The 56,017-nt window shown below is 70.8% G+C and carries 55 protein-coding genes (2 of these 55 cut by a window edge); 24 read left to right on the top strand and 31 right to left on the bottom strand.

The annotated features are described in order from the left end of the window. Together radA and disA are read left to right on the top strand one after the other, a co-directional pair. Positions 1-748, top strand: the 3' portion of a protein-coding gene (radA, locus tag ABZ434_RS11055; protein ID WP_359134138.1) for a DNA repair protein RadA. Its footprint begins 665 nt before the window's first position; the window shows 748 of its 1,413 coding nt (coding positions 666-1,413); the start codon falls outside the window, past its left edge; its stop codon occupies positions 746-748. Positions 749-872: 124 nt separating this feature from the next. Then, positions 873-1,997 (top strand): DNA integrity scanning diadenylate cyclase DisA, encoded by a 1,125-nt coding sequence (disA, locus tag ABZ434_RS11050; RefSeq protein ID WP_359134136.1) that lies wholly within the window; start codon positions 873-875, stop codon positions 1,995-1,997. A 238-nt stretch (positions 1,998-2,235) separates the two neighbouring features. On the opposite strand, the gene ABZ434_RS11045 is transcribed toward disA, so the two are convergent. After that, positions 2,236-3,018 carry a hypothetical protein gene (locus tag ABZ434_RS11045; RefSeq protein WP_359134196.1) on the bottom strand — a complete coding sequence of 261 codons (783 nt, stop codon included), beginning with the start codon at positions 3,016-3,018 and terminating at the stop codon, positions 2,236-2,238. A gap of 379 nt (positions 3,019-3,397) precedes the next feature. On the opposite strand from ABZ434_RS11045, the gene ABZ434_RS11040 reads away from it, so the two are divergent. The 5 genes from ABZ434_RS11040 (at position 3,398) to cseC (ending at position 7,976) form a co-directional block, all read left to right on the top strand. Then, the gene (locus ABZ434_RS11040) at positions 3,398-4,300 is read left to right on the top strand and encodes an A/G-specific adenine glycosylase (protein WP_359134133.1); all 903 of its coding nucleotides are present in this window, start codon (positions 3,398-3,400) and stop codon (positions 4,298-4,300) included. A 212-nt stretch (positions 4,301-4,512) separates the two neighbouring features. Further along, positions 4,513-5,157 carry a SigE family RNA polymerase sigma factor gene (locus ABZ434_RS11035; RefSeq protein WP_359134130.1) on the top strand — a complete coding sequence of 215 codons (645 nt, stop codon included), beginning with the start codon at positions 4,513-4,515 and terminating at the stop codon, positions 5,155-5,157. Next, positions 5,145-5,888 carry a hypothetical protein gene (locus ABZ434_RS11030; protein ID WP_359134127.1) on the top strand — a complete coding sequence of 248 codons (744 nt, stop codon included), beginning with the start codon at positions 5,145-5,147 and terminating at the stop codon, positions 5,886-5,888. Before ABZ434_RS11035 ends, ABZ434_RS11030 begins: the two co-directional genes overlap by 13 nt. Positions 5,889-5,898: 10 nt before the next feature. After that, a complete protein-coding gene (cseB, locus tag ABZ434_RS11025; RefSeq protein WP_359134124.1) occupies positions 5,899-6,603 on the top strand; it encodes a two-component system response regulator CseB in 705 nt (234 codons plus the stop codon). After that, positions 6,600-7,976: a two-component system sensor histidine kinase CseC gene (cseC, locus tag ABZ434_RS11020; protein WP_359134121.1), complete on the top strand. Its 1,377-nt coding sequence runs from the start codon at positions 6,600-6,602 to the stop codon at positions 7,974-7,976. The genes cseB and cseC overlap by 4 nt, the downstream gene beginning before the upstream one ends. Positions 7,977-8,049: 73 nt before the next feature. Here cseC and ABZ434_RS11015 read toward each other — a convergent pair whose 3' ends face one another. Continuing rightward, complete coding sequence (locus tag ABZ434_RS11015; protein ID WP_359134118.1) at positions 8,050-9,627, bottom strand: MDR family MFS transporter; 1,578 nt, start codon at positions 9,625-9,627, stop codon at positions 8,050-8,052. Positions 9,628-9,751: 124 nt separating this feature from the next. Here ABZ434_RS11015 and ABZ434_RS11010 point away from each other — a divergent pair, with 124 nt between their 5' ends. Beyond that, on the top strand, positions 9,752-10,336 hold the full coding sequence (locus ABZ434_RS11010; protein ID WP_359134115.1) for a TetR/AcrR family transcriptional regulator: 585 nt from the start codon (positions 9,752-9,754) through the stop codon (positions 10,334-10,336). Positions 10,337-10,357: 21 nt separating this feature from the next. Here the strand turns inward: ABZ434_RS11010 and ABZ434_RS11005 are convergent, their stop codons facing one another. The 3 genes from ABZ434_RS11005 to ABZ434_RS10995 form a co-directional block, all read right to left on the bottom strand. Next, positions 10,358-11,092, bottom strand: coding sequence for a M23 family metallopeptidase (locus ABZ434_RS11005; protein WP_359134112.1), 735 nt, complete (start codon positions 11,090-11,092; stop codon positions 10,358-10,360). 416 nt (positions 11,093-11,508) lie between these two features. After that, positions 11,509-12,702, bottom strand: coding sequence for a PQQ-binding-like beta-propeller repeat protein (locus ABZ434_RS11000; protein ID WP_359134109.1), 1,194 nt, complete (start codon positions 12,700-12,702; stop codon positions 11,509-11,511). A 221-nt stretch (positions 12,703-12,923) separates the two neighbouring features. Further along, a complete protein-coding gene (locus tag ABZ434_RS10995; RefSeq protein ID WP_148020025.1) occupies positions 12,924-15,452 on the bottom strand; it encodes an ATP-dependent Clp protease ATP-binding subunit in 2,529 nt (842 codons plus the stop codon). A gap of 442 nt (positions 15,453-15,894) precedes the next feature. Between ABZ434_RS10995 and ABZ434_RS10990 the strand changes: the two genes are divergently transcribed. After that, positions 15,895-16,515: an SCO3374 family protein gene (locus ABZ434_RS10990; RefSeq protein ID WP_359134107.1), complete on the top strand. Its 621-nt coding sequence runs from the start codon at positions 15,895-15,897 to the stop codon at positions 16,513-16,515. On the opposite strand, the gene ABZ434_RS10985 is transcribed toward ABZ434_RS10990, so the two are convergent. The 10 genes from ABZ434_RS10985 to ABZ434_RS10940 form a co-directional block, all read right to left on the bottom strand. After that, positions 16,494-16,829: an Lsr2 family protein gene (locus ABZ434_RS10985; protein ID WP_359134104.1), complete on the bottom strand. Its 336-nt coding sequence runs from the start codon at positions 16,827-16,829 to the stop codon at positions 16,494-16,496. The two genes, ABZ434_RS10990 and ABZ434_RS10985, sit on opposite strands and share 22 nt — an antisense overlap. Positions 16,830-16,974: 145 nt before the next feature. Next, a complete protein-coding gene (locus tag ABZ434_RS10980; RefSeq protein ID WP_350997980.1) occupies positions 16,975-17,532 on the bottom strand; it encodes an amino-acid N-acetyltransferase in 558 nt (185 codons plus the stop codon). Between the two features lie 9 nt (positions 17,533-17,541). Then, on the bottom strand, positions 17,542-18,015 hold the full coding sequence (locus ABZ434_RS10975; RefSeq protein ID WP_359134102.1) for a BlaI/MecI/CopY family transcriptional regulator: 474 nt from the start codon (positions 18,013-18,015) through the stop codon (positions 17,542-17,544). A 113-nt stretch (positions 18,016-18,128) separates the two neighbouring features. Then, positions 18,129-18,308 carry a hypothetical protein gene (locus ABZ434_RS10970; protein WP_359134099.1) on the bottom strand — a complete coding sequence of 60 codons (180 nt, stop codon included), beginning with the start codon at positions 18,306-18,308 and terminating at the stop codon, positions 18,129-18,131. A 42-nt stretch (positions 18,309-18,350) separates the two neighbouring features. Beyond that, the gene (locus tag ABZ434_RS10965; protein ID WP_359134194.1) at positions 18,351-18,926 is read right to left on the bottom strand and encodes a hypothetical protein; all 576 of its coding nucleotides are present in this window, start codon (positions 18,924-18,926) and stop codon (positions 18,351-18,353) included. Positions 18,927-19,075: 149 nt separating this feature from the next. Next, a complete protein-coding gene (locus ABZ434_RS10960) occupies positions 19,076-19,873 on the bottom strand; it encodes a type III pantothenate kinase (RefSeq protein WP_359080572.1) in 798 nt (265 codons plus the stop codon). Continuing rightward, complete coding sequence (nadC, locus tag ABZ434_RS10955) at positions 19,873-20,916, bottom strand: carboxylating nicotinate-nucleotide diphosphorylase (RefSeq protein WP_359134097.1); 1,044 nt, start codon at positions 20,914-20,916, stop codon at positions 19,873-19,875. The genes ABZ434_RS10960 and nadC overlap by 1 nt, the downstream gene beginning before the upstream one ends. A 2-nt stretch (positions 20,917-20,918) precedes the next feature. Further along, the gene (locus ABZ434_RS10950) at positions 20,919-22,655 is read right to left on the bottom strand and encodes an L-aspartate oxidase (protein ID WP_359134094.1); all 1,737 of its coding nucleotides are present in this window, start codon (positions 22,653-22,655) and stop codon (positions 20,919-20,921) included. Continuing rightward, positions 22,652-23,668, bottom strand: a complete 1,017-nt coding sequence (panC, locus tag ABZ434_RS10945; protein ID WP_359134092.1) for a pantoate--beta-alanine ligase — start codon at positions 23,666-23,668, stop codon at positions 22,652-22,654. Before panC ends, ABZ434_RS10950 begins: the two co-directional genes overlap by 4 nt. Beyond that, positions 23,668-24,612, bottom strand: coding sequence for a DUF2520 domain-containing protein (locus ABZ434_RS10940; RefSeq protein ID WP_359134089.1), 945 nt, complete (start codon positions 24,610-24,612; stop codon positions 23,668-23,670). Before ABZ434_RS10940 ends, panC begins: the two co-directional genes overlap by 1 nt. A 188-nt stretch (positions 24,613-24,800) precedes the next feature. Here ABZ434_RS10940 and ABZ434_RS10935 point away from each other — a divergent pair, with 188 nt between their 5' ends. Continuing rightward, positions 24,801-26,018, top strand: coding sequence for a beta-eliminating lyase-related protein (locus ABZ434_RS10935; protein ID WP_359134087.1), 1,218 nt, complete (start codon positions 24,801-24,803; stop codon positions 26,016-26,018). Positions 26,019-26,189: 171 nt separating this feature from the next. Beyond that, positions 26,190-27,308, top strand: coding sequence for a DUF5937 family protein (locus ABZ434_RS10930; protein WP_359134085.1), 1,119 nt, complete (start codon positions 26,190-26,192; stop codon positions 27,306-27,308). A 23-nt stretch (positions 27,309-27,331) separates the two neighbouring features. Here ABZ434_RS10930 and ABZ434_RS10925 read toward each other — a convergent pair whose 3' ends face one another. From ABZ434_RS10925 to ABZ434_RS10915, 3 genes are all read right to left on the bottom strand, one after another. After that, the gene (locus ABZ434_RS10925) at positions 27,332-27,940 is read right to left on the bottom strand and encodes an AAA family ATPase (protein WP_359134082.1); all 609 of its coding nucleotides are present in this window, start codon (positions 27,938-27,940) and stop codon (positions 27,332-27,334) included. 3 nt (positions 27,941-27,943) lie between these two features. Further along, complete coding sequence (locus ABZ434_RS10920) at positions 27,944-28,618, bottom strand: response regulator transcription factor (protein WP_359134079.1); 675 nt, start codon at positions 28,616-28,618, stop codon at positions 27,944-27,946. Positions 28,619-28,756: 138 nt separating this feature from the next. Continuing rightward, positions 28,757-29,971, bottom strand: coding sequence for a sensor histidine kinase (locus ABZ434_RS10915; RefSeq protein ID WP_359134077.1), 1,215 nt, complete (start codon positions 29,969-29,971; stop codon positions 28,757-28,759). Between the two features lie 96 nt (positions 29,972-30,067). On the opposite strand from ABZ434_RS10915, the gene ABZ434_RS10910 reads away from it, so the two are divergent. Beyond that, positions 30,068-31,054, top strand: coding sequence for an SAM-dependent methyltransferase (locus tag ABZ434_RS10910; RefSeq protein ID WP_359134076.1), 987 nt, complete (start codon positions 30,068-30,070; stop codon positions 31,052-31,054). A gap of 58 nt (positions 31,055-31,112) precedes the next feature. Beyond that, positions 31,113-32,255, top strand: coding sequence for an NADH-quinone oxidoreductase subunit D (locus ABZ434_RS10905; protein ID WP_359134074.1), 1,143 nt, complete (start codon positions 31,113-31,115; stop codon positions 32,253-32,255). 293 nt (positions 32,256-32,548) lie between these two features. Here ABZ434_RS10905 and ABZ434_RS10900 read toward each other — a convergent pair whose 3' ends face one another. From ABZ434_RS10900 to ABZ434_RS10885, 4 genes are all read right to left on the bottom strand, one after another. Continuing rightward, the gene (locus tag ABZ434_RS10900) at positions 32,549-33,583 is read right to left on the bottom strand and encodes a hypothetical protein (RefSeq protein WP_359134072.1); all 1,035 of its coding nucleotides are present in this window, start codon (positions 33,581-33,583) and stop codon (positions 32,549-32,551) included. A gap of 101 nt (positions 33,584-33,684) precedes the next feature. After that, positions 33,685-34,668, bottom strand: a complete 984-nt coding sequence (locus tag ABZ434_RS10895; protein WP_359134069.1) for an ABC transporter substrate-binding protein — start codon at positions 34,666-34,668, stop codon at positions 33,685-33,687. A 70-nt stretch (positions 34,669-34,738) separates the two neighbouring features. After that, positions 34,739-35,413, bottom strand: coding sequence for an ABC transporter permease (locus tag ABZ434_RS10890; RefSeq protein ID WP_359134067.1), 675 nt, complete (start codon positions 35,411-35,413; stop codon positions 34,739-34,741). Between the two features lie 3 nt (positions 35,414-35,416). Next, complete coding sequence (locus ABZ434_RS10885; protein ID WP_359134064.1) at positions 35,417-36,130, bottom strand: ABC transporter permease; 714 nt, start codon at positions 36,128-36,130, stop codon at positions 35,417-35,419. Between the two features lie 129 nt (positions 36,131-36,259). On the opposite strand from ABZ434_RS10885, the gene ABZ434_RS10880 reads away from it, so the two are divergent. Continuing rightward, positions 36,260-37,447 (top strand): betaine/proline/choline family ABC transporter ATP-binding protein, encoded by a 1,188-nt coding sequence (locus ABZ434_RS10880; RefSeq protein ID WP_359134061.1) that lies wholly within the window; start codon positions 36,260-36,262, stop codon positions 37,445-37,447. 16 nt (positions 37,448-37,463) lie between these two features. Here ABZ434_RS10880 and ABZ434_RS10875 read toward each other — a convergent pair whose 3' ends face one another. Next, positions 37,464-38,585, bottom strand: a complete 1,122-nt coding sequence (locus ABZ434_RS10875) for an alpha/beta hydrolase-fold protein (protein ID WP_359134058.1) — start codon at positions 38,583-38,585, stop codon at positions 37,464-37,466. Positions 38,586-38,725: 140 nt separating this feature from the next. Here ABZ434_RS10875 and ABZ434_RS10870 point away from each other — a divergent pair, with 140 nt between their 5' ends. From ABZ434_RS10870 to ABZ434_RS10845, 6 genes are all read left to right on the top strand, one after another. After that, a complete protein-coding gene (locus ABZ434_RS10870) occupies positions 38,726-40,567 on the top strand; it encodes a phosphatidylglycerol lysyltransferase domain-containing protein (protein WP_359134055.1) in 1,842 nt (613 codons plus the stop codon). A 93-nt stretch (positions 40,568-40,660) separates the two neighbouring features. Next, positions 40,661-41,458: a dihydropteroate synthase gene (gene folP, locus ABZ434_RS10865; protein ID WP_359134193.1), complete on the top strand. Its 798-nt coding sequence runs from the start codon at positions 40,661-40,663 to the stop codon at positions 41,456-41,458. Beyond that, positions 41,455-41,937 (top strand): nuclear transport factor 2 family protein, encoded by a 483-nt coding sequence (locus tag ABZ434_RS10860; protein ID WP_359134053.1) that lies wholly within the window; start codon positions 41,455-41,457, stop codon positions 41,935-41,937. The genes folP and ABZ434_RS10860 overlap by 4 nt, the downstream gene beginning before the upstream one ends. Before the next feature lie 212 nt (positions 41,938-42,149). Further along, a complete protein-coding gene (gene folB / locus ABZ434_RS10855; protein WP_326736961.1) occupies positions 42,150-42,509 on the top strand; it encodes a dihydroneopterin aldolase in 360 nt (119 codons plus the stop codon). Continuing rightward, positions 42,506-43,117, top strand: coding sequence for a 2-amino-4-hydroxy-6-hydroxymethyldihydropteridine diphosphokinase (folK, locus tag ABZ434_RS10850; protein ID WP_359134050.1), 612 nt, complete (start codon positions 42,506-42,508; stop codon positions 43,115-43,117). The genes folB and folK overlap by 4 nt, the downstream gene beginning before the upstream one ends. 87 nt (positions 43,118-43,204) lie before the next feature. Next, the gene (locus ABZ434_RS10845) at positions 43,205-43,687 is read left to right on the top strand and encodes a DUF3180 domain-containing protein (protein ID WP_359134047.1); all 483 of its coding nucleotides are present in this window, start codon (positions 43,205-43,207) and stop codon (positions 43,685-43,687) included. 40 nt (positions 43,688-43,727) lie between these two features. On the opposite strand, the gene folE is transcribed toward ABZ434_RS10845, so the two are convergent. From folE to dacB, 6 genes are all read right to left on the bottom strand, one after another. Further along, positions 43,728-44,333 carry a GTP cyclohydrolase I FolE gene (gene folE, locus ABZ434_RS10840; protein ID WP_359134043.1) on the bottom strand — a complete coding sequence of 202 codons (606 nt, stop codon included), beginning with the start codon at positions 44,331-44,333 and terminating at the stop codon, positions 43,728-43,730. A 150-nt stretch (positions 44,334-44,483) separates the two neighbouring features. Beyond that, positions 44,484-46,508, bottom strand: coding sequence for an ATP-dependent zinc metalloprotease FtsH (gene ftsH / locus ABZ434_RS10835; protein ID WP_359134040.1), 2,025 nt, complete (start codon positions 46,506-46,508; stop codon positions 44,484-44,486). A gap of 196 nt (positions 46,509-46,704) precedes the next feature. Then, entirely contained in the window at positions 46,705-47,244 is a 540-nt protein-coding gene (gene hpt / locus ABZ434_RS10830) for a hypoxanthine phosphoribosyltransferase (RefSeq protein WP_037777945.1), read from the bottom strand. Positions 47,245-47,343: 99 nt separating this feature from the next. Beyond that, positions 47,344-48,426: a tRNA lysidine(34) synthetase TilS gene (gene tilS / locus ABZ434_RS10825; RefSeq protein WP_359134038.1), complete on the bottom strand. Its 1,083-nt coding sequence runs from the start codon at positions 48,424-48,426 to the stop codon at positions 47,344-47,346. Between the two features lie 201 nt (positions 48,427-48,627). Then, complete coding sequence (locus ABZ434_RS10820) at positions 48,628-49,761, bottom strand: zinc-dependent metalloprotease (protein WP_359134037.1); 1,134 nt, start codon at positions 49,759-49,761, stop codon at positions 48,628-48,630. A 49-nt stretch (positions 49,762-49,810) separates the two neighbouring features. Continuing rightward, a complete protein-coding gene (gene dacB / locus ABZ434_RS10815) occupies positions 49,811-51,271 on the bottom strand; it encodes a D-alanyl-D-alanine carboxypeptidase/D-alanyl-D-alanine-endopeptidase (protein ID WP_359134033.1) in 1,461 nt (486 codons plus the stop codon). Between the two features lie 131 nt (positions 51,272-51,402). Here dacB and ABZ434_RS10810 point away from each other — a divergent pair, with 131 nt between their 5' ends. Beyond that, positions 51,403-51,897: an inorganic diphosphatase gene (locus tag ABZ434_RS10810; protein WP_123525235.1), complete on the top strand. Its 495-nt coding sequence runs from the start codon at positions 51,403-51,405 to the stop codon at positions 51,895-51,897. 141 nt (positions 51,898-52,038) lie between these two features. Next, positions 52,039-53,736: a threonine/serine exporter family protein gene (locus ABZ434_RS10805; RefSeq protein WP_359134030.1), complete on the top strand. Its 1,698-nt coding sequence runs from the start codon at positions 52,039-52,041 to the stop codon at positions 53,734-53,736. A gap of 25 nt (positions 53,737-53,761) precedes the next feature. Here the strand turns inward: ABZ434_RS10805 and ABZ434_RS10800 are convergent, their stop codons facing one another. After that, positions 53,762-54,481 (bottom strand): VTT domain-containing protein, encoded by a 720-nt coding sequence (locus ABZ434_RS10800; RefSeq protein ID WP_359134028.1) that lies wholly within the window; start codon positions 54,479-54,481, stop codon positions 53,762-53,764. 148 nt (positions 54,482-54,629) lie between these two features. Between ABZ434_RS10800 and ABZ434_RS10795 the strand changes: the two genes are divergently transcribed. Beyond that, positions 54,630-54,995 (top strand): YbjQ family protein, encoded by a 366-nt coding sequence (locus tag ABZ434_RS10795; RefSeq protein ID WP_359134025.1) that lies wholly within the window; start codon positions 54,630-54,632, stop codon positions 54,993-54,995. A gap of 49 nt (positions 54,996-55,044) precedes the next feature. On the opposite strand, the gene ABZ434_RS10790 is transcribed toward ABZ434_RS10795, so the two are convergent. Beyond that, positions 55,045-55,803 carry a MerR family transcriptional regulator gene (locus ABZ434_RS10790; protein WP_359134023.1) on the bottom strand — a complete coding sequence of 253 codons (759 nt, stop codon included), beginning with the start codon at positions 55,801-55,803 and terminating at the stop codon, positions 55,045-55,047. Between the two features lie 136 nt (positions 55,804-55,939). On the opposite strand from ABZ434_RS10790, the gene ABZ434_RS10785 reads away from it, so the two are divergent. After that, on the top strand, positions 55,940-56,017 hold the 5' end (the start) of the coding sequence (locus tag ABZ434_RS10785; RefSeq protein WP_359134020.1) for an ion channel protein. The gene runs 1,209 nt beyond the window's last position; only the first 78 of its 1,287 coding nucleotides appear in the window; its start codon is at positions 55,940-55,942; the stop codon falls past the right edge of the window.

The raw sequence follows: 56,017 nt of genomic DNA, 5'->3' as shown, positions 1-56,017 counted from the left end.
CGGCGCGATCGCCGGGCCCCGGCTGCTGGAGCACCTGGTCGACGTGGTGCTGTCCTTCGAGGGGGACCGGCATGCCCGGCTCCGGCTCGTGCGCGGGGTCAAGAACCGCTACGGGGCGACCGACGAGGTCGGCTGCTTCGAGCTCCACGACGAGGGCATCACCGGCCTCGCCGACCCCTCGGGCCTCTTCCTCACCCGCCGCGACGAGCCCGTGCCCGGCACCTGCCTGACCGTCACCCTGGAGGGCAAGCGCCCCCTGGTCGCCGAGGTACAGGCGCTCACCGTCGATTCCCAGATCCCCTCGCCCCGACGCACCACCTCGGGCCTCGAGACCTCCCGGGTGTCGATGATGCTGGCCGTCCTGGAGCAGCGCGGCCGGATCAGCTCGCTGGGCAAGCGGGACATCTACAGCGCCACGGTCGGCGGCGTGAAGCTCACCGAGCCGGCCGCGGACCTCGCGATCGCGCTCGCCCTGGCCAGCGCCGCGAGCGACACACCGCTGCCGAAGAACCTGGTGGCGATCGGTGAGGTGGGTCTCGCGGGCGAGGTCAGAAGGGTCACCGGGGTCCAGCGGAGACTGGCCGAGGCATACCGTCTGGGCTTCACCCACGCACTGGTTCCGACCGATCCGGGAAAGGTCCCGCCCGGTATGAAGGTCACGGAAGTCGCCAACATGGGCGATGCGCTCAGGGTGCTCCCGCGCCGCTCTCGCGCACAGGCCCCACAGGAGGACGGCGCACGCCGGTAGACTTTGCCCTGGTCTCGCCCGTCCGTACGAACGGTATGAGGGACGTAGGGTCTTTCGTCTGGATCAGGAACGGTCCGGAGGAGAGGCCCTGAGGGCACCGCAAACCTGTGACCGGAGGAGTGCAGTGGCAGCCAGCGACCGGGCAGCATCGCCCGGAAAGTCCGGCCAAGGCACCGGTAACGAGGCGCTGATGCGCGCCTCGTTGACCGCCGTCGCGCCCGGAATGGCCCTGCGGGACGGCCTGGAGCGCATCCTCCGCGGCAACACCGGCGGGCTGATCGTGCTCGGCATGGACAGGACCGTCGAGTCGATGTGCACCGGCGGCTTCGTGCTGGACGTGGAATTCACCGCGACCCGGCTGCGGGAGCTCGCCAAGCTCGACGGGGCACTGATCCTCGACAAGGACATGACCAAGATCCTGCGGGCCGGCGTCCAGCTGGTCCCGGACGCCTCGATCCCCACCGAGGAGACGGGCACCCGGCACCGCACGGCGGACCGGGTCTCCAAGCAGTGCAACTTCCCGGTGGTCTCGGTCTCGCAGTCGATGCACCTGATCGCGCTGTACGTGGACGGGGAGCGCCGGGTCCTGGAGGAGTCGGCCGCTATCCTCTCCCGCGCCAACCAGGCGCTCGCCACGCTGGAGCGGTACAAGCTCCGGCTCGACGAGGTCGCGGGCACGCTCTCCGCCCTGGAGATCGAGGACCTCGTGACGGTCCGGGACGTGACGGCGGTCGCCCAGCGTCTGGAGATGGTCCGCCGGATCGCGATCGAGATCGCCGAGTACGTGGTGGAGCTCGGGACCGACGGCCGGCTTCTCTCGCTCCAGCTCGACGAGTTGATCGCGGGCGTGGAGCCGGAGCGCGAACTGGTCGTGCGGGACTACGTACCGGAGCCGACCGCGAAGCGCTCGCGTACGGTGACGGAGGCGCTCACCGAGCTCGATGCGCTGTCCCACACCGAGCTGCTCGAACTCCCGGTCGTGGCAAGGGCGCTGGGATACAGCGGCTCTCCGGAGACGCTCGACTCGGCGGTGTCGCCGCGCGGCTTCCGGCTGCTGGCGAAGGTGCCGCGGCTGCCCGGGGCGATCATCGACCGGCTGGTGGAGCACTTCGGCGGCCTGCAGAAGCTGCTCGCCGCGAGCGTCGACGATCTCCAGACGGTGGACGGCGTCGGCGAGGCGCGGGCGCGCAGCGTGCGCGAAGGGCTGTCGCGCCTGGCCGAGTCGTCGATCCTCGAGCGGTACGTGTAGCCGAGGCCGCGGCCTCCGGGCCCGCACGCCAGGGCCCTCCGCGCGCCCTGGCCGTGCGCGCGCCCAGGTCTACGCACGGTCTACGCACGCCGGGTCCACGCGGGCCTCGGCGCTGCATACACCCGCCCGGACCTCCGCACGCCCGCCCCTCCGCGATCTACCTCGCGGTCAGGACTTCACGGCCGGCCATGCACGGCCAGCACCTCACGGCCAGCCCTCCGCGGCCGGCTCTCCACCGTCAGTCCTTCGCGAGGACGAACGAGGCGCGCTGCACGGGCTCGCCCGCGGCCTTGGCCTCGACCAGATACGTGCCCGGGCCCGCGGCCCCCGCAGGCGGCGTCGCGCACTTCGGGGCGCTCTTCGCGCGGTCCCACTCCACGGCGTGCTCGACGGTCGCCCCCGCAGGCACCCTCAGCAGCACGGCCGCCGCGTTGCGCGGGCAGTCCTTGGAGGACCAGACCTCTTCGTCGTCACCGCCGGCTTCCGTGACGGTGAGGACCGCGGACTTGGGGCCGAAGTCGGCCTTGCACGCGGTGGACGAGGTGTTCGTGGCGATCAGCCGGAACTTGGGCTTCTCGCCGGGCCCGTAACGGAGTTCCGTCTTCAGCGTCAGCCGAAGCGCGGCGGGCGCGCAGTCCGGGAGCGGGGAGCCGGCCGGGAGCTGCTGCCCCGCGGTCGTGCCGCCCGAACCGCCACTCGCGACGGAACCGGCCTCCGTGTCCGAGCCGTTGCCGGCGCCGCCGCCCCCTTCGCCCGCTCCGTCGGAGCCCGCGTCCGAACTTCCGCCGCTGCCCCCGTCGCTGCCGCCGGCGTCGCCCGACTCGTCGCGCCCGCCCGGCTGTTCACTGATGGCCGGGCCGGAACCGGAGGGCCCCGGCGTGATGGAGTTCGCGGGACCGGAGCCGGGAGCCCGCGAGTCGTCGTGATTCCCCTTGCCGCCACCGTTGGTGACGGCCCATACGACCAGCAACGCGAGCAGCGCAATCAGCGTCGCCGCTACCGCCCTCCGTCGCCAGTAGATGGTGGAGGGAAGCGGCCCGATCGGATTACGCAGAGATCCCACGGCGCAAACTGTACGAGAGAACAGCACCAACTCCCGCCCCACCCGCCGCCACAGGCCTCCAAGTTTTGCCGATCATCATCCCGGGCGGGCCTGTTGCCTCTCCGGAGAGGGGTGCGGACACCCTGAGCGACACCTCGGACACCTGGAGTGACGCCCTCGCACGGTCCATGGGCCAGTTGCCGCAACGGCTCGCGGGGCGTGCGGCCACTTGCCGGAACGCGAGTCCGGTGGGGCGCGGAAAGACGGGGGGCCCTATCACTCCAAGGGCTCTTATGAGGGGCGACACCCCCGTGCCCCTGACCCTCGTCTGCAGTTCCATGCCAGGATCGACGGTGCGATGACTGCCACGACTGCGACACAGACGCCCCCCACCTCCCTCCACACTCCCGTCATCGGGTGGTTCGACCAGCACGCCCGCGATCTGCCCTGGCGCCGCCCCGAAGCGGGCGCCTGGGGCGTGATGGTGAGTGAGTTCATGCTGCAGCAGACCCCCGTCAACCGGGTCCTCCCGGTGTACGAGCAGTGGCTGGCCCGCTGGCCGCGACCCGCCGACCTCGCAGCACAGCCGCCCGGCGAGGCGGTCCGCGCCTGGGGCCGGCTCGGCTACCCGCGGCGGGCCCTGCGCCTGCACGGCGCCGCCCAGGCCATAACGGAACGCCACGGAGGCGACGTACCGAGCGAGCACGCCCAGCTGCTCGCCCTGCCCGGGATCGGCGAGTACACGGCGGCCGCCGTGGCCTCGTTCGCCTACCGGCAGCGGCACGCCGTCCTCGACACGAACGTCCGCAGGGTGTTCGCCCGGGCCGCGACCGGCATCCAGTACCCGCCGAACGCGACCACCGCAGCCGAGCGCAAGCTCGCCCGCGCCCTGCTGCCGGACGAGGACGAGCAGGCGGCGCAGTGGGCGGCCGCGACGATGGAGCTCGGCGCCCTCGTCTGCACCGCGAAGAACGAGGACTGCTCGCGCTGCCCGATCGCCGGGCAGTGTGCCTGGCGGCTGGCCGGCAAGCCCGCTCACCAGGGGCCGCCGCGCCGCGGCCAGACCTACGCCGGCACGGACCGGCAGGTGCGCGGCAGGCTGCTCGCGGTGCTCCGCGAGGCGGTGAACCCCGTGCCCCAGTCGGCGCTCGACGCGGTGTGGGAGGAGCCGGTGCAGCGCGCCCGCGCGCTGGACGGCCTGGTCTCCGACGGCCTGGTCGAACCGCTGGCGGGCGGCCAGTACCGGTTGCCACTGACCTGACCCGACCGACCGGACCGGCCGGTTCCGCTCCTGCGGGGCCTTTGTCCCCCCTCCTCCTGCGCTGTTACACAACCGATGGACAGCCGTGCGTCGGCGTACGGCTGCTCCGCACAGCCTCGTGACAACAGCTCCGTAGCGTCACCGACGTCAGCCCGACGACCAGGCGGCTGGCAGTGGTTCTACGGGGTTTCACGGGGACGGAGGCGGTTGTAATGGCGCAGGGCGAGGTGCTCGGTTTCGAGGAGTACGTACGTACCCGGCAGGACGCGCTGCTGCGCAGCGCGCGCCGGCTGGTCCCCGATCCCGTGGACGCGCAGGACCTGTTGCAGACCGCGCTGGCCCGCACCTACGGCCGCTGGGACGGCATCGCCGACAAGTCCCTCGCCGACGCCTATCTGCGCCGCGTCATGATCAACACCCGCACCGAGTGGTGGCGGGCGCGCAAGCTCGACGAGGTGCCCACCGAGCAGCTTCCCGACGCCAGCGTCGAGGACGGCACCGAGCAGCGCGCCGACCGCGCCCTGCTCATGGACGTCCTGGGCGTGCTGGCTCCCAAGCAGCGCAGCGTGGTCGTGCTGCGACACTGGGAGCAGATGAGTACGGAGGAGACGGCCGCGGCGCTCGGTATGTCGGCCGGTACGGTGAAGAGCACCCTGCACCGGGCACTGGCACGACTGCGCCAGGAGCTGGAGAGCAGGGAAGAGGCGAGCCGCGCGGAGCGCATCCGTGAGGACGCGGAGCGCGGAGCGACTGTACGCGTGGTGGCGCCCCGGACCCCGGTGCGCTCGCGGGCACAGGCAGGGGCGCCCCCCGAGGGGCGTCACGACGAGCGGGGGCGGGAGCGGTGCGCGGCCTGACAGGCAGCGGTGAGGGCGGCAGCGGGAGCGGCGGCACGGTCACCGGAGGACCCACGGCGGACGGGACGGGCGGCGGGCAAAGACGCCGGCTGACCGGCTGGGCGGCGAGCAGCACGGCTCTGGCCGGGCTCGCCGCCTTCGGGCTGTTCGCCGCCGCCTGCTCGACGGGGGGCACGGGCACGCGCGACGAGGGCCCGGCGGGCACCCAGCCGGTCGCCCAGGTCACGCCGAGTGCCACCGCCCCGTCCACGACGAGCCCGACGCCCCGGGTCGACGCGGTGGGCCTGCTCAAGGCGGATTCCAGGGTGAGCGAGCGGGTCAGGACGGACCTCAGGCCCTGCACCGGTGACGAGTACCCGGTGGACACCTCGTACGGCTCCCTGACCGGCGGCCCCTCCGCGGATGTGGTGGTGAACGTGATGACCTGCGGTGACTCGGTCGGTGTGGGGACCTATGTGTACCGGCCGCGGCCCGACGGCACGTACGAGAACGTGTTCACCATCGAGCAGCCCGCGGTCTACGGGACGATCGACCGCGGTGATCTGGTGGTGACGACGCAGGTGTACGGAAAGAAGGACGCGGTCGCCTACCCCTCGGGCGAGGAAGTGATCACGTACCACTGGGCGAGCGCGCGGTTCAGCGAGCAGGACCGGGTGCACAACGACTTCAACAGAGCCGTCGGAGCCGGGGACGGGGAGTTTCCCGAGCCCGCCGAACCGACGAAGAACTGAGAGCAGTCCGATGGCCGAGACCCATGTCCTGTTCGTCGAGGACGACGACGTCATCCGCGAGGCCACCCAGCTGGCGCTGGAGCGGGACGGCTTCGCGGTCACCGCGATGCCCGACGGCCTCCTCGGCCTCGAGGCGTTCCGAAGGAACCGGCCCGACATCGCGCTCCTCGACGTGATGGTCCCGGGCCTGGACGGGGTCAGCCTCTGCCGGCGCATCCGGGACGAGTCGACGGTCCCGGTGATCATGCTGTCGGCCCGGGCCGACTCGATCGACGTGGTGCTGGGCCTGGAGGCCGGCGCCGACGACTACGTCACGAAACCGTTCGACGGTGCGGTCCTGGTGGCCAGGATCCGGGCCGTGCTCCGCCGCTTCGGCCATGCCTCGGGGAGCGGGTCGGGCGGTGGCGAGACGGTGCCGGGATCCGAGGGCGGCGTACTCGTCTTCGGCGACCTGGAGATCGACACCGAGGGCATGGAGGTCCGCAAGGGCGGCGAGCAGGTGGGCCTGACACCCACCGAGATGCGGCTGCTGCTGGAGTTCTCGTCCGCTCCCGGCACGGTGCTCTCCCGCGACAAACTGCTGGAGCGGGTCTGGGACTACGGCTGGGGCGGGGACACCCGGGTCGTGGACGTCCATGTCCAGCGCCTGCGCACGAAGATCGGCCAGGACCGGATCGAAACGGTCCGCGGCTTCGGCTACAAGCTCAGGGCATGAGGCGCCCGGCCCTGCGGACGGGCGTCCGCTGGAAGATCAGCATCGCGATCGCGGCGGTCGGCGCCCTGATCGCGGTCGCGCTGAGCCTGGTCGTCCACAACGCTGCCCGGGTCTCCATGCTGGAGAACGCGCGCGAGGTGCAGCTGGAGCGGCTGAACTACGCCCAGCTGCTCTACGAGGCGACGAAGACGAAGAAGGCGGACCCCCGCTTCGGCGCGAAACTCAATGACCCGACGATGCCGAAGAGCCTGCGCCAGGAGACCCGGCGCAACCGCCGCGCGACGCATGTCGAGGACGGCGGCGGGGTGCCCGACGTGTGGGCGGCCGTCCCGCTGCCCGGCGGGGACGTGCTCTCGTTGCACACCCGTTTCGCCGACCGCTCCTCCACGATCCTGGGCGATCTCGACCGGGCCCTGATCATCGGTTCGGTCTCGGTGGTCTTCGGCGGCTCCGCGCTGGGCGTCCTGATCGGCGGCCAGCTCTCGCGCCGGCTGCGCAAGGCGGCGGCCGCGGCCGGAAGGGTCGCGCAGGGCCATACCGATGTACGGGTCGGGGACGCCGTCGGCGGGGTCGTGCGGGACGAGACCGATGAGCTGGCCGGCGCGGTGGACGCGCTGACGGACGCGCTGAACGAACGGATCGAGGCCGAGCGCCGGGTCACCGCGGACATCGCCCACGAACTGCGCACCCCCGTGACAGGTCTGCTGACGGCGGCCGAGCTGCTGCCGCCCGGCCGTCCCTCGGAGCTCGTACGGGACCGGGCGCAGGCGATGCGCACGCTGGTCGAGGACGTGCTGGAGGTGGCCCGGCTGGACAGCGCCTCCGAGCGGGCCGAGCTGCAGCAGCTCGCGCTGGGCGAGTTCGTCAGCCGCAGGGTGGCGCTGCTGGACCCGGAGGTGCGGGTCCGGGTGGTCCACGAGTCGTGGGTCAGCACCGATCCGCGCCGGCTGGAGCGCATCCTGTTCAATCTGCTGGGCAATGCCGCCAAGCACGGCTCCACGCCCGTGGAGGTCACGGTCGAGGGCCGGGTGGTGCGGGTCCGCGACCACGGTCCCGGGTTCCCGGCGGCGCTGCTGCGGGAGGGGCCGAGCCGCTTCCGTACCGGATCCACCGACCGGGCCGGGCACGGGCACGGGCTGGGGCTGACGATCGCGGCCGGTCAGGCCCGGGTGCTCGGTGCCCGGCTGACCTTCCGCAACGCGGCCCCGGCGGGTGCGGCCGAGGGCGCCGGCGGGGCGATCGCCGTTCTGTGGCTGCCCGAGCACGCCCCGACGGACACCGGCAGCTTCCCCATGCTTCAGCTGGGTGAGCAGCGCGGTCCGGAGCCCGGGGGCAGGAAGCCCACCGGCAGCGGCACGCACCTCGACCGCTGAGCGGTCGGTCCGCACGGAGATACGGGAAGGGCCGCGGGGTGCGCACCCCGCGGCCCTTCCCGTACGAGGACTGCTACACCGCGTCGACCACCGGAGCGGCCTTCTCCGGTCCGGCGCCCCGCAGCGGGACCTCCTTGACGAACAGCGCCGCCACCAGGGCGACCAGTCCGACCGAGGCGCCGACGAGGAAGGCGATGTGGGTGCCCGACGCCACTGCGAACTCGTACGCCTCGCGCACCGGCACCGGCAGCTTCGCCAGGCTCGCCGCGTCCAGCTGGGCGCCGTGCATGGTGGCGCCCGCACCGCCGCGGGCGGACATCTCGTCGCTCACCCGTCCGGTGAACAGCGCGCCCATGATGGCGACGCCGAAGGAGCTGCCGAGCGTACGGAAGAGGGTCGTGGAGGACGAGGCGACGCCCATGTCCTTCAGCTCGACGCTGTTCTGCGCCACGAGCATCGTGATCTGCATCAGGAAGCCCATGCCGGCGCCGAGCACCGCCATGTAGATGCCGGAGGTGAACCGGGTGGTGCCGGTGTCCATGGTCGAGAGCAGGAAGAGTCCGGCGACCATCAGGATCGAGCCCATGATCGGGAAGATCTTGTACCGGCCGCTGCTGGTAGTGATCCGCCCGGCGACCAGCGAGACGATCATCATCGCCAGGAGCATCGGCAGGAGCAGCAGTCCGGAGTTGGTCGCGGATGCGCCCTGGACGGACTGCTGGAACAGCGGCAGGTAGAGCACCGCGCCGAACATCACGAAGCCCGCCATGAAGCCGACCACGGACATCAGCGTGAAGTTGGCGTTGCGGAAGATGTGCAGCGGGATGATCGGTTCCGCCGCCTTGGTCTCGACGAAGAGGAAGCCGGCGAGCGCGGCGACGCCGATCGCGATGAGTTCCATGATGACGGCGGAGTTCCAGTCGTACTCCGTACCGCCCCAGGTGGTCACCAGCACGATCGCGGTGATGCCGACGGTGAGCAGTCCGGCGCCGAGGTAGTCAACCTTCGCCTTGGTACGTTCCCGCTTGGGCAGGTGCAGCACGACGGTGATCATGGCCAGGGCGACGGCGCCCAGCGGCAGGTTGATGTAGAAGCTCCAGCGCCAGCCGAGGTGGTCGGTGATGGTGCCGCCGACCAGCGGTCCGCCGATCATCGCGATCGCCATGACGCCGGCCATCATGCCCTGGTACTTGCCGCGCTCGCGGGGCGGCACGAGGTCGCCGATGATCGCCATGACGCCGACCATCAGACCGCCGGCGCCGAGCCCCTGAATCGCCCGGAAACCGATCAGCTGGCCCATGTCCTGGGACATGCCGCTGAGGACCGAGCCGATCAGGAAGATCACGATGGACGTGAGGAAGATGCCCTTGCGCCCGTACATGTCGCCGAGCTTGCCCCAGATGGGGGTGGAGGCGGCGGTGGCCAGGGTGTAGGCGGTGACCACCCAGGACAGGTGCTCCAGACCGCCGAGGTCGCCGACGATGGTCGGCATCGCGGTGCCGACGATCAGGTTGTCGAGCATGGCGAGCAGCATGGCGATCATCAGGGCGAGCACCACCACCCGCACGCTGCGCTGCTGTGGGCCGGGTTTCTCTGCCCGTCCGGCCGGAGCGTCCGCCTTCCCGTCCGCTGCCTTGATCAGGTCCGCCATGTTCCCCAACTCCCCAGTTCCCCTGTACACCGAGCCCCTTACTTGCCGCCCGGCTAGTTGACTACACTAGGGGAAAGTAGACCCGTAACTAGCCGGGCGTCAAGTAAGTTTTTGGGAGAGCACCATGGGCAGCACGCCGCAGCCGCGCCGGGGCAACACCCGCCAGCGCATCCAGGACGTCGCCCTGAGCCTCTTCGCCGAGCAGGGCTACGAGAAGACCTCGCTGCGCGAGATCGCCGAGCACCTCGATGTCACCAAGGCCGCCCTCTACTACCACTTCAAGACCAAGGAAGACATCCTGGTCAGCATCTTCGAGGACCTCAACCGGCCCGTCGAGGAGCTGATCACCTGGGGTGAGACGCAGCCGCGCACGCTGGAGACGAAGACGGAGATCCTCCGCCGTTACAGCGAGGCACTGGCGGGCGCCGCCCCGCTCTTCCGTTTCATGCAGGAGAACCAGGCGACCGTGCGCGACCTGAGCATCGGCGTGACGATCAAGGACCGGGTCCTCGGACTCGTGGACCTGATCAAGGATCCCGACGCGCCGCTCACCGACCAGGTGCGCTGCTTCAGTGCGCTCTTCACCCTGCACGCCGGCATGCTCGCGCTGAAAGACGTCGACGGCGACCCCGAGGACAAGCGGAAGGCCGCCCTCGAAGTCGCCGTCGAACTGGTCACCCGGGCCCACGGTCCGGATTCCGCCCAGTAGCGGGATGGTGTCGCGGTCGGATCAGACCGAGATGCCGTGGTGGTGCAGGAAGTTGACCGGGTTGACCGCCGAACCGTAGTTCGGGGTGGTCCGGATCTCGAAGTGCAGGTGGGGACCGCTGGAGTTACCGGTGTTGCCGGAGAGGGCGATCTTCTCACCCTTCTTCACGTGCTCGCCGATGTGCACCTGGATCTTCGAGAGGTGCGCGTACTGCGAGTACGTACCGTTCTTGTGCTTGATCACGATGGCGTTGCCGTACGCGGGACCGTCGCCGCCGCCGTTCGGGCCGGCCTTCACGACGGTGCCGTTGTGCGCGGCCTCGACCTTGGTGCCGATCGGCACGGCGAAGTCCTGGCCGGAGTGCTTGTGCGACCAGCGGCTGCCGTCGTTGCCGAAGCTGGCGCTCAGCTCGTAGTGGTGGACCGGGGTCTCCCACGCAAGCTTCGCGGCCTTCTTGGCGGCGGCCTTCTTCTTGGCGGCCGCCTTCTTCTTCGCAGCAGCCTTCTTCTTCGCCGCCTCGGCCTTCTTCGCCGCAGTGTGCTCGGCCGCCTTGCCCTGCGCGGCCGCCTGCTGGGCGACCGACTGGGCGGTGGTCGCGCCGGCCAGGCCGGCGGTGCCGGTGGTCCCCGTCGTGCCGGCCGCGAACGCAGCGCCCGCACCGAGAACCATCGACGTCCCCAGGCCGGCTGCCACCACGGCGCCACGGACACGGGAAGCGGACGGGCGGCGGGTCTGGAACGTAACGCGCTTCGACATAAGCGGAAAACCTCCGGAGATGACTGGACCCGGCGTTGTGCCGGGCTGGCCATACCTTGGTAACCCGCACCCCCGGATGCACTCAAACCCCCCATCTACGAAGAAAAGCCGTAGATGAGGGCCGGGGAATTCGTCGCCACAAGCCCCGCTCCCCACCCCCGGTCGCCACTCGAAAGTCTTCGTCAGGACAGGTTTAACCCCAGTTCCAAACCGTCCATACCGGACACAGCCCCGCCTTCGAGGCACTTCGCCCCAAACACCCGAAAGCCCTGCCGGACACCGGGCCGAAGGTCCCGCCCCCGATCAAGGGGTTTGCTCCTAACACGTCTAGTAGGCCCTGAAAGGGCTGTGCGCCTTGTCACCGGCGGTGGGACCTAGGGCCGTCCGATTCGGGACCTTCGGCCCGGGGGCAGCCCTTAGCCGACGGGCAGTGCCGTCACCTTCTTCGCGTGCAGGGCCACGAGTTGCTTGCCGCCTGCCGCGAGGTACCACCGCTGGAGGTCGCCGCTGCCGTCGTTGTACGTCCAGCGCAGCTTCCCGCTGCCGGGGTCGTAGGCGTGGATGCCGCCGTCCTTGTCGAACTCCGTCGCCCCGTAGAGGACACCGCCCACCTTGGCGAACTGCCAGGGGGCGGCGACGTCCAGGCTGCCCTTGTCGTGCCAGTGCGCCTTCCCGGTCGCGGGGTCGGCCGCCCAGAGTCCGTGTGCGCTGTCGGAGACGTAGAGGACGCCGTCCAGGACCGCCGGATCGTTGAACCGGCTGAACTCCTCGGTCTTGAAGGACCAGCGTTCCCTGCCGTCCGACAGGTCGTAGGCACGCAGCCACTGCCCGTTGGCGAGGACGACGAGGCCGTCGTGGACCACGAAGCCGCGGTTGCCGGACCGGCCGATCTTCTTCGTCCAGACCTGGCGGCCCGTCGCGGTGTCGCGGACCGTGAGGTTCTCCCGGAAGTCCGTGTAGACGAGACGGTTGCCGGCCACCCGCGCGGTGATGCCGCTCTGGTCCGTCCCCCGGTCACGCTTCTCCCGCCAGACGACCTTGCCCGACGTGGTGTCGATCGCGGCGATGACGTTCTCCGGCGTCCTGAACTCCTTGTCCAGGATTCCCGCGACGACGTAGACGTGGTTCCCGTCCGCGGCGATGGGCCGGGGCTGGGAGTACTGGTCCCCCATCCGGCTGCGCCAGGTGTCCTTGCCCGTGGCAGGGTCCAGGCCGACGATGTTCCCGTCGTACCTGGCGCTCTGGAGGTAGAGCGTCCCGTCACCGACGAGCATGTTCGCGCCCGGGGTGGTGACCTCCGCGCGGGACCAGATCTCCTTGCCGGTGGATACGTCCCGGGCCACCAGCGGGTCACCCGAGACGAGCACGACGTTGCCGACGACCGCGATCGCGGAGATCCACGCCAGGCCGTCGTACGTCGAGGCGTGCTGCCAGACCGTCTGCGGCTCGGTGCCCGGCGCCGGGGTGCCGGTGGCCTTCCCCGGCGCGTCCGTTCCGCCGGACGCCGGCTCGTCCTCCGGCCCGCAGGCCGATGCCCCGGCTCCCAGCAGCACCAGCCCGGCTCCTGCCAGCTTCATCATCTGCCTGCGTGACACGTCGCTTCTGCGCATGATCCGCCCCCGCCCCCGTTACTTCTTCGTCCGAGCCCGGACGAAGCGTCCGGAGCGAGGCCAGACTAACCAGCGATTTCCTGCCGCCAGGCGGCACGGATCCGACCGGGACATCCCTGTGACATGCCCGTCACGGTGTACGCAACAGCAAAGGGGCGGCCCCGAACCGGTGTGAACCGGTTCGGGGCCGCCCCTTCGTACGCTCGGGCGCTAGGCGCCTGTCACGCTTCCTTCGTCATGTTCGGGCCGGCGCCGCCTGCCGCCTGCTCGATCGGGGGGACGTCGGGCAGAGCCGACTTCTCCTCGCCACGGAAGGTGAACTTCTGCTCGTCACCCTCACCCTCGGTGCCGACGACCACGATGTGACCGGGGCGCAGCTCACCGAAGAGGATCTTCTCGGAGAGGATGTCCTCGATCTCGCGCTGGATCGTCCGGCGCAGCGGCCGGGCGCCCATCACGGGGTCGTAGCCCTTCTTCGCCAGCAGGGACTTGGCGGCCGGGCTCAGCTCGATACCCATGTCGCGGTCCCGCAGACGCTCGTCCACCTTGGCGAGCATGAGGTCGACGATCTGGATGATGTCTTCCTCGGTGAGCTGGTGGAAGACGACCGTGTCGTCGACACGGTTGAGGAACTCGGGCCGGAAGTGCTGCTTGAGCTCTTCGTTGACCTTCGTCTTCATCCGCTCGTAGTTCGTCTTCACGTCGCCCTGGGCGGCGAAGCCCAGGTTGAAGCCCTTGGAGATGTCCCGGGTCCCGAGGTTGGTCGTCATGATGATGACCGTGTTCTTGAAGTCCACGACCCGGCCCTGGGAGTCGGTCAGGCGACCGTCCTCCAGGATCTGGAGCAGGGAGTTGAAGATGTCGGGGTGGGCCTTCTCCACCTCGTCGAAGAGGACGACGGAGAACGGCTTGCGGCGCACCTTCTCGGTGAGCTGGCCGCCCTCCTCGTACCCCACGTAGCCGGGAGGCGAGCCGAAGAGGCGGGAAACGGTGTGCTTCTCGCTGAACTCCGACATGTCGAGGGCGATCAGCGCGTCCTCGTCGCCGAAGAGGAACTCGGCGAGCGTCTTGGACAGCTCGGTCTTACCGACACCGGACGGGCCGGCGAAGATGAACGAGCCACCCGGGCGCTTCGGGTCCTTCAGGCCGGCTCGCGTACGGCGGATCGCCTGCGAGAGGGCCTTGATGGCGTCCTTCTGCCCGATGACGCGCTTGTGGAGCTCGTCCTCCATGCGCAGCAGACGGGAGGACTCCTCCTCCGTCAGCTTGAAGACCGGGATGCCGGTGGCGGTGGCGAGGACCTCGGCGATGAGCTCGCCGTCGACCTCGGCCACGACGTCCATGTCGCCGGCCTTCCACTCCTTCTCGCGCTTGGCCTTCGCCGCCAGCAGCTGCTTCTCCTTGTCACGGAGAGACGCCGCCTTCTCGAAGTCCTGGGAGTCGATGGCCGACTCCTTGTCGCGGCGCACGCCCGCGATCTTCTCGTCGAACTCGCGGAGGTCCGGCGGCGCGGTCATCCGGCGGATACGCATCCGGGAGCCGGCCTCGTCGATCAGGTCGATCGCCTTGTCCGGCAGGAAGCGGTCCGAGATGTAGCGGTCGGCCAGCGTCGCGGCCTGGACCAGCGCCTCGTCCGTGATGGACACGCGGTGGTGGGCCTCGTAGCGGTCGCGCAGACCCTTGAGGATCTCGATGGTGTGCGGCAGCGACGGCTCCGCGACCTGGATGGGCTGGAAGCGGCGCTCGAGAGCGGCGTCCTTCTCCAGGTGCTTGCGGTACTCGTCGAGCGTGGTGGCACCGATGGTCTGCAGCTCGCCTCGCGCCAGCATCGGCTTGAGGATGCTCGCCGCGTCGATCGCGCCCTCGGCGGCACCCGCACCCACCAGGGTGTGGAGCTCGTCGATGAACAGGATGATGTCGCCGCGGGTGCGGATCTCCTTGAGCACCTTCTTCAGGCGCTCCTCGAAGTCACCGCGGTAGCGGGAACCGGCGACCAGCGCACCGAGGTCCAGGGTGTAGAGGTGCTTGTCCTTGAGGGTCTCGGGCACCTCGCCCTTGACGATGGCCTGCGCCAGGCCCTCGACGACCGCCGTCTTGCCGACGCCGGGCTCGCCGATGAGGACCGGGTTGTTCTTCGTACGGCGGGACAGCACCTGCATGACCCGCTCGATCTCCTTCTCGCGCCCGATGACCGGGTCGAGCTTGGATTCACGAGCGGCCTGGGTGAGGTTCCGGCCGAACTGGTCGAGCACCAGGGACGTGGAGGGCGTGCCCTCCGCGGGGCCGCCCGCTGTGGCCGCCTCCTTGCCGCCCGAGTAGCCGGACAGCAGCTGGATGACCTGCTGACGCACCCGGTTCAGGTCGGCGCCCAGCTTCACGAGGACCTGGGCGGCAACGCCCTCGCCCTCGCGGATCAGGCCGAGCAGGATGTGCTCGGTGCCGATGTAGTTGTGGCCGAGCTGAAGGGCCTCGCGGAGCGACAGCTCCAGGACCTTCTTGGCTCGGGGTGTGAAGGGGATGTGCCCGGACGGGGCCTGCTGGCCCTGACCGATGATCTCCTCCACCTGCTGGCGGACCGCCTCGAGCGAAATCCCGAGGCTCTCCAGGGCCTTAGCGGCGACACCCTCACCCTCGTGGATCAGGCCCAGGAGGATGTGCTCGGTGCCGATGTAGTTGTGGTTGAGCATCCGGGCTTCTTCCTGAGCCAGGACGACAACCCGCCGCGCGCGGTCGGTGAACCTCTCGAACATCGTTAATCGCTCCTCAGAGCGGTCAGGCAGTAAGGGGTCGGTCCCCTCCCTGTCCTTCCGCAGCTTAGTCCCGCAAGCGGGGACCGCTCATTTCAACTGCCGACACCCGGCCCTGCTTCCCGGGGGGATCTCCTGCCCCGAACGCCGACAACTCCTCCAACCCGATGGTGCGAGACGATGTTCCCGCAGGCCAGGCAGATACCCCTATCGCCAGTACGCCGATGGCGAACGTGAGACGTCCGTGGCTTGCGTGTCGCCCCTCCCCACTAGGGATGTCTTACCCGCAATTACAGACAGTCCATGCGGCGTACGCGGGTTCCCTCCGCTACGGGCGAACATCTTCGTACTCCCGAATGCGCCCGTACGCCCCCAACCCGGACACACTATGCGTTCGGTCCAGGACTCTGCGTAACTCCAGGCGCGGATCGGGAGTTCTTCCTTCATGACCCTCACCGTCCCGCCTCCCCGCACAGCGCTCCCCGCAGAGCGGGACGGCCGTGCCGACGGTGCCCCACAGGGCACGTGTGCCCGGTGGTACGAGCAGGAGCTCGGCTGGACGACGGCCGGCAGCGCGCCGGTGCGGCTGCTGACCGGGCTGCGGTTCGACGCGCTCGTCGTCCCTGCCGCCGCCGGTCAGGCGGCGCTGCGACGGGTGGGCCGGACCGGTCCCGTGGCCCTGACGGGCCGGCGGATGAGCCTGCTGGTGGCACCGGGGAGTGCCGACGAGCTACCGGGACTGCTCGACTGGCTGGAGTGGGGCGGGGTCGCCCTCGACCTGACCGCTCTCGGGGCGGGCGGACGGATCACCGCACCACCGCCGCCGGGCCGGCCCGGTCCGCCGGGGACCGCCGTATGGCTGCGGCCCCCCTGTCCGCCGCACGGGCGGGAGGGGGAGCCGGTGTTCCCGGCCCTCTCCGGCTTCGGGAGCAGGGGTGGGGATGCTCCCGATCTCATCCGGCTCGTGGACGCCGTGGCGACGGAATGCCACCGGGCCCGGCTGACGCGTGCCCGGACTGGGATGCTCCCCGGAGAATCGGCTGCTCAGCCGTTGGCCTTCTCGTAGGCCTCGCGGATCTCCGCGGGAACACGGCCGCGGTCATTCACATTGTGGCCGTTCTCGCGCGCCCACTTACGGATCTCGGCGGTGTCCTTGTTGCCGCCGGGAACGGCACGGCCCTTGCCGCGACCGGACGCCGCACGGCCACCGGTGCGCCGGCCGCTCTTCGCGTACGGCTCCAGAAGGGACCGGAGCTTGTCCGCGTTGCTCGTGGTGAGGTCAATCTCGTACGTCTTGCCATCGAGAGCGAACGTCACGGTCTCGTCCGCCTCGCCACCGTCGAGGTCGTCAACAAGAAGGACCTGAACCTTCTGTGCCACCGGGATTTCCTTTCATCGAAAATGGAGTACGCGGAAAGGAAACCGCTTTTCACCGGAAAACACAAACCCCCGGGAGAGGTTCAGGAGCACAAGAAGACGGGAAACGTGCGCGATTCGGACATAGGGATCGGGCTTCTTCCGACGGTCACAGGTGCAGAAGCATCCGGCTGTTGCCCAAGGTGTTCGGCTTCACTCGTTCGAGACCGAGGAACTCCGCGACTCCCTCGTCATAGGAACGCAGCAGCTCGCTGTAGACATCTCCGTCGACCGGCGTCTCTCCGATCTCCACGAAGCCGTGCTTCGCGAAGAAGTCCACTTCGAAGGTGAGACAGAAAACCCGTCGCACACCGAGCCAGCGGGCGGTCTGCAACAACTTGTCCAGTACTTGGTGCCCGACTCCGGCGCCCTTGATGCTGTGATCGACCGCGAGAGTGCGCACTTCGGCCAGGTCTTCCCACATGACATGCAGTGCCCCGCAGCCGATGACCCGGGCGTCCTCGTCGCGTTCGGCGATCCAGAACTCCTGGATGTCCTCGTAAAGCGTGACCGTCGCTTTGTCGAGCAGGATGCCTTCTCGTACGTAGCCGTCGAGGAGACGCCGGACCGAGGCCACATCGCTCGTCCTCGCACGGCGGACGGTGATGGCCACGTTTATAACCGACGGATCGGTCTGGAAATCGGTATGCGGAAGCTCTGAGGACATACGCAGACGCTATCGCCCGGCGTCGGGCTCCGCGCCATCGGCCGCTTCGGCGTCTTCACCGGCCGCTTCACCGGCCGCTTCACCGACTGCTTCACCCACTGCCGGAACGGCGCCCTCGGGAAGTGTGGGCAGAACGATCCGCATCGCGTCCCGGAGGGCATCGTGCTGCTCGGCGGACATCATGCCGAAGAACGCGACCAGCGCGGCGGCGGGGTTGTCGCTCTGCGACCAGGCTTCGTTCATCAGTGCGGCCGAGTACGCGGCCCGGGTGGAGACCGCCGTATATCGATATGCGCGGCCGTCCACTTCCCGGCGGACCCAGCCCTTCTGATGGAGATTGTCCATAACCGTCATGACGGTGGTGTAGGCGATGGACCGCTCCTGCTGAAGGTCTTCAAGGACTTCCCGGACAGTTACCGGTCGGTTCCATTGCCAGACCCGCGTCATCACGGCGTCTTCCAGCTCTCCCAATTGACGGGGCACAGCGTCACCTTAGTGCCAGATGTCTGGAATGGCCGGTTATTTACACAACAAAAGGGCGTACGACTCTCAGGAGCCGTACGCCCTTCGTACGTGTGGTGCGCGGTACCGGGAGGTCAGACCCCGTCGGCGTGCGGCGTCCGCTGCGCCGCTTCCGCGCGAGTGATCGCGGCGTCCACGGCGGCGTCCTCCTTGGCCTTGTTCGGCCCGCCCTGGCTCTTGACGATCGTCACGACCAGGCCGATGAAGAAGGCGGCCATCACCACGGGGGGCACAAGCGCGGATACGTAGTCCATGCCGTCCAGAGTAGCGAGGCCGGCCGCGCCCGCCGAGGCGCCCTACCCCACGGCGCGTTGCTGCGGGGGCGGGGCCGGGCGACGGCGGGGCGGGAAGACCTCGGAGGGCTTCGGCGCCGGGCGTTCGGACGGCGCGGCCGGACGGGGCGGATCCGCCGGGACCTTCGGCTTCTCGGGCTCCGCGGCACGGCCGCCCGGCAGCGCGAGCAGCCGGCTGCGCGGCGCGGGCGCCGCCGCGGAGACCGCGCGCCCGGCGAGACGGGCCCGCACCGACCGCTCGGCGAGCACCTGACAGCGCTCCAGCAGCGCCGCGGCGACCGGCCCGCCGCGCAGGGCGCGCAGGGCGGCCAGATCCTCCGGGCGGGGGTCGTACCCGGCCGCCAGGGCGTCCTGGAGGCGCTCCAGGTAGCCGCTGAGTGAGCCGGGGAGGGCGTTCCGGTAGCGGACGAGGTCGGCGTGGAGGAAGGCGCGCAGCCGTCCCGCCTCACCGACCGCTTCGTCGACGGCGCCCGCTAGCCGCAGGCAGTCCTGGACGTCCTCGTCGGGCAGGGGCGCGGGGTGGAGGGCGATGGCGAGGGCACGGCGGAGCACTCGCAGCTCGTCCGCGCTGAACGCCATACCGCCGCGTGATCCGTAGGGCGTGGGCATAGCGCGACAATACGTGCTAAATGGACAAAATCCGTTTAACTGGCCGTCGACGGCGCGGCGGCTCCCGGGAGCCGCCGCGCGGCCGAACCGCCGGTCAGGGCCGTGTGTGCCGGGTGTCCCTAGAGACGCGACACGTTGCGCTCGTACACCAGGCGCAGCCCGATCAGCGTGAGCCAGGGCTCGTGCTCGTCGATGACGGAGGACTCACCCAGCACCATCGGAGCAAGGCCGCCCGTCGCGATGACCGTGACGTCGTCGGGGTCGGCGGCCAGTTCCTTCTTCATGCGTCCCACGACCCCGTCGACCTGGCCGGCGAAGCCGTAGATGATGCCCGCCTGCATGGCCTCGACGGTGTTCTTCCCGATCACGCTGCGCGGCCGGGCCAGCTCGATCTTGCGCAGCTGGGCGCCCTTGACGCCGAGTGCCTCGACCGAGATCTCGATACCGGGCGCGATGACACCGCCGGTGTACTCACCCCGGGCGGAGACCGCGTCGAAGGTGGTGGCCGTGCCGAAGTCGACGACGATCGCCGGGCCGCCGTACAGGTCGACGGCGGCGACCGCGTTGATGATGCGGTCCGCGCCGACCTCCTTCGGGTTGTCCATCAGGATCGGCACGCCGGTCTTGATGCCCGGCTCGACGAGGACGGCGGGGACGTCGCCGTAGTAGCGGCGGGTCACCTCGCGCAGCTCGTGCAGGACGGCCGGGACGGTGGAGCAGATCGCGATGCCCTCGATGCCGTCGCCCAGCTCCATTCCCAGCAGCGGATGCATGCCCATCAGGCCCTGGAGCAGTACCGCGAGCTCGTCCGCGGTGCGGCGGGAGTCGGTGGAGATGCGCCAGTGCTCGACGATCTCCTCACCGTCGAACAGTCCGAGGACCGTGTGGGTGTTTCCGACGTCGATGGTGAGCAGCATCAGACGCCGGCCCCGTCGGTGTCACGGAAGTCCAGGCCGATGTCGAGGATCGGCGAGGAGTGGGTCAGCGCGCCGACCGCCAGGTAGTCCACGCCGGCTTCCGCGTAGGCGCGGGCGGAGGCGAGGGACAGCCGGCCCGAGGACTCCAGGACCGCGCGGCCACCGACCAGCTCGACGGCCTCGGCGGTCTGCGAGGGGGTGAAGTTGTCCAGAAGGATCAGATCGGCACCGGCGTCCAGGACCTCGGTGACCTGCTCCATCGTGTCGACCTCGACCTCGATGGGCACGTCGGGGAACTCCGCCCTGACCCGCTTGAACGCCTCGGCGACCCCGCCCGCCGCGATCACGTGGTTGTCCTTGACCAGTGCGGCGTCGGACAGCGACATGCGGTGGTTGACCCCGCCGCCGCAGCGCACCGCGTACTTCTCCAGGGCGCGCAGGCCCGGAGTCGTCTTGCGGGTGTCGCGGACCTGGGCCTTCGTGCCCTCCAGCTCGTCGGCCCACGCGCGGGTGGCGGTGGCGATGCCGGAGAGCCTGCACATCAGGTTGAGCGCGCTGCGCTCGCCGGTGAGCAGGTCACGGGTGCGGGTGGTGACGGTCAGCAGCTTCTGGCCGGGGGCGACGCGGTCGCCGTCCTCCACGTGCCGCTCGACCTCGAAGTCGTCCGTACAGACGATGGAGAGCACAGCCTCGGCTACTCGCAGACCGGCCACGACGCCCGCCTCACGGGCGGTGAAGTCGCCGGTGGCCACGACGTCCTCGGCCACGGTGGCGACGGTGGTGACGTCGACCCCGCCGTCGAGGTCCTCCTCGATGGCGACGTGCGCGACGTCCTCGACGGTGACCGGGTCCAGACCCGCGTCCGCCAGGAGCTGGGCGAGGGCGGGGTCCAGGCCGCACTCCAGGTCGTCCAGCTCGTAGCCGTCCTCCCCGCCGCAGCCGCAGCCGTCGCCGCAGCCGCCCGCGGCAGGTGCGGGCGCGCCGATCTGGATCAGCGGTACGTCCACGGGTGTGGGGCGCGGATTCTCTTCGGGCGTGCTCACGGTTACGGCTCCTCGGGAGTGGGGTGGGTGATGCCTGTTGCTGCGCAGTCTGCTGCCCCGGACGGCTGTACGGGCCCGAACGCCTCGGTATCCGTCCGACGGAGGACGAGCTGCCGGTCGGGGGTGAGCCGGACGACGAGGTGGCGGCGCCAGTTCTCGTCGTCGCGCTCGGGCCGGTCCTCGCGCCAGTGGCAGCCGCGGGTCTCCTCGCGGCTGCGGGCGGCGGCGACCAGGACCCGGGAGACCAGGAGCAGGTTGGTGGCCTCCCAGGCCTCCACCCCGGGCACGGCGTCCTTCGGCTCGGCGGCCCCGGCCTTCAGGAACGCGCTGCGGTGCAGGTCCTCCAGCTCGTCGGCGGCCCTGGCGAGGCTGTCGGCGGAGCGCAGGACACCGGCGCCGCGGGTCATGATGCGCTGGATCGTGCTCCGGGACTCGGGGGGCAGCAGCGGGGAGGGCTGGGGGCGGGCGGCGAGGGTGCCGGCACCCGCCCGGGGCCGTTCGGCGACGATGTCGGCCGCGATGCGCTCGGCGAAGACGAGGCCTTCGAGGAGCGAGTTGGACGCCAGGCGGTTCGCGCCGTGCACTCCGGTGCAGGCGGCCTCACCACAGGCGTACAGGCCGGGGACGGTCGTACGTCCCCGCAGGTCGGTGCGGATGCCGCCGGAGGCGTGGTGCGCGGCCGGGGCGATCGGGATCGGCTCGGTGACCGGGTCGATGCCGTGGGCACGGCAGGCAGCCAGGACGGTGGGGAAGCGCTGCTCCCACATCTCGGCGCCGAAGTGGCGGGCGTCGAGGTACATGTGATCGGTGCCGTGCAGCTGCATCTGGCGGGTGATGGCCTTGGCGACGATGTCGCGCGGGGCCAGCTCCGCCAGTTCGTGCTGCCCGAGCATGAACCGCGTACCGGACGCGTCGACGAGATGGGCGCCCTCGCCCCGCACCGCTTCCGACACGAGCGGCTGCTGACCCTCCGAGCCGGAGCCGAGGAAGAGGACCGTGGGGTGGAACTGGACGAACTCCAGGTCCGAGACCTCCGCACCGGCCCGCAGCGCGAGTGCCACGCCGTCGCCGGTGGCGACCGGCGGGTTGGTGGTGGCGGAGAAGACCTGGCCCATGCCGCCGGTCGCCAGGATCACCGCGGGGGCGTTGACCGCGCCGACGCCGTCGTGCTGGCCCTCGCCCATGACGTGCAGGGTGACGCCCGCGGTACGGCCTTCGGCATCGGTGAGCAGGTCGAGTACGAGGGCGTTCTCGACGGTGTGCAGGGCGGCCTCGCGTACAGCTTCGACCAGGGCCCGGGAGATTTCCGCGCCCGTCGCGTCGCCGCCCGCGTGGGCGATGCGGCGGCGGTGGTGGCCGCCCTCACGGGTCAGCGCGATGGTGCCGTCGTCCGCGGTGTCGAAGTGGGCGCCGGTGCCGATCAGCCGGCGTACGGCGTCGGGGCCCTCGGTGACGAGGGTGCGGACCGCGGCCTCGTCGCAGAGTCCGGCACCGGCGACCAGGGTGTCGTCCAGGTGCTGTTCGGGGGTGTCGCCCTCGCCGAGCGCGGCCGCGATGCCGCCCTGCGCCCAGCGGGTGGAACCGTCGTCGAGGCGGGCCTTGGTGACGACGACGGTGGCGAGGCCGGCGGCGGCGCAGCGCAACGCGGTGGTGAGACCGGCCACGCCGGAGCCGACGACCACGACGTCGGCGTCGATGGACCAGCCGGGGGCGGGGGCGGTCAGCCGTATTCCGGTCACGCGGGGGCTCCGAAGGTCAGCGGGATGTTGTCGATCAGGCGGGTGGTGCCCACCCGGGCGGCGACGGCGAGGATCGCGTCGCCGGCGGTGCGGTCGTCGGGGATCTCGGTGAAGTCCGCCGGGTCCACCAGCGCCAGGTAGTCGAGCGCGAGCGGGGGCTGTGCGGCCTCGGCGTCGTCCAGGACCGCGCGGGCTGCCGCGCGCACGGCTGCGGGGCCACCGTCCGGCCTGGCCCGGGCGACGGCCTGGGCGTCGGCCGCCAGCCTGGCCTCGCCGAGCCGGGTCAGTCCGGCGGCCCGGCCCTCCGTCGCGCCCGCCGTCTGCGCACGGGCGTGCAGGGCCTGCTGGGCGGCGAGCCGGTCACGGGCCGCGAACAGGGCCCGGGACAGGGCGAGCGCGGTGTGGCGCTCGTGCGGGTCGAGGAAGCGGTTGCGGCTGGAGAGCGCGAGGCCGTCGGGCTCCCGGGCCGTCTCCACGCCGACGATCTCCACGGGGAAGTTCAGATCGCGCACCATGCGGCGGATCAGTGCAAGCTGCTGGGCGTCCTTCTGTCCGAAGAACGCGATGTCGGGGCGGGTGAGGTGGAGCAGCTTGGCGACGACGGTGAGCATGCCGTCGAAGTGCCCGGGGCGCGAGGCTCCTTCGAGCCGCTCGCCCATCGGGCCCGCGGAGATCCGCACCTGGGGTTCGCCACCGGGGTAGACCTCGTCGACGGACGGCGCGAAGACCACGTCGGCGCCCGCCGCGCCGGCCACGGCGAGATCGGCGTCCAGGGTGCGCGGGTAGCGGTCGAGGTCGGCCGCCTCCCCGAACTGGAGCGGGTTGACGAAGACGGTGACGACGACCTGGCCGGCCGGTCCGACAACCGCACGGGCGGTTTGGATCAGGGAGGCGTGGCCCTCGTGCAGGGCGCCCATCGTCATGACGACGGCCCGCTCCGCCCGGTCGCCCTCGGGGGCGTACCCCGCCAGCTCGGCGGCGGTACGGAGCAGGGTGGCGGCGGATGCGGTCATCAGGACTCCTCCGGTCCGGAACCGGCACTGCCCGAGCCGTCGGCGAGGACGCCGAGCAGGTCCTCGGCGAGCTCCGGCTTGAGCATGCCGTGGGCGAGCGCGCGGTCGGCGGTGGCGCGGGCCATCGCGACGTATCCGGCCACCGTCTGCGGGGCATGGGCACGCAGTTCACCGATGTGCGCGGCGACCGTGCCCGCATCCCCCCGGGCGACCGGGCCGGTCAGGGCCGCGTCGCCGGAGCGCAGGGCGTTGTCCAGGGCGGCGCCGAGCAGCGGGCCGAGCATCCGGTCGGGGGCGGTGACCCCTGCCGTGCGCAGCAGCTCCATCGACTGGGCGACCAGGGTGACCAGGTGGTTCGCGCCGAGGGCGAGAGCCGCGTGGTAGAGCGGGCGCGACTCCTCGGCGATCCACTCGGGCTCGCCGCCCATCTCGATGACCAGGGCCTCGGCGGCGAGCCGCAGCTGCTCGGGGGCGGTCACCCCGAAGGAACAGCCTGCCAGTCGCTGGACGTCCACGGAGGTGCCGGTGAACGTCATCGCCGGGTGCAGGGCCAGGGGCAGCGCGCCGGCCCGCAGCGCGGGATCCAGCACCTTCGTCCCGTACCGCCCGGAGGTGTGGACGATCAGCTGGCCCGGACGGACCGCACCGGTCTCGGCGAGGCCCTCGACGAGCCCCGGCAGGGCGTCGTCGGGGACCGTCAGCAGGACCAGCTCCGCGCGCGCGAGGACCTCGGCGGGCGGCACCAGGGGGACGTCGGGAAGCAGGGTGGCGGCGCGGCGCACCGAGGCGTCGGAGACGCCTGACACGGCGACCGGCCGGTGCCCGGCGAGTGCCAGGGACGCGGCCAGGGCGGGGCCGACGCGGCCCGCGCCGACGACACCGACGGTGAGCCGGGCGGGGCGGTCCCTCGCGTCGAGGGGCTCCTGAGGGGTGGTTGCATTCACGCGGCGGTGGCCTTCCGTTCCAGTCCGCGGGGGGTACCGGACGATTCCTCTGCATGCTACGCCAGCGCTCCGCCCGCGCCCCCGGCTGTCCACAGGCTGTGGACAGCCCCGGCCGCGTCGACACCGGCGGGGCCGGGGTGCGTTCCCACCCTGTGGGCAGGGACTGCGTTCTGCGTGATGATCGTCCCATGGCAGACACGAACGAGCAGGTGCGCGACGAGGCGACGGACGGGCCGCGGACCCCGGGTGGACACGGGGACGAGGACGGTGATGCGCGGCGGCTGCGCCGCATCACCGCGTACCGGCAGGCCGAGCGGGTCCTGGCCCGGATGCCGACCGACCGCTCGCTCGGCGAGCAGCTGGCGTCGCTGACCGCGGGCGCGCCCACCGTCACCGCTCTCGACCGGCCCGCCGACCTCTACGGCAACGGCATCGTCGCGGACCTGGAGCAGCGGATCGCCGGGCTGCTGGGCACCGAGGCCGCCGCGTTCTTCCCGACCGGGACGATGGCACAGCAGGTCGCGCTGCGCTGCTGGGCCGGGCGCACCGGCAACCCGACGGTGGCCCTGCATCCGCTCGCCCACCCCGAGGTGCACGAGCGCGGCGCCCTGTCCGCGGTCAGCGGGCTGCGTACGGTCTACCCGACGACCGAGCCACGGCTGCCCACGGCCGACGAGGTCCGCGACTTCGCGGAGCCGTTCGGCACCCTGATGCTCGAGCTGCCGCTGCGCGACGCGGGCTTCGTCCTGCCCACGTGGGAGGAGCTGGAGGCCGTGGTTGCGGCGGCCCGCGAGCGCGATGCGGTGGTGCACTTCGACGGGGCGCGGCTGTGGGAGTGCGTCTCCCGCTTCGGACGGGAACTGCCGGAGATCGCGGCGCTCGCGGACAGTGTGTACGTGTCGTTCTACAAGACCCTCGGGGGGATCAGCGGGGCGGCACTCGCCGGTTCCGCCTCGCTGGTCGAGGAGGCCCGCACCTGGCGGCACCGGTACGGCGGTCAGCTCTTCCAGCAGTTCCCGGCGGCACTCGCCGCGCTGATCGGCCTGGACCGGGAGCTGCCGAAGCTGCCGTCGTACGTGGCGCAGGCGAAGGTGGTGGCCGCGGCGCTGGCCGAAGGGTTCGCGGAGGCGGGTGCCGGGTGGTTCCGGGTGCATCCGGAACCACCGCACACGCACCAGTTCCAGGTGTGGCTGCCCTACCCCGCCGACGTCCTGGAGGAGGTGTCCGTGCGCCAGGCCGAGGAGACGGGCGTGGCCCTCTTCCGCCTGTGGCACCCGGCCGCCGCGGGCCCGCCCGGAGTCTCGTTCACGGAGGTCACGGTGTCGGAGGCGGGACTGGAGTGGACGGCGGCGGATGTGAGGACCGCGCTGGGTGAATTCCTCCGGCGGCTGGCGCAGCAGAAGTGAGGCGGGCGGACCGGGCGGGCGAGCGCGCCTCGACCGACGTCCGCCCGGTCGGCGTGCGCCCCCACTGGTGAGGCACGCCGGCGCTCGGCCGGGCCGGCGTGCGCCCGCCCGGATTGACGCCGGACGTCAATCCGGTGCCGGACCGCAGCCGCGAACCCGCACCATGGACGGGTGAGCGTAACCATCGACATCGCAGGCCTCGACCCCGAGCGCATCGTCTTCGAGACCTCTCCCCTCGTCGAGCTGGGGGTCGCCCTGCACGCGCTCGCGGAGCCCGGGCACCACCCCGGACTGCACGGCTGGGCGACGGCCACCACCACGGCCCTGGAACCGGATCTCGCCGACCGGCTGCACGAGGCCGACTTCCTGTGGCGCAACGTCTTCTCCGACATCTTCATGCCGTTCGCCGGGGTCCGCGGCGGCGACGGCAGGACGGGCACCTGCCTCGCCGAGGACCTGGACATCCTGGACCGACTGGACGACGAGACGTTCGTCGCGGCGGCCCTGGAGTTCACCTGCGCCCACCTCTACGGGACCGGCGCGGCCTCCCCGCTCCGCGACGCCGGCATGCGCGCCCGGGCCCTGGACGTGGCGGCGGCACGCGGCCCGCAGCAGGTCGAGTTCACCCAGCGGCTGCTGGCCGACCCCGGCGCCGTACGCCGCTGGATCCGGCGCCTGTTCGAGGACTGCGACCAGGCGTTCTTCGCGGACACCTGGCGGCGGGTACAGGTCCAGCTGGTGGCCGACGCGCGGCACAAGACGGATCTGTTGCGGCACAAGGGGCTCGACGAGGCGATCAGGGCGGTCTCCCCCGCCCTCTCGGTCGACGAGGGCGGAAACCGGATCAGCGTCGACAAGCTGTCCGAGGGCTCGACCACTGCCACCGACCCGGCCGTCGGCAGCGGGCTCACGCTCATCCCCACGAGTTTCGGCTGGCCGCACCTGATGGTGCTGCACGCCCCCGGCTGGCGGCCGGTGATCCACTACCCGGTGCACCGGCCCGATCTGCCCTCGCCCGCCTCCGTCGAGCTGCTCCAGCTGCGGATGGAGGCGCTGGCCAACCCGATGCGCATGCGGCTGTGCCGCAACATCGCCCGCTCGCCGTACACGACCGGGGAGCTCGCCGACACGAACGGCATCACCGCTCCCGAGGTCTCCCGCCATCTCACCGTGCTCAAGAAGGCGGGCCTGGTCACGACGAGGCGCCGCGGCCGGTACGTACTGCACCAGCTGGACCTGACCGTGGTGGCACGGCTCGGCAGCGACTTCCTGGAGGGGATCCTGCGCTGAGGGGCCGGGCGGTGCCGGGCCCCTCAGTCGAAACGGATGTGCCGGATCCCCGTCCAGGCCCGCCGCACCCGGTGCCGCAGCGCACTGTCCGTGTCCGGCAGCAGCGTGAGTCCCGCCGATGCGGCGATCCGGTCGGCGACCTGGGGAACCGTCAGCCGGTCGGTACGGATGTGCTCGGCGAACTCCGGATCCTCCAGCCGCTCCAGGCAGTGGTCCAGTTTCGCCACGGCGAAGCTCTCCCGCTTGAGCCCGCGCCCCAGGCCGCGTTCGCGCAGCCGGTCCAGCACCGTCGCGCGGTCGGCGAGCAGGGTGAAGTGGTGCACCGTCCGCCCGTCCTCGCGCAGCCGCCCGACGATCTCCGCGAAGTAGCCGGGGTCGACCAGGGTCATCGGGGCGATGACCGTGCCGGGATGCCCGCTCAGGGCGAGAGCCAGCATGTCGTGCACCCCCTGCCGCCAGGCCGGCAGATCCTGGAAGTCACCGCGCAGCGCGGGCGGAAGCATCCGGTGCAACCCGAAGCCGACGCGCTCCGGATCACAGACCACGCTGCCGGGCAGGCGCCGCCGGAGCTCGTAGGAGGTCTGCGTCTTGCCGCCCCCGAACGGGCCGTTGACCCACACCAGTGCGCCCACCGCTCAGCCCGCCCCGCCCCCGGCCCGCACCAGCCCGGTCTCGTAGGCGAGGACCACGACCTGCACCCGGTCGCGCAGGCCCAGCTTGGTCAGGATCCGGCCGACATGCGTCTTCACGGTCGCCTCGGAGAGCACCAGCCGCCCCGCGATCTCGCCGTTCGACAGCCCCTGGGCGACCAACAGCATCACCTCGCGCTCGCGTTCGGTGAGCTTGGCGACGTCCTTGTGCTGCGGCTCGGCCGTACCGCTGGGCAGCATCGGGGAGAAGCGGTCGAGCAGCCGGCGGGTGGTGGACGGGGCGACGACGGCGTCGCCGCTGTGCACGGAACGGATCGCGGCGAGCAGTTCGCCCGGCGGCACGTCCTTGAGCATGAAGCCGCTGGCACCTGCCTTCAGCCCCGAGAAGGCGTACTCGTCGAGGTCGAACGTGGTCAGGATGAGCACCTTGGGCGCATCGGGCTGCGCGCAGATGCGGCGGGTGGCCTCGACTCCGTCCAGACGGGGCATGCGCACGTCCATCAGCACCACGTCGACTGCGGTCGAGCGGAGGTGCTCGATGGCTTCCGCGCCGTCGCCCGCCTCGGCGACGACCTCCATGTCCGGCTGCGCGGCGAGCACCATCCGGAAGCCGGTGCGCAGCAGCGCCTGGTCGTCGACGAGCATCACGCGGATCGCCATGGGGTCCCTGTCTCCTGTTCGTACTGCGGTCGGTTCGGCGTCACGACAGACCCTGGGGCCGCCGTGACGGATCGTGCACGCGCCGGGCCCCGCTCCCTGATCCGGCCCGGTCCAAGCGAGAGCCCCTGGCCCGCGGGCCTAGTTCGCGGCCTTGAGCGGCAGCAGCGCGCTGATCCGGAATCCGCCGCCCGGACGCGGTCCGGCGTCCAGTGTGCCGCCGACCATGCCGACCCGTTCGCGCATACCGATCATGCCGTGGCCCGCGCCGTCGGCGCCGCCGTCCTCGTACAGCTCGTGCGCCGCGCCCCGGCCGTCGTCCTCCACCAGCAGGCCGAGCCCGTCGTCGAAGTAGACCAGCCGCACACTGGCCCCGGCGTTCGGGCCGCCGTGCTTGCGCGTGTTGGTCAGGGCCTCCTGCACGATGCGGTACGCCGTCAGCTCCACTCCGCTGGGCAGCGAGCGCGGGGTGCCCTCGATCCTGAAGTCGACGGCCAGACCGGCCGCCCTGACCTGCTCGATCAGGTCCTCGATCTGCTCGACATCGGGCTGCGGGACGTACTCCCCCGTCTCCGGGGTGTCGCCCGTGCGCAGCACGCCCAGCAGCCGCCGCATCTCGGCGAGCGCCTGCCGGCCGGTGCCTGAGATGGTCTCCAGCGCCTGCCGTGCCTGGTCGGGGGCCGCATCCATCACGTAGGCGGCTCCGTCCGCCTGCACCACCATCACGGAGACGTTGTGCGCGACGACGTCATGGAGCTCGCGGGCGATACGGGCCCGCTCGGCCGCCACCGCCACCTTGGACTGGGCCTCGCGCTCCCGCTCCAGCCTGGCGGCACGCTCCTCGAGCTGGTCGAAGTAGGCCCGCCGGGTCCGCATCGAGTCGCCCAGCACCCAGGCCAGGACGAACGGCACCGTCATCACGATGACGACGAACCCCGACTCCACCCAGCTGCGCGGCACTTCCTGCCGCTCCGGCCAGCGGAGCTGCGAGAGACCCGCCGCGCACAGGCTGCAGACCAGGGCGAGCCGGGACGCCCAGCGTTCGCCGACGGTGGCCACGGTGAAGGTGATCACCAGCATCGCGAAGTTCGCGGCGGTCGGTCTGACCCCGAACACCAGCTGCGCCACGCCCGTCACGATGGCGAGCAGCAGCATCTTCTCGGGCGCGCGCCGCCGCAGCGCGACGACGGTGCAGAGTCCGATGACGATCGGCACTATGGCGATGCGCGCCGCGCGGCCGCCCTGGCCGACGCCGCCGACCACGATCGTCATGCCGGAGAGCCCGAGGAGGAAGACAGCCCAGAAGCTGTCGACGCCCGTCGGGTGTCTGCGGATGAAATCGTAGAGGCGCTGCACGTAACCCAGCGTAGGGAAAGGCAAAGGGTGCATGGGTCAGCCGAAGGGCCGATCCAGGTCCGGAGACCGTACTCCCCAAGGTGGAGACTTGGGAACGTGACGGATGAGTGGCGTGGGTGGCAGGAGGCGGCCGAGACCGCTTTGTACGGGGACGGGGGGTTCTACCGGAGCCCCGAGGGGCCCGCGGGACATTTCCGCACCTCGGTGCACGCCTCCCCGCTGTTCGCGGCAGCCGTGGCCCGGCTGCTGATCAGGACGGCCGCGGAACTGAGGACGTCGTGCGTCGACCTGGTGGATCTGGGGGCGGGGCGCGGCGAGCTGTTGACGGAGGTTCTCGCGGCGCTGCCTGCCGAGGGCGGCGACGGTCTCGCGGTACGGGCGTACGCCGTGGAGCTCGCCGCCCGTCCGCCCGGCCTGGACCCGCGGATCCAGTGGTGCGCAGGTTTGCCGCAGGGCGTGCGCGGGCTGCTGTTCGCCAACGAATGGCTGGACAACGTGCCGGTGCCGGTGGCCGAGACGGATGCGGACGGCACACGACGGTACGTCCTGGTGCGGCCGGCGGACGGCGCGGAGCGGCTCGGTGAACCGGTGAGCGGGGCCGACGCCCAATGGCTGCGCCGCTGGTGGCCGCCGGCCGGACCGGGCAGCAGGGCCGAGATCGGCCGCCCGCGCGACGAGGCGTGGGCGGGTGCGGTGGCCAGGCTGTCCGGCGGCCTCGCGGTGGCGGTGGACTACATGCACGTACGGGAGGAGCGGCCGCCGTTCGGCACGCTGACCGGGTTCCGGGCGGGGCGGGAGGTGCGACCCGTGCCGGACGGCAGCTGCGACCTCACCTCGCACGTGGCGCTGGACGCGTGCGCGGCGGCGGGCGGGCCGGGAGCGGAGATCCGTACCCAGCGCGAGGCGCTGCATGACCTGGGTGTCGTCGGCGGGCGCCCGCCGCTGTCCGTCGCGTCGAGCGACCCGGTCGGCTACGTACGGGCGCTGGCCGCGGCGGGCGAGGCGGCGGAGCTGACGGCCCGGGGCGGCCTGGGCGACTTCGGGTGGCTGACGCAGCGCGTGCCGAGCCCCTCCGGTGATTGAGGAGCGGGGTACGGGGGCAGCTCCCCGGGACCACGCGCCGCAGGCGATACTGTCCCGCATGACGGAGACGACAGTCGGCATCGGCGGCGCGGCGGAGAGCACGGACATGGTGCTCAACATCGGCCCCCAGCACCCCTCCACCCACGGCGTGCTCCGTCTGCGCATCGTCCTGGACGGCGAACGCATCCAGCACGCCGAACCGGTCATCGGTTACATGCACCGCGGCGCGGAGAAGCTCTTCGAGGCCCGCGACTACCGGCAGATCGTGATGCTCGCCAACCGCCACGACTGGCTGTCGGCGTTCTCCAACGAACTGGGCGTCGTGATGGCCGTCGAGCGGATGCTCGGCATGGAGGTGCCGGAGCGCGCGGTCTGGACGCGGACCCTGCTCGCCGAGCTGAACCGGGTCCTCAACCACCTGATGTTCCTCGGCTCGTACCCGCTGGAGCTCGGCGGGATCACGCCGGTCTTCTACGCGTTCCGGGAGCGCGAGGAGCTCCAGGCCGTGATGGAGGAGGTCTCCGGCGGCCGGATGCACTACATGTTCAACCGGGTCGGCGGCCTAAAGGAGGACCTCCCGGCGGGCTGGCTCGGCCGCGCCCGGGACGCCGTCGCCTCGGTCCGGTCCCGGATGGACGTCTACGACAAGCTGGTGCTCGGCAACGAGATCTTCCGGGGCCGTACCCGTGGGGTGGGGGTGCTGTCGGCCGAGGCCGTGCACGCCTACGGGGTGTCCGGGCCGATCGCCCGCGCCTCGGGCGTGGACTTCGACCTGCGGCGCGACGAGCCGTACCTCGCGTACGGGGAGCTCCAGGACACCCTGAAGGTCGTCACCCGTGCCGAGGGCGACTGCCTGGCCCGGTTCGAATGCCTGCTGGATCAGACGCACAACGCGCTGGACCTGGCGGACGCGTGCCTGGACCGGATGGCCGGCCTGGCGCCCGGACCGATCAACCAGCGGCTGCCCAAGGTCCTGAAGGCCCCCGAGGGCCACACCTATGCCTGGACCGAGAACCCTCTCGGCGTCAACGGCTACTACCTGGTGTCCAAGGGCGAGAAGACCCCGTACCGGCTGAAGCTCCGCTCCGCCTCGTTCAACAACATCCAGGCGCTCACCGAACTGCTGCCGGGCACGCTCGTCGCCGACATGGTGGCGATTCTCGGTTCGCTGTTCTTCGTCGTCGGCGACATCGACAAGTAGTCCTACGCCGTAGGCGACCTCGGCATGCAGTCCGTCGACGGCGGCCTCGGCGCGCAGTTCGACTACGGCAGCCTTGGCACCCGTTCGTCTGCGGCACCACCGACGGCGACCCCGGCACGCGCAGGCAGTCCACGGCGGCCCCGGCACGCAGTTCGTCGACGGGGCCATCGACATCGACCCGCAGTCCGCGCACGGCAGCATCGGCACGGAGTCGGAGACATCGGCATGTGGCCGGCGACAACGGCACGCCTGCGGCCGGCGCAGCAGGCCGCACGGCCCGCGCGCCCGCCCCGCTACGAGATCGCGCTGCGCAGCTGTGCCACGTCCAGTTGTTCGGTCTCGTCGTGCGCGGTCAGGTCGATGACCTTGCCGACGGCCCGGTTCTTGGCCGTGCCCGTGCGGTGCGCGGCCAGCGCCTCCTCGCCCACCACGTCGGCGAGGTCCTCGTTCTGCACGGACTCGATCGCGGCGTGCGCCTTCTGCGTACCGAAGAAGTCGAAGCTGCCCTGCGGCACCAGATGGCGTCGGGCCGCCGCGTACGGAACGACCGCGCTGGCGGCCGGCACCGGACGCGGGGCGGGCAGGGCCCGGTCCGGCCGGGTCGCCGGCAGGGCGGTCTGCGGGCGGCGGTGCTGCTCGGCGCCCGCCTGCCCGGCGGGAACCGGCGAGTCCGCGGCCGCCGCATGCTTCCCCCGCGGCTCCTCCGCTTCCCTGGCCCGCTCCGCGAGATCGCGCTTCCTGGCCTGCTCGGCGGTGCGCCGGGCCTCCTGGAGCGCTCCGTTGCGCGAGAGGTCGTCGAGAGCCTGGGCGGCTCGCAGATACGCGGACGGGGTGGGGGTGCTGCGCGCGGCGGGCAGTTCACGGGGCGGGGCGGAGGCCTCCAGCGCGAGCTGCCTGCGGCTCTCCAGCACACTGGCACGCTCGGTCTCCGCGTTGGCGTACCGCCGCAGCAGCGCGGCGTGCTCGCCCCGCAGCCCGGCGAGCTCCACGCGCTTGCGGCGCAGCTTCGTCTCCAGACGGGCGCGCAGCTCGCGCGACTCCTCCAGATCGGCTTCCAGCTCCGCCACGCGTTCCTCGGCGCGCCATTCGTCACTGACGCGGGCGCGCGTCAGCTCCGCGACGCGACGGCCCGCCTCCCGGTCCCAGCTGCGCATCAGATACGCGCCGGTAACGGCGGCGGCCGCCGCGGCGGCGACCAGTCCGCGCAGGACCAGGGGCTCGGCGAGCAGCCAGGCTCCCGCGGCACAGAGGGCCGCCGCTCCGGCGACGACCGAAGGCGGAAGGATTCTGTGCAGAGGTGGCGAATGGCGATGGCGTCCACGTGGCATGGCCTGAAATTTACCGTGCGTACGGTCTGCTTGGGGGGCCGCCCGGCAATCTGTTCCCCGCCAGTTACCTGACGGCCCCTGAATCGCTCATTTCGGCCTTGCTACTTCTTGATCAGACCTTTCGTCTCCAGGTATTCCTTGGCCACATCCGCAGGCTTGGCGCGCTCGGCGTCGACCTTGCGGTTCAGCTCCGCCAGATCCTGTGTGGTGAGCGCGTCGGTGAGCTTGCCGAGTGCGTCGGCGATGTCCTGGGCACCGGCGTCCTCGGCATTGAGGACGGGCAGCACGTTGTCCGCGTTCTGGAGCTTCTTGTCGTCCTCCAGGAAGACAAGCCCGAAGGTGTCCAGCACCGCGTCCGTGGTGGTGGTGAGGACCAGCTGGTCCTTGCCGTCCTTGACCGCCTGCTTGGACTGGGGGGTACCGACGCCCTTGGGGTCGATGCCGGTGACATCGATGCCGTACGTCTTCTTCAGCCCGGGTGCGCAGAAGGGCCGCACCTCGCACTCGTCACCCGCCGCGATCTTCACCTTGATCTTGGAGGCGCCGAGATCCGAAAGGGTCTTGAGCTTGTTCTTGTCGGCGAATTCCTTGGTGACCGCGAAGGCGTTCTGGTCGACGGCCGCACCGGCCGGCAGCACCTTCAGCCCGCGCGGGGTGGCGAGCTTCTCCAGGGCGGCGACCGTGGCCGCGGTGTCGCCCGAGGCGACCGGCTTCGACTCGGCCGCCTTCGCCCCGTTCACCTTGGCGTTGAGGAATTCCGCGATGGTGGCCGCGTATTCCGGTACGACGTCGATCTCGCCCTTCTCCAGCGACGGTTCGTAGAGTTCGCGGTTCTTCACGGTGGTGACCGAGGTGCTGTAGCCGGCGTCGGACAGCACGCCGGCGTACAGCTCCGCGAGCACCTTGGACTCGGTGAAGGCGGCGGCGCCGACGACCAGCGCGCCCTTCTTCCCCGAGCCCTTGTCCGCGGATGCCCCGGAACCGTCCTTGTCCTTCTCCAGGCTGTCGCCACCGCAGGCGGCGAGCGAGCCCGCGAGCGCCACGATGCCGATGACCGCGCCGGCCAGGCGCGAGGTCCTGCTCATACTGTTCTCCGTCCACGGCAACGAGGCCATATGCAATAAGCGTTATCGGTTGGGTGGGGCGGCCGGACCCTCATGCAGTCCGGCGGCGGCGCAGTGGTGACAGCAACCGGTCGACGCCGACCAGTGCCGTCTCCACCAGCAGTGCCAGTACGGCGACCAGCAGGGCCCCGGCGACCACCTGCGGGGTGTTGTACGTGTTGAAGCCGGCGGTGATGATCCGGCCGAGGCCGCCCTGGCCGACCATCGCGGCGATCGTCGCGGTGGCCACTACCTGCACCGCGGCCGAACGCAGACCGGTCATGATCATGGGGTAGGCCAGGGGGAGTTCGACGCGGAGGAAGAGCTGGCCGCCCGACATGCCCATTCCCCGAGCGGCCTCCGCCACCGAACGGTCCACCTCCGTCATCCCGACGTAGGCGTTGGTCAGCAGCGGCGGCACGGCGAAGAGCACCAGGGCGATGATCGTCGGTATGTATCCCGCGTTGCGCAGCGGCGACACCATGAAGAGGGCCAGCACCGCGAAGACCGGGATCGCCCGCCCCACGTTGGAGATGTTGACGGCGAGCGCACCGCCCTTCCCGATGTGTCCCAGATACAGGGCGATGGGCAGTGCGATGGCGATGGACAGGGCGAGCGCCACCCCGCTGACGTAGAGGTGCTCGCCGAGCCGGTGGGCCACCCCGCTCTCCCCCGACCAGTTGGCACCGGTGGTGAGCCAGGTCCAGGCCTCGCCGAGAACGCCCATGGCTCAGCCCGCCTTCGCCGGAACGGGCACGCCCACGGTGTCACGGGCGGCCGGTATCCGGGTCCAGGGGGTCAGCAGCCGCTGCACACCGAGCAGCAGCAGATCCGCGACCACCGCGAGCAGCACACAGAGCACCGAGGCCGCCAGCACCTGGGCCTTGAAGAAGCTCGGCAGCGCGTCCTCTATGAGATTGCCCAGACCGCCCCGGCCGACGATCGACCCGACCGTGGTCAGTGCGATCGTGGACACCGTGGCGATCCGTATCCCTGCCATCAACGCAGGCATCGCAAGAGGTAGTTCGACCTCCCACAGCAGCCTCACCGGCCCGTACCCCATCCCCCGGGCGGCTTCCTTCGCCTCCTGCGGAACCGCCTGGAGTCCCGCCAGGATGTTCCGCACGAGAATGGTCAGCGAATACAGCACGAGCCCGGTGACGACGAGCGCCGCGGAGAGCCCGAACAGTGGCAGCAGGAGCGAGAACATCGCGAGCGACGGCACCGTGTAGAGCACCGTCGTCAGACCGAGCACGGGTCCGGCGAAGTGGCGGCCCCGACGGGCGAGCAGCGCCAGCGGAAAGGCCACGGCGACCCCGATCGCCACCGAGACAGCGGTGATCCAGATGTGCTGGACCGTCGCATCGGTCAACTCCTGGCTGCGGGAACGGAGATACTCCCCGCAGATCCAGTCGTTCGTCACCAGGCAGTTCTGTCCGGCCATCCGCCCCCCACCTCCCGATCGCCTCTCGTACTGATGTCCGGCGAGCCTATCCTCGACCACTGACAATCGCCGAGGCCGTTGTATTCCAGCAACACGTCCTTCACAGAACACGCGCGACAATGGGGAACCATGATCCGTTTCGAGCACGTCACCAAGCGGTATGCGGACGGCACCACCGCCGTCGACGACCTTTCCTTCGAGGTCGCCGAAGGTGAACTGGTCACGCTCGTCGGACCGTCGGGCTGCGGCAAGACCACCACCATGAAGATGGTGAACCGGCTGATCGAACCGACCGAGGGCCGGATATTCCTCGACGGGGACGACGTATCCGCCATCGACCCCGTCCAACTGCGCCGGCGCATCGGCTATGTGATCCAGCAGGTCGGTCTGTTTCCGCACCGGACGGTGCTGGAGAACACCGCGACCGTCCCCCACCTCCTGGGCTGGAAACGCGGAAAGGGCCTCGCCCGAGCCGCGGAACTCCTCGACCTGGTCGGACTCGACCCTTCCGTTTATGGCGACCGATATCCGGAACAGCTGTCCGGAGGCCAGCGCCAACGCGTCGGCGTCGCCCGGGCATTGGCCGCCGACCCGCCGGTGCTGCTGATGGACGAACCTTTCGGCGCGGTCGACCCGGTGGTCAGGGAACGGCTGCAGAACGAATTCCTGCGCCTCCAGGCCCAGGTCCGCAAAACCGTGCTGTTCGTCACGCACGACATCGAGGAGGCCGTCCGGCTCGGCGACCGCATCGCCGTCTACGGGCAGGGCTCGATCGAGCAGTTCGACTCACCGGCCACCGTCCTCGGAGCCCCCGCCACGGACTACGTCGCCGACTTCGTCGGTGCTGACCGCGGGCTCAAACGGCTCTCGGTCACCCCCGTCGAGGAGGGCGACCTCGACCGTCCGCCGGTCGTCCACCTCGACGACCCGCTGGCCGAGGCGACCGAGCGGCTGCGCGCGGACGGCGCCCGGTGGGCGGTGGTGCTGGACGGCGACGGCCGGCTGCACGGCTGGATCCCGGCCGGTGACGCGCTCCCCGGGGGCGGGGGCACGGTGCGCGAGCACGCCCGCCGGATGGAGGCCTGGCTGCCCGTCGGCGCACCGCTCAAGCAGGCGTTCGCCACCATGCTCCAGCACGACGCCGGCTGGGTCGCGGTCGTCGACGCACAGAGCGAGGGCCGGTTCCTGGGCGTGCTCACCCCGTCCCGCCTGCACGAGGCGCTGCGGCGTTCCGTCAGCGCGGACGACCGGGCGGTCCCGCGCGCCGAGGTGGCCGTCGAGACCGTGGCGGGGGTCGCGAAGAGCGCGCGCGGCTGAAACCGCCGGGCCCGGCTCAGTTCTCGCTGAGCCGGCTGCTCATCCACTCCAGGGCGGCGGGGATCTCCCGCCGCCAGGTGTTGAAGTTGTGCCCCCCGCTGTCGAGCACGATCGACGAGACCTGGGCGGGCCGCTTCACCTTGGCCAGGAACTTCCGCGTGTCGGCGTAGTTCGACTCGCCCCGGCGGGACGTCGTCACCAGGAAGGACGAGTCGGGCTGCGGCCGGTGGTCCAGGGACCACAGCAGGTCGGCACGCTCGCGGGCCCGCCGGTCGCCATGGAACAGATCACCGGTCGTCGGGTCCTCGGCCGCCTTGTAGTACGCGGAGAGCCCCGCGCTCGCCGTGAAGCGTGCCGGATGGTGCAGGCCGATCTTCAAGGCGCAGTAGCCACCGGTCGAGTTGCCGATGATGCCCCAGTTGCGGGCATGCCGCCCGACCCGGTACGCGGCGGAGATCGCGGGCGGCAGGTCGTCCGCGAAGAACGTCTCGGTCTTCGGCCCGCCCTCTATGTCGACGCACTCGGTGTCCCGCGGCGGCGCCAGGGTCGGCCGCAGCATCACCAGGACCATCGGCTGCGAGCGGCCCGCCCGCACCCGTTCGAGTGATGTCTTGGGGTAGGCGAGCCCCTTGATGAGGTTCTCCGAGGTACCCGGGTAGCCGGTGAGCACCACGAGAGCGGGGAACTTCCGTCGGGCGTACGCCTCCTGGAAGTACTCCGGCGGCAGGTACACGTACGCCGAGGTCTCGATCCCCGAGCTCCGCCCGGCGATCACGACCTTGTCGATCCTCCCGGCGGCAGCGGGCCGGGAGCCCCCCGGCACGTCGGGCCGCTGCGTCCCCACCCGGACGATGTTCTTCTCCGCCAGGGTCCCCTGGGCGTGGTCGGTCACGACTCCCAGCTCCTGCTTCCGGCCGAACAGGTCGGCCCAGGAGCCGTAGAAGAGGAACGAGTTGTTGGCCATCAGACCGACGGAGACGAAGACCGCAACCTGGGTCGCCAGCAGCAGACCCACCCTGCCCAGCACCACGGAGACCCCGCGCCGGGCGAGCCTCGGCCAGAACCAGATCGTGGCGGCGAACAGCAGGGCGGCCAGCGCGATCGCCAGGATCAGCACTGCGTTGCCGGTAAGGCCCATGGCGGTAGAACTTTCTTGTCAGGAAATTTCCGGGCTGCGGGTGAACCCGCGGCCCGGAAGCCTCGTCCTAGAGGTCGCACATCGTCCGCAGGGCTCCGGCCGACGGACTCCAAGAATCTCTCGCGGAACCACGGGAAGCGATGTCTGTCACGCTAGATGGGGATAAATCGGGATCGGTTCCGAATGGTGTACGCAGGTTCGTACACGGACCGCGGCCCGAGACCGTGCCGACGCTCGTCGGCACCGCCTGCACCGCCGTCGGCCTGATCGACGTCGCCGCGGGTGTCTTCCCGCGCTTCCGGCACAGCCGGATGCACACCCTCGCCGAGGTGCTCCCCGGCGCTCTCGGGCCCTTCGCCGCCGCGCTCTCACTGAGCGCCGGCGTCCTTCTGCTGCTCCTGGCCCACGGCCTGAAGCGGCACAAGCGCCGGGCCTGGCGGGCCGCCGTCGTCCTGCTCCCGGCCGGTGCGGTGGCCCAGTTCGCCTACCGGCACTCGGTCCTGGGCGCCGTCGTCTCGCTGACGTTGTGTTACCTGCTGGTGCGCCACCGGAGTGAATTCGCCGCGCTCCCGGACCCGCGCAGCCGTTGGAGGGCACTGGCCAACTTCGTCCTGCTCGGCGCGGGGTCGCTCGGGCTCGGTCTGGTCATCGTCAGCGTCCACCCGGGCCGCCTGGTCGGTAACCCCAGCATCGCCGACCGGCTCCAGCACGTGCTGTACGGGCTGTTCGGCTTCGAGGGCCCGGTCGACTACGCCGGCGACACCTCCTGGACCGTGGCCTACTCGCTGGGCGCGCTCGGGCTGTTGACCGCCGTCACCACCATCTACCTCGCCTTCCGGCCCGAGCACCCGGCCGCCCGTCTCACCGAGCACGACGAGGCCCGGCTGCGCACCCTGCTGGAGCGGCACGGCGGCCGCGACTCACTGGGCCACTTCGCACTCCGCCGCGACAAGGCCGTGGTCTTCTCGCCGAGCGGCAAGGCCGCCGTCTGCTACCGCGTGGTGTCCGGGGTGATGCTGGCCAGCGGCGACCCGATCGGCGACGTGGAGGCCTGGCCCGGCGCCATCGAACGCTTCATGGACGAGGCCAGGGCGCACTCCTGGACCCCCGCCGTGATGGGCTGCAGCGAGACCGGCGGCGAGGTCTGGACCCGCGAGACCGGACTCGACGCCCTGGAACTGGGCGACGAGGCGGTGGTGGACGTCGCGGATTTCTCGCTCGCCGGACGCGCGATGCGCAATGTGCGCCAGATGGTGAAGCGCATTGAGCGCGGTGGATACGAGACGCGGGTCCGGCGCGTGGCCGACATCGGCGAGGCCGAACTGGCCCGCATCCGGCGGGCCGCCGCCGACTGGCGCGGCACGGACACCGAGCGCGGTTTCTCCATGGCGCTCGGCCGGATCGGCGACGGCGCCGACCGGGACTGCTTCGTCGCCACGGCCCACAAGGCGGACGAGCAGGACGCCCAGTCCCCGTACGGCGATCTGAAGGCCGTGCTCCACTTCGTCCCCTGGGGCACCGACGGGATGTCCCTCGACCTGATGCGCCGCGACCGCGCCGCGGACCCGGGGATGAACGAACTGCTGATCGTCGCCTCCCTGCAGGCCGCGCCCCGGCTCGGCATCACGCGTGTCTCGCTGAACTTCGCGATGTTCCGTTCCGCCCTGGCCCGCGGCGAGAAGCTGGGGGCCGGGCCGGTCCTGCGGGTCTGGCGCGGACTTCTGGTCTTCCTGTCGCGCTGGTTCCAGATCGAGTCCCTGTACAAGTTCAACGCCAAGTTCCGGCCCTCCTGGGAGCCCCGGTTCGTGGTCTACCGCACCGCCCGCGACCTGCCCCGGATCTCCCTCGCCGCCATGCAGGCCGAGGGATTCGTGAACTTCGCGCTCCCCCGCCCCCTGGCCCGCCGGCTGCCGGCCGGCGGGCGGCGCCCCTGTACGCATGTCCGGGCCCACGCGGGAGAGCACGGCGTCCGCCCGGCGTGACCTCGCTCCGTACGGGCCTAGGCTGGTCGTATGAGTACGTTGCATGGACGAGGCACGGTGCAGGGCCTGCCGGAGTGGGACCGCTGCGCGGTCATGGGTGTCGTCAACGTGACCCCGGACTCCTTCTCCGACGGGGGCCGCTGGTTCGACACCACGGCGGCCGTCAAGCACGGCCTCGACCTGGTCGGCGAGGGCGCCGACCTGGTCGACGTCGGCGGTGAGTCGACCCGCCCCGGCGCGAGCCGGGTGGACGAGTCCGAAGAGCTGCGGCGGGTGGTCCCGGTGGTCCGCGGCCTGGCCTCCGAAGGGGTCACGGTCTCCGTGGACACCATGCGGGCCAGGGTCGCCGAGCAGGCCGTCGCCGCGGGAGCGGTGCTGGTCAACGATGTGAGCGGCGGGCTCGCCGACCCGGACATGGTGCCGGTCGTCGCCGCCGCCTCGGTCCCGTTCGTCGTCATGCACTGGCGCGGTTTCAGCGAGTCCATGAACAGCAGGGCGGTCTACGCGGACGTCGTCACCGAGGTCGTCGAGGAGCTGGGCGTGCGGATGGACGCCGTGGTCGCCGGGGGTGTCGCCCCCGAACGGATCGTGATCGACCCGGGCCTCGGTTTCGCCAAGGACGCCGCACACGACCTGTCGCTCATCGCCCGGCTGGACGCCCTGCACGGCCTCGGCCGCCCCCTGCTGGTCGCCGCCTCGCGGAAGCGCTTCCTGGGGCACGTACTGGCAGCTGAGGGCTCCACCCCGCCCCCCGCCCGCGAGCGCGACGCGGCCACCGCCGCGATCTCCGCACTCTCCGCCCGGGCCGGCGCCTGGGCCGTCCGGGTCCACGAGGTACGGGCCACCGCCGACGCCGTCCGGGTCGCCCGCGCGGTCGAGGGAGCCGCGTGAACGAGCCGCAGGACGACCAGCCCTCCGCCGCCGACGACATCGAGGCGGTCGAGCGGGCCAACACCGCGTTCTACGAGGCCATGGAACGCGGCGACCTGGACGGGCTGACCGGGCTCTGGCTGCCCGGGGAGGACCTGACCGTCTCCTGCGTCCACCCCGGCTGGCCGGTACTCACCGGGCGGGGCGAGGTGCTGCGCAGTTACGCCCTGATCATGGCGAACACCGAGTACATCCAGTTCTTCCTGACCGACGTCGGGGTCTCCATGACGGGCGACACCGCCCTGGTGACCTGCACCGAGAACATCCTCAGCGGCGGTCCCGCCGAGGAGGGCAGCTCGCTGGGGCCTCTCGTCGGCCAACTGGTCGTCGCGACCAATGTGTTCCGCCGCACTCCGGACGGCTGGAAGCTCTGGTCCCATCACGGCTCCCCCGTACTGGCCGAAACCGGCGAGGAGGAGGACGAGGACTCCTCGTCCTGAGGGGGTACGACGCCGATGAGGGTCCGAAAGACAGCCCGGCGGGGTTGGGACCGGGCACATCGGGGTATCAGCGGCTACCAGCCCCGTACCGCCGTGTCCATAGCCCCCGCGGGGGAGGACTGTCGGCGCGCGCAGGTAGATTCGGAAATGGGTACGCGGCCGCCCGCACGTGGTTCCGTTCCCCTTCGACAACAACAGCAGGAGTGATTCGCGTGGATCGTGTCGCGCTGCGCGGCCTCAAGGCCCGTGGGCACCATGGCGTCTTTCCCCGGGAACGGGAAGAGGGACAGACGTTCATCGTGGACCTGGTGCTCGGCCTCGACACCCGCCCCGCGGCAGCCGCGGACGACCTCACGAAGACCGTGCACTACGGCGTGGTCGCCGAGGAGGTCGTCGCCGTGGTCCAGGGCGAACCGGTCGATCTGATCGAGACGCTCGCGGAGCGCATCGCCCAGCAGTGCCTCAAGCACGAAGGCGTCGAGGAGGTGGAGGTCGTGGTCCACAAGCCGGATGCGCCCATCACCGTCCCCTTCGACGACGTCACCGTCACCATCACCCGGAGCCGAGCATGACTGCATTTTCTACCGAGGGGCAGAGCGACCCGACCGTACAGCCGGTTCCCGCCTCCGTGGTCGAGCAGGTGGACGCCGCGGACATCACCCTCTCCAACCCGCAACGCGCCGTGATCTCCCTGGGCTCCAACCTGGGCAACCGCCTGGAGACCCTCCAGGGGGCCATCGACGCCCTGGAGGACACTCCGGGCCTCCGGGTCAAGGCGGTCTCCCCGGTGTACGAGACGGAGCCGTGGGGCGTCGACCCCGGCTCCCAGCCGTCGTACTTCAACGCGGTCGTCGTCGTGAAGACGACGCTTCCCCCGTCCTCCCTCCTGGAGCGCGGCCAGGCCATCGAAGAGGCCTTCGACCGGGTCCGTGAGGAGCGCTGGGGCCCGCGCACCATCGACGTGGACATCGTCGCGTACGCCGACGTCGTCTCCGACGACCCCGAGCTCACCCTCCCCCACCCCCGGGCCCGTGAGCGCGCCTTCGTGCTCGCCCCGTGGCACGACGTGGATCCCGAGGCCCAGCTGCCCGGCGCCGGCCCGGTCGCCGCTCTGCTGGCCGGTGTGGGCCGCGGCGGCGTACTGCCCCGGGCCGACCTGGAACTCCGGCTGCCCGAGTAGTCGTTAGGCTCGGAGAAGAAGGCGGGACATCCAAGCCAGGACATCCACGGCCAGGACACCCACAGGCGGCGAAGGGCGGCTCACCCGGTGAAGCAACTACGGCTCGGAGTACTGGCCGGCCTCTTCGCCGTCGCCGGGGTGCTGTCCTGGGGCGCGGCCCGCCTCTGGGACTCCCTCGGCACCCTGCCGGGCGTCCCGCTCTTCGCACCCGTCGTGCTCGCGGTGATCGCGGTGGTCCTGCTGGCGACGGCGCTCTCCATCCGCTCCCGGCTGCGCGCCCAGCGCGAGCGCCGGCCGGGCGCGAAGGGCGTCGAGCCCCTGATGGCGGCCCGTGCCGTGGTCTTCGGCCAGGCCAGCGCCCTCGTCGCCGCCCTGGTCTCCGGGATGTACGGCGGCACCGGCGTCTTCCTGCTCGGCTCCCTCGACATCCCGCCCCGCCGCGACCAGGCCATCTACGCGGGCCTCGCGGTCCTGGCCGGCTTCGCGGTGATCGCGGCGGCCCTGTTCCTGGAGCGCGTCTGCAAGCTTCCGGACGACGAGGACGACAACAAGAACGCGGCGGCGGCGTAGGGCGCCGCCCCCTCCGCCCCGCCCCGTTCCGGCCGGGGCGTCAGCGCGCCATGATCAGGCTCATGGCCTCGGCGCGCGTCGCGGGGTCGCGGAGCTGTCCGCGAACCGCCGAGGTCAGCGTCTTCGCCCCGGGCTTGCGGATCCCCCGCATCGACATGCACATGTGCTCGCACTCCACGACGACGACGACGCCGCGCGGCTCCAGAATCTCCATCAGGGACTCGGCGATCTGCGTGGTGAGCCGCTCCTGGACCTGCGGCCGCCGGGCGAAGACGTCCACCAGCCGGGCCAGCTTCGACAGCCCGGTGATCTTCCCGCTGGTCGCCGGGATGTACCCGACGTGCGCCACCCCGCGGAACGGCACCAGGTGGTGTTCACAGGTACTGAACACCTCGATGTCCTTGACCAGCACCATCTCGTCGTGACCCAGGTCGAACGTGGTCGTCAGGACGTCCTCGGGCTCCTGGTACAGGCCCGCGAATATCTCCTTGTACGCCCGTGCCACCCGCCCCGGCGTCTCCCGCAGTCCCTCCCGGTCCGGGTTCTCCCCGACAGCGAGGAGCAGCTCGCGTACGGCCGCCTCGGCGCGCTTCTCGTCGAACTCGCCGATCGGACCATGGCCGTCCAGCGTCACCGGGTCGGTCATCTGTGCCTCGTTCCTCTGAACTGTCTCTGCGTGCGCATTCGCGCAGGTGTACGGAAAAACCGCGCCCCCACAGGCTAAAACCTGGGGGGCGCGGCATCCATTCCGGGCCCGGCGAAGCCCCCGTGACGGGGACCACACCGGGGTCGGTGTCTAGCTCTCGGGACGCTCCTCGGGGATCGCCTCGGTCACCGGAACCGTGTCCGTGACCGAGCCGTTCGCCGTGGTGGCGCCGTTGGTGAGGGCGAGCTCCTTGGGGGAGAGCACCGGCGGCCGGGTGGACGGCGTGCGCCGGGCGGAGCCGGTCCACGCCGGACGGGCCGGACGCTTGACGATCGGAGCGAAGATCTCGGCGATCTCCGCCTTGCCAAGGGTCTCCTTCTCGAGGAGCTGGAGAACCAGGGCGTCCAGAACGTCGCGGTTCTCGACGAGGATCTCCCACGCGTCGTTGTGCGCGGTCTCGATGAGCTTCTTGACCTCTTCGTCGACCAGCGCGGCGACCTCTTCCGAGTAGTCGCGCTGATGGCCCATCTCGCGGCCCACGAAGGGCTCGGTGTTGTCTCCACCGAACTTGATCGCGCCGAGCCGCTCCGTCATGCCGTACTGCGTGACCATCGCGCGGGCCGTTGCGGTGGCCTTCTCGATGTCGTTCGCAGCGCCGGTCGTCGGGTCGTGGAAGACCAGCTCCTCGGCCGCGCGCCCGCCCAGCATGTAAGCCAGCTGGTCGAGCATCTCGTTGCGCGTCGTGGAGTACTTGTCCTCCTCCGGGAGCACCATCGTGTAACCGAGGGCGCGGCCGCGGGAGAGGATCGTGATCTTGTGGACCGGGTCCGCCTGAGGTGAGGCCGCCGCGACCAGGGCGTGTCCGCCCTCGTGGTACGCGGTGATCTTCTTCTCCTTCTCGGACATGATCCGGGTCCGCTTCTGCGGACCCGCCACGACGCGGTCGATGGCCTCGTCGAGCATGTTGTTGTCGATCAGCTTCAGATTGCCGCGCGCCGTGAGGAGCGCCGCCTCGTTCAGCACGTTCGACAGGTCGGCACCGGTGAAACCGGGCGTACGACGGGCAACGGCGCCGAGATCGACGTCCGGTGCGACCGGCTTGCCCTTCTGGTGGACCTTGAGGATCTCCAGACGGCCCAGCATGTCCGGCCGGTCGACCGCGATCTGCCGGTCGAAACGGCCCGGGCGCAGCAGCGCCGGGTCGAGGATGTCGGGCCGGTTCGTGGCGGCGATCAGGATGACGCCACCCTTCACGTCAAAGCCGTCCATCTCCACGAGCAGCTGGTTCAGCGTCTGCTCGCGCTCGTCGTGGCCGCCGCCCATACCGGCACCGCGGTGCCGGCCGACAGCGTCGATCTCGTCGACGAAGACGATCGCCGGGGCATTCGCCTTGGCCTGCTCGAAGAGGTCACGGACACGGGAGGCACCGACACCGACGAACATCTCGACGAAGTCGGAACCGGAGATCGAGTAGAACGGGACGCCCGCCTCGCCGGCGACGGCGCGTGCGAGCAGCGTCTTGCCCGTACCGGGAGGCCCGTAAAGCAGGACACCCTTGGGGATCTTGGCGCCGACGGCCTGGAACTTCGCCGGCTCCTGCAGGAACTCCTTGATCTCGTGGAGTTCCTCGACCGCCTCGTCCGAGCCCGCCACGTCGGCGAACGTCGTCTTGGGGGTGTCCTTGGTGATCAGCTTGGCCTTGGACTTGCCGAACTGCATGACCTTGGAGCCGCCACCCTGCATCTGGTTCATCAGAAACAGGAAGACGACCACGATGAGGACGAAGGGCAGCAGCGAGAAGAGGATCGAGACGAACGGGGACTGCTTCGACGGCGAGACGGTGTAACCGTTCTCGATGTCACCGCTCTCGAACTTCTTCTGCAACATGTCGGCGAGCTGTACGCCCTGGTTGCCGATGTAGCTCGCCTGGAACTTGCTGCCGGACTCGCCCGAGAGCTTCTGGTCCTTCTTCAGTTCGATCTTGATGATGTGATCGTCACCGGTGGTGAGCTTGGCCTCATCCACCTGGTTCTTACTGATCGCCTGGATCACCTTGCCGGTGTCCACCGTCTTGTAGCCGCCACCCGAGCCGACGACATTCATCAACACGACCACGGCGAGGACGGCCAGCACGATCCACATGACCGGCCCACGGAAGTATCGCTTCACGTCCATCCATACGGAGCGAAGACGCCCCGTCCCTCCTGCCCGTAGGTAAATGCTGCTGTGAGTAAAGACTGTTCTTCGGACGGTACCCCAGCATTGTCACCGACGACTGCCGGGGACGTCTGTCAAACCCGCCTTCGAAGGCTCAACGGCGGGAAATCGGTGAGGGTTCCCCGCAGCCGGGGCGGTTTCGCCCCTGCCGTCGTCAGCCGCCGTAGACGTGCGGGGCGAGGGTGCCGACGAAGGGGAGGTTGCGGTACTTCTCCGCGTAGTCGAGCCCGTAGCCGACGACGAACTCGTTGGGGATGTCGAAACCGACCCACTTGCAGTCGAGCGCGACCTTCGCCGCGTCCGGCTTGCGCAGCAGAGTGCAGATCTCCAGCGATGCGGGCTCGCGCGAGCCCAGGTTCGACATCAGCCAGGACAGCGTCAGGCCCGAGTCGATGATGTCCTCGACGATCAGGACGTGCTTGCCCTTGATGTCGGTGTCGAGGTCCTTGAGGATCCGGACGACACCGGAGGACTGGGTGCCCGCGCCGTACGAGGAGACTGCCATCCAGTCCATGGTGACGGGGGTGGACAGCGCGCGCGCCAGGTCCGCCATGACCATCACCGCGCCCTTGAGGACTCCGACGAGGAGCAGGTCCTTGCCCGCGTACTCCGCGTCGATCTTCGCGGCCAGCTCGACGAGCTTCGCGTCGATCTCTTCCTTGGTGAGGAGCACCGACTGAAGGTCGGTGCCCATGTCCTTCTCGTTCACCCGCGTCTCTTTCTTTGCCTGCCCGGTCCGGGATGGTGTCCCGGACCTGCGCGGCCGCTCGCCTGCATGTCAGCCGCTTGTGCGTCAGCTCTGCCGAATCACCAGTCTGCCACCCTGGCGCAGGGCTTCGACGCGGCCGGGGAGGTTGATGGCCTGCTGGCCCCGCCAGCCGGTGATGAGGCGGTCGACCTCCTCGATGTGCCGGGCGAAGAGGGAACCGGCCGGGGAGCCGGCCTCTATGGCCGCGCGGCGCAGGATGCGGCGGCGGACGGCGGGCGGCAGGGCGTGGAGTTTGGCGCACTCCAGCCGGCCCGCGTCGTCGCGTACATCACGTCCGGCCTCGGCGGCCCAGGTGTCCAGGGCGTCGGCGTCGTCGCGGGAGAGCTGCGCCGTACGGGCCAGCGCCTCGACGACTCCTTTGCCCAGCGCCTTCTCCAGGGCGGGCAGGCCCTCGTGGCGCAGCCGGGAACGGGTGTAGGCGGGGTCGATGTTGTGCGGGTCGTCCCAGACGGGCAGGGACTGGGCCAGGCAGGCCGTGCGGGCGGTCTGCCGGTCGAGCTGGAGGAAGGGACGGCGGTAGCGGCCGGCCGGCCCGGACGCTGCGGCCATGCCGGAGAGGGAGCGGATGCCGGAGCCGCGGGCGAGGCCCAGCAGCACCGTCTCCGCCTGGTCGTCACGGGTGTGGCCGAGCAGGACGGCAGCGGCGCCGTGTCGTTCGGCGGCGGCGTCCAGGGCCGCGTAGCGGGCGTCACGGGCGGCGGCCTCCGGACCGCCGTCGTGACCGACGCGCACGGCGACGGCCTCGACCGGGTCGAGATCCATGGCGGTGAGGCGGCCGACGACCTCGGTGGCGCGGATGTCGGAGCCGTTCTGGAGGCCGTGGTCGACGGTGATGCCGCCGGCCCGGACGGCGAGTTTCCGGGCCTCGAAGGCCAGTGCGGAGGCGAGCGCCATGGAATCGGCGCCGCCGGAGCATGCCACCAGCACCAGGGGGGTATCGGTGCGTTCGGGAAGTGCGGGGCGCCGCCCGCCCACCCCGGCCTCGGCGAGCTCGGGCTGCGGGGCGCGCCCGGTGCGTTCGGTCTGTTCGGCGAATTCGGTGAGTACGTCGTGGAGTACGCGGCGGACCGCCAGGCGTATCGCCGCGACCGCAGGATGGGGACCCATGTCCGGTGCCCTTCGTGAAGTTCTGGAGAGGTGCCTCCGAGTGCCGGCACGGAGAAAAGTGCCGTCACTCAGAGTGCGTCGATGGTGACAGAGCAATGCCGTTCATCGAGCATTGCACGCCTTCCCATGCCCCTACGGTCCCTCGGATGGGTGATTACCGGCGCGTTGCCCTCGGGTCCCCGCCCTCTGCGCGGGCCGTGATCATGAATCTGCCTTACGGTGCACCCGCGCGATCCACTCCTCGGGTTTGGCGATCTCCGCCTTGGTCGGGAGGGTGTTGGGCGAGGTCCAGACCCGGTTGAAACCGTCCATGCCGACCTCGTCGACCACCGCGCGTACGAACCGTTCGCCGTCGCGGTACTGACGCAGCTTGGCGTCGAGGCCGAGGAGCTTGCGCAGCGCCTGGTCGAGGCGGCTCGCGCCACGCGCCCTGCGCTGCTGGAACTTCTCCCGGATCTCGCCGACGGAGGACACCACCTCGGGGCCGACGCCGTCCATCACGTAGTCGGCGTGTCCCTCCAGCAGGGACATCACCGCGGTGAGCCGGCCGAGGATCTCGCGCTGGGCGGGTGTCTGGACGATCTCGACGAGGCTGCGACCGCCGTCCTCGCCCTCCTCGCCCTCGGGCCGGCCGCCGGCCAGCGACTGGGCGGCCTCGCGGAGCCGTTCGAGCACGGTCATCGGGTCGACGTCGGTCTCGTCGAGAAATGACTGGATCTCGCCCTGCAGATGGTCGCGGAGCCAGGGCACCGCGGTGAACTGCGTGCGGTGTGTCTCCTCGTGGAGGGCGACCCAGAGACGGAAGTCGTGCGGATCGACCTCCAGCTCCCGCTCGACGTGGACGATGTTCGGGGCGACGAGCAGGAGCCTGCCACCCCCGTCGGCCGAGGCCGGGAGCTCGCGGGTGGCGGGAGCGAACGTCTCGTACTGGCCGAGGACCCGTGAGGCCAGGAACGACAGCAGCATCCCCACTTCCACGCCGGTCACCTTGGAGCCGACCGCGCCGAGCACGGCCCCGCCCGCACCGCCGCCGCGCCGCTCCTCCATCTTCTCCAGGAGGGGGCGCAGCAGTTCGCGGAAGCCCGCGACGTTCGCCCTGATCCAGCCCGCCCGGTCCACCACCAGGACCGGGGTGTCCTCCGGTTCGGTCCCTTCCGGGATCATCCGGGTGAAGGAGCGGACGTGTTCCTCCGCCGCCTTGGCATGCCTGCGCAGCTCCGCGACGACCTCGCGGGCCTCCTCGCGGCTGATCTCGGGACCCGGCCGCACTAGCCGGGTCGCGGTCGCGACCGCGAGATTCCAGTCGACCATCCCGGCACCACCGATGCTCGTCATGCGTCAACCGTACGTGCTCTGCCCTTGATGCGGTGAGGTGTTGACCGGCTCAGCGCCGGCCGGCGGCCAGTGCGGTGGCGAGCGCGTCGAGAGCGGACTGGGCCTCGGACGGGGCGGTGGTGCCTGACGCGAGGAAGGCGAACGCGAGCAGCCGGCCGTGCGGGTCGACGACCGTGCCGGAGAGGCTGTTGACGCCGGTGAGCGTGCCGGTCTTGGCGCGGATCAGCCCGGTACCGCCGGTTTTCGTGGTGTAGCGGTCGCTGAGTGTGCCGCTGAAGCCCGCTACCGGCAGGCCGGTGAGGACGGGCCGCAGCTCCGGGTGTTCCTGGTCCGCCGCGCGGGCGAGAAGTCCGGCGAGCAGGGCGGCGGTGACCTTGTCCTTGCGGTCGAGCCCGCTGCCGTCGGCGACGACCACGCCCTTCAGCGGCAGGCCCAGCTTCTTCAGCTGCCCGGCGACGGCCCGTCGGCCGCCGCTGAAGTCGGCGGCTTCGCCCGCGGCGATCGCGGTCTGGCGGGCGAGTGCCTCGGCGATGTCGTTGTCGCTGTTGGTCAGCGCGCGCTCGACGAGGGCGGAGAGCGGGGCGGACAGGTGTGTGGCGAGGGGCCGGGACTTCGCGGCCGCCCTGGCGGGGGCGGCGCCGTCACCGGTGGCGATCCCGGCCTCGTCCAGCAGTTCGCCGAAGGCGTCGGCGGCGTCGCGGGCCGGGTCGTCGCTGCGCGGTGCGGGGCCGCTGGAGGTGTCGTCCAGCCGTCCCTCGTCGATCATCAGGGCGCTCACGGGGGCGATGTTCTCGTTGGGGCCGATCGGGTGGAGTGCGGGCCCGGAGTAGCCGGAGGTGTCGTACCGCAGCCGCACCGAGCGGACTCCGCCGTCCTTGAGGGCGCGGGCCGTGCCGGCGGCCAGGGAGCGCAGGGCCGCCCGGTCGAGGGTGGGGTCGCCGCCGCCGACCAGCGTCACGGTACGCAGATCGGCGGAGGCCCGGACGCTCGTGGGGATGCGGTGGGCCGGGCCCAGTGCGGTCAGCGCCGCGACCGTGGTGGCGATCTTGACGGTGGACGCGGGCGTCATGGGGACGTCGGCGCCCAGCCCGTAGAGCCGCTTGCCGGTGGCCGTGTCGATGACGACGGCGCTGCGCCGGGTGCCGAGTGCGGGGTCCTTCAGCAGCGGGCCCAGCACGGCGCGCAGTCCGGCCGCTGCTCCGTCCGGGGCGACGGCGGCGTCCGGCGCGGACCTGTCCGCGCCGGTACCGAGCGCCGCGAGGACGGCCGGGGCGCTGGGCGCCGGGGCCGGTCCGGAGGGGGCGGCGGGCTCGTGATGTGCGCCACCTGTACGGGCCCGGGCAGCCGCCCAGTCCTGCTCGGCCTTACGCTGACCCGAGTCCCAGGGACCGGCGGCGAAGGCGGCGCCGGCTGCGAGCGCCAGGCCCAGGACGGCGGAGACGGCCGTGAACTGCCGGTTACTCAGTCCACTGCGCATGCCCAGGCGGTCCGTGAGGGCCGTCCTGCTCATCGTGGAAAACGGATTGATCGACGGTCTTTTCACCGGATCGGCCACCGTTGACCAGCCCCTTTCGCGAGCACACAACTCCGTGGGGGACACTTAACCATCAGTCGTATGTGTTGATCATGGAGGAGCCACCCGTGGAGTTCGACGTCGTTATCGAGATCCCGAAGGGTTCGCGGAACAAGTACGAGGTGGACCACGAGACCGGTCGGATCCGCCTGGACCGTCGACTCTTCACCTCGACCAGCTACCCGGCGGACTACGGTTTCGTCGAGAACACCCTCGGCGAGGACGGCGACCCGCTGGACGCGCTGGTCATCCTGGAGGAGCCGACCTTCCCCGGCTGCCTCATCAAGTGCCGCGCGATCGGCATGTTCCGGATGACGGACGAAGCCGGCGGCGACGACAAGCTGCTGTGCGTGCCGGCCTCCGACCCCCGGGTGGAGCACCTGCGCGACATCCACCACGTGTCGGAGTTCGACCGCCTGGAGATCCAGCACTTCTTCGAGGTCTACAAGGACCTGGAGCCCGGCAAGTCCGTCGAGGGCGCCGACTGGGTCGGCCGCGTCGAGGCCGAGGCCGAGATCGAGAACTCGTACAAGCGCCTCGAGGCGCAGGGCGGCGCGCACTGACGTTCCGCTTGCGGTTCTGAGCACGCCATCGGGCGGCACACCTTCACGGGTGCGCCGCCCGTTCGCATGCGCGCCCATGAGCGTGGCCATACTGGGCAGGAGCGCAGCCGAAGACGCGCAGCCGATGAGTAGCGAGGTCGAGTGGTGGCGGAACCGGGCGGTCCCGATGACCAGAAGCCCCAGTCCGACGAGGCGCGCAGCGCCTTCTCCCAGCCCGCCGGGGTCGGGAGGTCCGCAGGCCCGTCGGACGAAGACCATCCGACGTCGGAGTTCTCCCTGCCGTCGGGGCTGACACCCGAGCCACAGGGTCCGCCCGCCGGCCCGGGGACGGGTTCCGCTTCCGGCTCGGACACGATCGGTTCCGCTTTCGCCCCGCCGAGCACCTACGACGCCCGGAACTCCCCGCCCACCTTCACGCCCGCGCACGGCATTCCGATGATCCGGCTGACCAAGGAGGCCCCTTGGCAGGACCGGATGCGCACGATGCTGCGGATGCCCGTCGCCGACCGCCCGGCGCCCGAACCGGTCCAGCGGCACGACGACGCGGGCCCCGCGGTGCCGCGCGTGCTCGACCTGACCCTGCGTATCGGGGAACTGCTGCTCGCCGGCGGTGAGGGGGCCGAGGACGTCGAGGCAGCCATGTTCGCGGTGACCCGCAGCTACGGGCTCGACCGCTGCGAGCCGACGGTCACCTTCACGCTGCTCTCGATCTCGCACCAGCCGTCGCTGGTCGAGGACCCGGTGACGGCGAGCCGGACCGTACGCCGCCGGGGCACGGACTACACCCGGCTGGCCGCGGTCTTCCGGCTCATCGACGACATCACCACCGAAGAGGCGGAGATCTCGCTGGAGGAGGCCTACCGGCGCCTCGCGGAGATCCGCCGCAACCGGCATCCGTACCCCGGCTGGGTGCTCACCATGGCCGCCGGCGGGCTGGCGGGCGCGGCATCGGTACTGGTCGGCGGTGGGCCGCTGGTGTTCCTGATCGCCGCGCTCGGCGCGATGCTCGGTGACCGGCTGGCCTGGCTCTGTGCCGGACGCGGGCTGCCGGAGTTCTACCAGTTCGTCGTGGCGGCGATGCCGCCCGCCGCGATGGGCGTGGCCCTGACGCTCACCCACTGGTCGGACGTACGGCCGTCGGCGGTGATCACCGGTGGGCTGTTCGCGCTGCTGCCGGGGCGGGCACTGGTCGCGGGTGTGCAGGACGGCCTGACCGGCTACTACATCACCGCGTCGGCGCGACTGCTGGAGGTCATGTACTTCTTCATCGCGATCGTCGCCGGGGTGCTGCTGGCCCTCTACGGAGGGCTCCAGCTGGGTGCCGAGCTGGATCCGGAGGCGCGGCTCATCTCCCATGACCGGCCGGTGGTGCAGATCCTGGCGTCGATGGTGCTGACGCTGGCCTTCGCGATCCTGCTCCAGCAGGAACGGTCCACGGTGCTGGCGGTGACCCTCAACGGCGGCGTGGCCTGGGTCATCTACGGGGCGATGGCGCGGACGGGCGGTCTCTCCGCGGTGGCGGCCACCGCCGCGGCGGCCGGTCTCGTCGGGCTGTTCGGGCAGCTGTTCTCGCGCTACCGGTACACCTCGTCGCTGCCGTTCATCACGGCCGCGATCGGCCCGCTGCTGCCCGGGTCGGCCACGTACTTCGGGCTGCTGGGCGTCGCGCAGAACGAGCTGGACCGGGGGCTCGCCTCCCTGTCGACCGCGGTGGCGACGGCGCTGGCCATCGCGATCGGGGTGAATCTGGGAAGCGAGATCTCCCGGCTGTTCATGCGGGTGCCGGGGGCGGTCGGCGGGGCGAACCGCCGCGCGGCCAAGCGGACGCGCGGCTTCTGACGGGGGCCTGCGGACGGGGAGGGTGTCAGCGCTTGGCGTGGCGGCCGCCACGGCGGCCCGCGGCCGTGCTGCTGCCACCGGCGGCCGGGTCCTGGTTGTCGTCCTCGCCGGACGCGGCTTCCTTCTTCGACTTGCTGCGGGCACGCAGGAACTCGATGCCGATCGGCACGACCGAGATCAGCACGATCAGGACCAGCATCGCCTCGATGTTCTTGTGCACGAACTCGATCTGGCCCAGCCCCGCCCCGAGGAGCGTCACACCGACGCCCCACAGGATGCCGCCGATGATGTTGAACGTGATGAACGAGCGGTAGTTCATCCGGCTGACACCGGCGATGATCGGCGTGAACGTCCGCACGATGGGCACGAAGCGGGCCAGGATCAGCGACTTCGGTCCGTACTTCTCGAAGAACTCGTGGGCCTTCTCGACGTTCTCCTGCTTGAAGAGGCGGGAGTCCGGGCGGTTGAAGAGCGAGGGGCCGACCTTGCGGCCGAACAGATAGCCCACCTGGTCACCGATGATCGCCGCCAGGGCGACCAGGACACAGACCAGCCACAGCGGGGTGTCCAGTTTGTCCGTCGTCACCAGCAGGCCCGTGGTGAACAGGAGCGAGTCGCCGGGCAGGAAGAACCCGATCAGCAGCCCGGACTCGGCGAAGACGATGACCAGCACACCGATCAGCCCGAACTGCCCGATCAGGTGGTCCGGGTCCAGCCAGCTCGGTCCGAGCGCAAGCGTATTCAAGGGTCCGGGCTCCAGGATGTGGTCGATGGCGGCTGCGTGGCCGCCCAAAGCTATCAACGCCGCAGACCCCCTCCCGGTTCCACTGGCCCCCGTGGAGATGCACACGGGGTGAACCGGGGCAAAACTCGGTCCCAGGAGGTGCCACACCATGGGCATTGAGGATTACGGCGGCGGTCAGACGGCACAGTCCGACGTGTTGGTCGTCACCACCAATGACGTACCCGGCCACCAGGTGACGCAGGTCATCGGCGAGGTGTTCGGTCTGACGGTCAGGTCCCGCCACCTCGGCAGCCAGATCGGCGCCGGGCTGAAGTCGATGATCGGCGGGGAGCTCAAAGGGCTGACCAAGACGCTCGTCGAGACCCGCAACCAGGCCATGGAACGGCTGGTGGACCAGGCGAGGTCCCGCGGCGCCAACGCGGTGCTGATGATGCGCTTCGACGTGAGCGAGGCGGCGGACGTGGGCACGGAGGTCTGTGCGTACGGCACCGCCGCGGTGATCAGCAGAATCTGAGCCCGTCGCGGGGGCCGGCACCGCCGGCGCCGCCCCCGCGACCCGGCCCCTACCCCCGGCGCTGCGCGTTGGCGTCGATCGCGTCACGCAGGTGCTCGGCCAGCCCCGGCCGCATCGACTCGTAGAACGCCTTGAACTGCGGATCGGCGACATACATCTCACCGAGCCCCCGGTGAATCTCCGTCGTGCACTCGTAGAACCAGGTGGTGATGTGCAGCCGGTGCTCCTCGGCGAGATCCATGGCCCGCTCACCGGTGGCCGCCTCACCGTCCGCCATGAGCGCGCCGTAGCGCTCACCCCAGGAGGCGACCTCGGCCTTCATCCGCTGCCAGTCCTCCTTGGTGTAGCGGGCGGCCCGGCGCTGCGACTCCGCGTAGGTGTCGGTGCCGCCCCAGCGGCGCTCGGCCTCCTCCGCGTAGTGCTCCGGGTCCTTGTCGCCGAAGACCTCGAACTTCTCCTCGGGCGTGAGGTTGATGCCCATCTTCCGTGCCTCCATCGCTGTCTCTACGGCCGTGGCCATCCGCTGCAGTTCGGCGATCCGGTGCGACAGCAGCGCGTGCTGGCGGCGCAGATGCTCCTGCGGGTCCGCGTCCGGGTCGTCGAGCAGTGCGGCGATCTCGTCGAGCGGGAAGCCGAGCTCCCGGTAGAACAGGATCTGCTGCAGCCGGTCGAGGTCGGCGTCGTTGTAACGCCGGTGCCCCGCGTGGCTGCGCCCGCCGGGCGAGAGCAGCCCTACGCCGTCGTAGTGGTGCAGGGCGCGCACCGTGACCCCGGCGTATCCGGCGACCTGTCCCACGGAGTACTCCATGACTCCCCGCTCCTTCCGTGTGGTCGGTACGTGTCCGAGCCTCGGCCCTGACGTGACGTGAGGTGCAAGTCCGAAATACCCCAGGCACTGACCTATTTGATGGGTTATAGGCATTTTGCGTCGCTATGGTGATCCGATGGCCATCGAATCCGCCGCCGGTCCCCCCGCCGCCGCACCGGCCCCCGCGCGCCGGCTGCTGCTGCTGCTCATCGTG

Source organism: Streptomyces sp. NPDC005761 (assembly GCF_040630635.1).
Taxonomy (GTDB): Bacteria; Actinomycetota; Actinomycetes; order Streptomycetales; family Streptomycetaceae; genus Streptomyces.
This window is presented reverse-complemented; position numbering and strand designations above follow the sequence as displayed.

Coding starts and splice junctions, on each gene's coding strand:
- folE (WP_359134043.1), bottom strand. CDS start 44,333: ATGACCGACCCGGTGACGCTGGACGGCCATGGTCCGATCGGCGAGTTC.
- ABZ434_RS11040 (WP_359134133.1), top strand. CDS start 3,398: ATGACTGCCACGACTGCGACACAGACGCCCCCCACCTCCCTCCACACT.
- ABZ434_RS11015 (WP_359134118.1), bottom strand. CDS start 9,627: ATGGCGGACCTGATCAAGGCAGCGGACGGGAAGGCGGACGCTCCGGCC.
- ABZ434_RS10790 (WP_359134023.1), bottom strand. CDS start 55,803: ATGGAGTACTCCGTGGGACAGGTCGCCGGATACGCCGGGGTCACGGTG.
- ftsH (WP_359134040.1), bottom strand. CDS start 46,508: ATGGACGTGAAGCGATACTTCCGTGGGCCGGTCATGTGGATCGTGCTG.
- ABZ434_RS10970 (WP_359134099.1), bottom strand. CDS start 18,308: ATGGACTACGTATCCGCGCTTGTGCCCCCCGTGGTGATGGCCGCCTTC.
- cseC (WP_359134121.1), top strand. CDS start 6,600: ATGAGGCGCCCGGCCCTGCGGACGGGCGTCCGCTGGAAGATCAGCATC.
- ABZ434_RS10890 (WP_359134067.1), bottom strand. CDS start 35,413: ATGGGCGTTCTCGGCGAGGCCTGGACCTGGCTCACCACCGGTGCCAAC.
- ABZ434_RS10820 (WP_359134037.1), bottom strand. CDS start 49,761: ATGACGAGCATCGGTGGTGCCGGGATGGTCGACTGGAATCTCGCGGTC.
- dacB (WP_359134033.1), bottom strand. CDS start 51,271: ATGAGCAGGACGGCCCTCACGGACCGCCTGGGCATGCGCAGTGGACTG.
- panC (WP_359134092.1), bottom strand. CDS start 23,668: ATGACCGCATCCGCCGCCACCCTGCTCCGTACCGCCGCCGAGCTGGCG.
- ABZ434_RS11035 (WP_359134130.1), top strand. CDS start 4,513: ATGGCGCAGGGCGAGGTGCTCGGTTTCGAGGAGTACGTACGTACCCGG.
- ABZ434_RS10875 (WP_359134058.1), bottom strand. CDS start 38,585: ATGGGCCTTACCGGCAACGCAGTGCTGATCCTGGCGATCGCGCTGGCC.
- ABZ434_RS10900 (WP_359134072.1), bottom strand. CDS start 33,583: ATGCCACGTGGACGCCATCGCCATTCGCCACCTCTGCACAGAATCCTT.
- ABZ434_RS10895 (WP_359134069.1), bottom strand. CDS start 34,668: ATGAGCAGGACCTCGCGCCTGGCCGGCGCGGTCATCGGCATCGTGGCG.
- ABZ434_RS10885 (WP_359134064.1), bottom strand. CDS start 36,130: ATGGCCGGACAGAACTGCCTGGTGACGAACGACTGGATCTGCGGGGAG.
- folK (WP_359134050.1), top strand. CDS start 42,506: ATGACTGCATTTTCTACCGAGGGGCAGAGCGACCCGACCGTACAGCCG.
- ABZ434_RS10980 (WP_350997980.1), bottom strand. CDS start 17,532: ATGTCCTCAGAGCTTCCGCATACCGATTTCCAGACCGATCCGTCGGTT.
- ABZ434_RS10880 (WP_359134061.1), top strand. CDS start 36,260: ATGATCCGTTTCGAGCACGTCACCAAGCGGTATGCGGACGGCACCACC.
- tilS (WP_359134038.1), bottom strand. CDS start 48,426: ATGGGTCCCCATCCTGCGGTCGCGGCGATACGCCTGGCGGTCCGCCGC.
- ABZ434_RS11005 (WP_359134112.1), bottom strand. CDS start 11,092: ATGTCGAAGCGCGTTACGTTCCAGACCCGCCGCCCGTCCGCTTCCCGT.
- ABZ434_RS10905 (WP_359134074.1), top strand. CDS start 31,113: ATGACGGAGACGACAGTCGGCATCGGCGGCGCGGCGGAGAGCACGGAC.
- cseB (WP_359134124.1), top strand. CDS start 5,899: ATGGCCGAGACCCATGTCCTGTTCGTCGAGGACGACGACGTCATCCGC.
- ABZ434_RS10965 (WP_359134194.1), bottom strand. CDS start 18,926: ATGGCGTTCAGCGCGGACGAGCTGCGAGTGCTCCGCCGTGCCCTCGCC.
- ABZ434_RS10870 (WP_359134055.1), top strand. CDS start 38,726: ATGTCTGTCACGCTAGATGGGGATAAATCGGGATCGGTTCCGAATGGT.
- ABZ434_RS10960 (WP_359080572.1), bottom strand. CDS start 19,873: ATGCTGCTCACCATCGACGTCGGAAACACCCACACGGTCCTCGGACTG.
- ABZ434_RS11000 (WP_359134109.1), bottom strand. CDS start 12,702: ATGCGCAGAAGCGACGTGTCACGCAGGCAGATGATGAAGCTGGCAGGA.
- ABZ434_RS10995 (WP_148020025.1), bottom strand. CDS start 15,452: ATGTTCGAGAGGTTCACCGACCGCGCGCGGCGGGTTGTCGTCCTGGCT.
- folP (WP_359134193.1), top strand. CDS start 40,661: ATGGGTGTCGTCAACGTGACCCCGGACTCCTTCTCCGACGGGGGCCGC.
- ABZ434_RS10935 (WP_359134087.1), top strand. CDS start 24,801: ATGGCAGACACGAACGAGCAGGTGCGCGACGAGGCGACGGACGGGCCG.
- hpt (WP_037777945.1), bottom strand. CDS start 47,244: ATGGGCACCGACCTTCAGTCGGTGCTCCTCACCAAGGAAGAGATCGAC.
- ABZ434_RS10990 (WP_359134107.1), top strand. CDS start 15,895: ATGACCCTCACCGTCCCGCCTCCCCGCACAGCGCTCCCCGCAGAGCGG.
- ABZ434_RS10920 (WP_359134079.1), bottom strand. CDS start 28,618: ATGGCGATCCGCGTGATGCTCGTCGACGACCAGGCGCTGCTGCGCACC.
- ABZ434_RS11010 (WP_359134115.1), top strand. CDS start 9,752: ATGGGCAGCACGCCGCAGCCGCGCCGGGGCAACACCCGCCAGCGCATC.
- ABZ434_RS10795 (WP_359134025.1), top strand. CDS start 54,630: ATGGGCATTGAGGATTACGGCGGCGGTCAGACGGCACAGTCCGACGTG.